The sequence below is a fragment of the Actinomadura sediminis genome (genome assembly GCF_042675525.1).
GTDB classification, from domain to species: Bacteria; Actinomycetota; Actinomycetes; order Streptosporangiales; family Streptosporangiaceae; genus Spirillospora; species Spirillospora sediminis.
Genome location: NZ_JBHTJA010000004.1, coordinates 113578 through 167087 on the forward strand (window position 1 = coordinate 113578; position 53510 = coordinate 167087).

At 72.9% G+C, this 53510-nt stretch carries 41 protein-coding genes and 1 pseudogene (1 of these 42 running past the window's edge); 18 read left to right on the plus strand and 24 right to left on the minus strand.

Annotated features, from left to right (window positions below; translation table 11 throughout):
* The 3 genes from ACFQ11_RS04370 to ACFQ11_RS04380 form a co-directional block, all read left to right on the plus strand.
* On the plus strand, positions 1-812 hold the 3' portion of the coding sequence (locus ACFQ11_RS04370; RefSeq protein ID WP_378296479.1) for a nuclease-related domain-containing protein. 523 nt of this gene lie to the left of the window's left edge; only the last 812 of its 1335 coding nucleotides appear in the window; the start codon falls outside the window, past its left edge; it ends in the stop codon at positions 810-812.
* Positions 695-1519: a UvrD-helicase domain-containing protein gene (locus ACFQ11_RS04375; protein ID WP_378296524.1), complete on the plus strand. Its 825-nt coding sequence runs from the start codon at positions 695-697 to the stop codon at positions 1517-1519. Before ACFQ11_RS04370 ends, ACFQ11_RS04375 begins: the two co-directional genes overlap by 118 nt.
* A 154-nt stretch (positions 1520-1673) precedes the next feature.
* Positions 1674-2927: a lipase family protein gene (locus ACFQ11_RS04380; protein WP_378296480.1), complete on the plus strand. Its 1254-nt coding sequence runs from the start codon at positions 1674-1676 to the stop codon at positions 2925-2927.
* 30 nt (positions 2928-2957) lie between these two features.
* On the opposite strand, the gene lipB is transcribed toward ACFQ11_RS04380, so the two are convergent.
* On the minus strand, positions 2958-3647 hold the full coding sequence (lipB, locus tag ACFQ11_RS04385; protein WP_378296481.1) for a lipoyl(octanoyl) transferase LipB: 690 nt from the start codon (positions 3645-3647) through the stop codon (positions 2958-2960).
* Positions 3648-3852: 205 nt separating this feature from the next.
* Here lipB and metH point away from each other — a divergent pair, with 205 nt between their 5' ends.
* Complete coding sequence (gene metH, locus ACFQ11_RS04390) at positions 3853-7455, plus strand: methionine synthase (protein ID WP_378296482.1); 3603 nt, start codon at positions 3853-3855, stop codon at positions 7453-7455.
* A gap of 64 nt (positions 7456-7519) precedes the next feature.
* On the opposite strand, the gene ACFQ11_RS04395 is transcribed toward metH, so the two are convergent.
* Positions 7520-8104, minus strand: coding sequence for a hypothetical protein (locus ACFQ11_RS04395; RefSeq protein WP_378296483.1), 585 nt, complete (start codon positions 8102-8104; stop codon positions 7520-7522).
* Positions 8105-8538: 434 nt separating this feature from the next.
* Positions 8539-10680: a TerD family protein gene (locus ACFQ11_RS04400; protein ID WP_378296484.1), complete on the minus strand. Its 2142-nt coding sequence runs from the start codon at positions 10678-10680 to the stop codon at positions 8539-8541.
* Between the two features lie 153 nt (positions 10681-10833).
* Here ACFQ11_RS04400 and ACFQ11_RS04405 point away from each other — a divergent pair, with 153 nt between their 5' ends.
* Entirely contained in the window at positions 10834-11898 is a 1065-nt protein-coding gene (locus ACFQ11_RS04405) for an RNA ligase (ATP) (protein WP_378296485.1), read from the plus strand.
* Here the strand turns inward: ACFQ11_RS04405 and ACFQ11_RS04410 are convergent, their stop codons facing one another.
* From ACFQ11_RS04410 to ACFQ11_RS04470, 13 genes and pseudogenes are all read right to left on the minus strand, one after another.
* A complete protein-coding gene (locus ACFQ11_RS04410; protein WP_378296486.1) occupies positions 11899-13122 on the minus strand; it encodes an MFS transporter in 1224 nt (407 codons plus the stop codon).
* Positions 13119-13985: an alpha/beta hydrolase gene (locus tag ACFQ11_RS04415; protein ID WP_378296487.1), complete on the minus strand. Its 867-nt coding sequence runs from the start codon at positions 13983-13985 to the stop codon at positions 13119-13121. The genes ACFQ11_RS04410 and ACFQ11_RS04415 overlap by 4 nt, the downstream gene beginning before the upstream one ends.
* A 168-nt stretch (positions 13986-14153) precedes the next feature.
* Positions 14154-14708: a PepSY domain-containing protein gene (locus tag ACFQ11_RS04420; protein WP_378296488.1), complete on the minus strand. Its 555-nt coding sequence runs from the start codon at positions 14706-14708 to the stop codon at positions 14154-14156.
* Positions 14709-14806: 98 nt separating this feature from the next.
* The gene (locus tag ACFQ11_RS04425; protein ID WP_378296489.1) at positions 14807-16225 is read right to left on the minus strand and encodes an MFS transporter; all 1419 of its coding nucleotides are present in this window, start codon (positions 16223-16225) and stop codon (positions 14807-14809) included.
* Between the two features lie 447 nt (positions 16226-16672).
* Positions 16673-18070: pseudogene (locus ACFQ11_RS04430) on the minus strand (IS1380 family transposase).
* Between the two features lie 115 nt (positions 18071-18185).
* Positions 18186-18758: a GNAT family N-acetyltransferase gene (locus tag ACFQ11_RS04435; protein WP_378296490.1), complete on the minus strand. Its 573-nt coding sequence runs from the start codon at positions 18756-18758 to the stop codon at positions 18186-18188.
* A 259-nt stretch (positions 18759-19017) separates the two neighbouring features.
* Positions 19018-19779, minus strand: a complete 762-nt coding sequence (locus ACFQ11_RS04440) for an aminoglycoside adenylyltransferase family protein (protein ID WP_378296491.1) — start codon at positions 19777-19779, stop codon at positions 19018-19020.
* A 23-nt stretch (positions 19780-19802) separates the two neighbouring features.
* Entirely contained in the window at positions 19803-20750 is a 948-nt protein-coding gene (locus ACFQ11_RS04445; RefSeq protein ID WP_378296492.1) for a LysR family transcriptional regulator, read from the minus strand.
* 183 nt (positions 20751-20933) lie between these two features.
* Positions 20934-23492, minus strand: coding sequence for a glycosyl hydrolase family 18 protein (locus ACFQ11_RS04450; RefSeq protein WP_378296493.1), 2559 nt, complete (start codon positions 23490-23492; stop codon positions 20934-20936).
* Between the two features lie 10 nt (positions 23493-23502).
* On the minus strand, positions 23503-24111 hold the full coding sequence (locus ACFQ11_RS04455; protein ID WP_378296494.1) for a DUF305 domain-containing protein: 609 nt from the start codon (positions 24109-24111) through the stop codon (positions 23503-23505).
* Positions 24112-24129: 18 nt separating this feature from the next.
* A complete protein-coding gene (locus ACFQ11_RS04460; RefSeq protein ID WP_378296495.1) occupies positions 24130-25014 on the minus strand; it encodes a lytic polysaccharide monooxygenase auxiliary activity family 9 protein in 885 nt (294 codons plus the stop codon).
* A gap of 38 nt (positions 25015-25052) precedes the next feature.
* Complete coding sequence (locus ACFQ11_RS04465; protein ID WP_378296496.1) at positions 25053-26804, minus strand: chitinase; 1752 nt, start codon at positions 26802-26804, stop codon at positions 25053-25055.
* Positions 26805-26813: 9 nt separating this feature from the next.
* Complete coding sequence (locus ACFQ11_RS04470; RefSeq protein WP_378296497.1) at positions 26814-28373, minus strand: chitinase; 1560 nt, start codon at positions 28371-28373, stop codon at positions 26814-26816.
* 571 nt (positions 28374-28944) lie between these two features.
* Between ACFQ11_RS04470 and ACFQ11_RS04475 the strand changes: the two genes are divergently transcribed.
* The gene (locus ACFQ11_RS04475; RefSeq protein WP_378296498.1) at positions 28945-30141 is read left to right on the plus strand and encodes an agmatinase family protein; all 1197 of its coding nucleotides are present in this window, start codon (positions 28945-28947) and stop codon (positions 30139-30141) included.
* A gap of 58 nt (positions 30142-30199) precedes the next feature.
* Here the strand turns inward: ACFQ11_RS04475 and ACFQ11_RS04480 are convergent, their stop codons facing one another.
* Positions 30200-30934, minus strand: a complete 735-nt coding sequence (locus tag ACFQ11_RS04480; RefSeq protein ID WP_378296499.1) for a sulfotransferase family protein — start codon at positions 30932-30934, stop codon at positions 30200-30202.
* A 359-nt stretch (positions 30935-31293) separates the two neighbouring features.
* Between ACFQ11_RS04480 and ACFQ11_RS04485 the strand changes: the two genes are divergently transcribed.
* Complete coding sequence (locus tag ACFQ11_RS04485; RefSeq protein ID WP_378296500.1) at positions 31294-31728, plus strand: PGPGW domain-containing protein; 435 nt, start codon at positions 31294-31296, stop codon at positions 31726-31728.
* Between the two features lie 61 nt (positions 31729-31789).
* On the opposite strand, the gene ACFQ11_RS04490 is transcribed toward ACFQ11_RS04485, so the two are convergent.
* A complete protein-coding gene (locus tag ACFQ11_RS04490) occupies positions 31790-33409 on the minus strand; it encodes a hypothetical protein (protein ID WP_378296501.1) in 1620 nt (539 codons plus the stop codon).
* A 151-nt stretch (positions 33410-33560) separates the two neighbouring features.
* On the opposite strand from ACFQ11_RS04490, the gene ACFQ11_RS04495 reads away from it, so the two are divergent.
* A complete protein-coding gene (locus ACFQ11_RS04495) occupies positions 33561-34331 on the plus strand; it encodes an SDR family NAD(P)-dependent oxidoreductase (RefSeq protein WP_378296502.1) in 771 nt (256 codons plus the stop codon).
* A gap of 15 nt (positions 34332-34346) precedes the next feature.
* Here the strand turns inward: ACFQ11_RS04495 and ACFQ11_RS04500 are convergent, their stop codons facing one another.
* The gene (locus ACFQ11_RS04500) at positions 34347-35627 is read right to left on the minus strand and encodes an McrC family protein (protein WP_378296503.1); all 1281 of its coding nucleotides are present in this window, start codon (positions 35625-35627) and stop codon (positions 34347-34349) included.
* Positions 35624-38092: an AAA family ATPase gene (locus tag ACFQ11_RS04505; RefSeq protein ID WP_378296504.1), complete on the minus strand. Its 2469-nt coding sequence runs from the start codon at positions 38090-38092 to the stop codon at positions 35624-35626. The genes ACFQ11_RS04500 and ACFQ11_RS04505 overlap by 4 nt, the downstream gene beginning before the upstream one ends.
* Positions 38093-38233: 141 nt before the next feature.
* Between ACFQ11_RS04505 and ACFQ11_RS04510 the strand changes: the two genes are divergently transcribed.
* Complete coding sequence (locus ACFQ11_RS04510; RefSeq protein ID WP_378296505.1) at positions 38234-39310, plus strand: AI-2E family transporter; 1077 nt, start codon at positions 38234-38236, stop codon at positions 39308-39310.
* Here the strand turns inward: ACFQ11_RS04510 and ACFQ11_RS04515 are convergent.
* Together ACFQ11_RS04515 and ACFQ11_RS04520 are read right to left on the minus strand one after the other, a co-directional pair.
* Positions 39279-40763: a long-chain-fatty-acid--CoA ligase gene (locus ACFQ11_RS04515; RefSeq protein WP_378296506.1), complete on the minus strand. Its 1485-nt coding sequence runs from the start codon at positions 40761-40763 to the stop codon at positions 39279-39281. The two genes, ACFQ11_RS04510 and ACFQ11_RS04515, sit on opposite strands and share 32 nt — an antisense overlap.
* Positions 40750-42108, minus strand: a complete 1359-nt coding sequence (locus tag ACFQ11_RS04520) for a PucR family transcriptional regulator (RefSeq protein WP_378296507.1) — start codon at positions 42106-42108, stop codon at positions 40750-40752. Before ACFQ11_RS04520 ends, ACFQ11_RS04515 begins: the two co-directional genes overlap by 14 nt.
* Before the next feature lie 176 nt (positions 42109-42284).
* Between ACFQ11_RS04520 and ACFQ11_RS04525 the strand changes: the two genes are divergently transcribed.
* From ACFQ11_RS04525 to ACFQ11_RS04545, 5 genes are read left to right on the plus strand one after another with little or no spacing between them, the layout of a single operon-like run.
* Entirely contained in the window at positions 42285-43043 is a 759-nt protein-coding gene (locus ACFQ11_RS04525; protein WP_378296508.1) for an ABC transporter ATP-binding protein, read from the plus strand.
* Positions 43040-43804, plus strand: a complete 765-nt coding sequence (locus tag ACFQ11_RS04530; protein ID WP_378296509.1) for an ABC transporter ATP-binding protein — start codon at positions 43040-43042, stop codon at positions 43802-43804. The genes ACFQ11_RS04525 and ACFQ11_RS04530 overlap by 4 nt, the downstream gene beginning before the upstream one ends.
* 2 nt (positions 43805-43806) lie before the next feature.
* Complete coding sequence (locus ACFQ11_RS04535; RefSeq protein ID WP_378296510.1) at positions 43807-44688, plus strand: branched-chain amino acid ABC transporter permease; 882 nt, start codon at positions 43807-43809, stop codon at positions 44686-44688.
* 8 nt (positions 44689-44696) lie between these two features.
* On the plus strand, positions 44697-45734 hold the full coding sequence (locus tag ACFQ11_RS04540; protein WP_378296511.1) for a branched-chain amino acid ABC transporter permease: 1038 nt from the start codon (positions 44697-44699) through the stop codon (positions 45732-45734).
* A gap of 5 nt (positions 45735-45739) precedes the next feature.
* Positions 45740-47023: an ABC transporter substrate-binding protein gene (locus ACFQ11_RS04545; RefSeq protein WP_378296513.1), complete on the plus strand. Its 1284-nt coding sequence runs from the start codon at positions 45740-45742 to the stop codon at positions 47021-47023.
* 284 nt (positions 47024-47307) lie between these two features.
* On the opposite strand, the gene ACFQ11_RS04550 is transcribed toward ACFQ11_RS04545, so the two are convergent.
* Positions 47308-47862, minus strand: a complete 555-nt coding sequence (locus ACFQ11_RS04550; protein WP_378296514.1) for a TetR/AcrR family transcriptional regulator — start codon at positions 47860-47862, stop codon at positions 47308-47310.
* Positions 47863-47887: 25 nt separating this feature from the next.
* Positions 47888-49042, minus strand: a complete 1155-nt coding sequence (locus ACFQ11_RS04555; protein ID WP_378296515.1) for an acyl-CoA dehydrogenase family protein — start codon at positions 49040-49042, stop codon at positions 47888-47890.
* 83 nt (positions 49043-49125) lie between these two features.
* Between ACFQ11_RS04555 and araB the strand changes: the two genes are divergently transcribed.
* The 4 genes from araB (at position 49126) to ACFQ11_RS04575 (ending at position 53469) form a co-directional block, all read left to right on the plus strand.
* Positions 49126-50814 (plus strand): ribulokinase, encoded by a 1689-nt coding sequence (araB, locus tag ACFQ11_RS04560; protein WP_378296516.1) that lies wholly within the window; start codon positions 49126-49128, stop codon positions 50812-50814.
* Complete coding sequence (locus tag ACFQ11_RS04565; protein ID WP_378296517.1) at positions 50811-51473, plus strand: L-ribulose-5-phosphate 4-epimerase; 663 nt, start codon at positions 50811-50813, stop codon at positions 51471-51473. The genes araB and ACFQ11_RS04565 overlap by 4 nt, the downstream gene beginning before the upstream one ends.
* Positions 51470-52930: an L-arabinose isomerase gene (gene araA, locus ACFQ11_RS04570; protein WP_378296518.1), complete on the plus strand. Its 1461-nt coding sequence runs from the start codon at positions 51470-51472 to the stop codon at positions 52928-52930. Before ACFQ11_RS04565 ends, araA begins: the two co-directional genes overlap by 4 nt.
* A 140-nt stretch (positions 52931-53070) precedes the next feature.
* Positions 53071-53469 (plus strand): hypothetical protein, encoded by a 399-nt coding sequence (locus ACFQ11_RS04575; RefSeq protein WP_378296520.1) that lies wholly within the window; start codon positions 53071-53073, stop codon positions 53467-53469.
* Positions 53470-53510 lie beyond the last annotated feature (41 nt).

A 53510-nucleotide genomic window follows, 5' to 3' on the forward strand; every position in this document is an offset into this window, starting at 1 on the left:
CGCGTCCGATGGTCCGGGCGGTGGCGGACCACCTGGAGGACGCGTTCCCCGCGTACGAGGCCCCCGCGCTGGAGGAGCGGGCCGCGTCCGAGCCGGCCGGGACGCTCGCGCTGTTCGACGCCGCGGAGGCCGAGAAGGCCGCGCTGGAGTCGGCGCTGCGGGCGCCGATCGAGCAGTGGATGACGTTCCTGCACCCCGACCAGGTCGCGGTGGCGCGCCGCGACTGGACCGGCCCGGCGCGGATCAGCGGCCCGGCGGGCACGGGCAAGACGGTCGTGGGCCTGCACCGCGCGGCGCACCTGGCCGCCCGGGGGCACGGACGCGTCCTGTACGTGACGTTCGCGAAGAACCTGCCGCGGGTGCAGCGGCAACTGTTCGGGCGGATGGCCGAGCACTTCGCCGACCGCGTGGAGTTCAGCGGCCTGCACGCGTGGGCACAGGGCTTCCTCCAGGAGCGAGGAGTCCCCATGCACCTGGACCGGGGGAAAGGGAGACCGCCTTCGCGCTCGCCTGGAAGTACCGGGGCCGCGGCGGCGTCCTCACCGAGATCGACACGTCGCCCGCCTACTGGAAGGACGAGATCGACTACGTCATCAAGGGGCGCGGGCTGCGGACGCTCGACGAGTACCTCGCCGTCGCCCGGCACGGGCGCCGCACGGCACTGCGGGCCGTCCACCGCGAGGCGGTCTGGAAGCTGTACGCCGAGTACGAGGAGCGGCGGATCGAGCGCGGCGTCCACGACTTCAACGACGTCCTCGCGGCCGCACTCCGCGAGCTTCGGGAACGTCCGGACGGCCGGTACGGCGCGGTGATCGTGGACGAGGTGCAGGACCTCACGCTCGTGGGCGTGCGGCTGCTGCACGCGCTGGCGGGGGACCGCCCGAACGGACTCCTCCTGATCGGGGACGGGCAGCAGGCGGTGTACCCGGGCGGGTTCCGGCTCGCGGAGGCCGGGATCGGGATCCGGGGGCGCGGCGCGGTGCTGCGCACGAACTACCGCAACGCCGCCGCGATCCTGGAGGCGGCGATGGACGTCGTGTCCGGCGACCCGTTCGACGACCTGGACGGCCCGAGCCCGAACGGCCGCCGCACCGTCGACCCGACCTACCACGGCGGCCGGGTGACGCGCGAGCGCGCGGCCGACGCCGACGAGCACGACCGGCGGCTCGTGGCGGCCCTCAGGGAACTGCCGGACGCGGCGGACGCGGCCGTCCTGTGCGCCTCGGCCAAGGCGATCGAGCACTACGCCGGGTTGCTGGGCCGGGCGGGGATCGCGGTGCAGCGGCTGGAGCACTACGACGGGCGGCCGGTGGACGCGGTCAAGGTCGGGTCGTACCGGCGGGCGAAGGGCCTGGAGTTCAAGAAGGTGTTCCTGCCCCTGCACGACGCGGGGATCGCGGCGGAGGGGGACGGAGACGCGGCGCGGGAGCGGGCGGAGCTGGCGCGGCGGCAGTTGTTCGTCGCGATGACGCGTGCTCGTGATCTGCTCTGGCTGGGATCGGCCGGGCCGGGTTTGTAGCGGAGGACACAAAAGCGTGGGCCGGTTCCACGGTCGCGCCTATTGGAGTAAGCATCTACTTGCTTTAGGGTCGGGGGGCCGTCACCCGGACGGCCGGGCTCGTCGGGGGTCTGGGGGCGATCCAGAGGGCCTGGGCACGACGAAGGGTTGGTCCATGTCCACCACAGTCCGCCGGCTCCTGCGCGCGGCGGTCGCCTGCGGGATGGGGGTCGCGCTCACCGCGACCGCCCTGCAGGCGCCCGCCGCGGCCGCTCCGCAGGGGTTCGCGCCTCCCGCCGAGGATCCGTTCTACACGCCGCCGCGGCCGCTTCCCGCCGGGCTCCCCGGCGACATCATCCGCTCCCGCGAGTCCGTCTTCACCCTCGACCCGATCGGCCGGACGCCCGTCGCGGGCGTCACGTCCACGCAGGTCCTGTACCGGTCGCAGGACGTGCACGGCGACCCGATCGCCGTGTCCGGCACCGTGCTCGTCCCCGAGAAGAAGTGGGACGGCCGGGGCGAGCGCCCGCTCGTCACGTACGGGGTCGGGACGCGCGGGCTCGGCGACGCGTGCGCCCCCTCGTACACCCTCACGCAGGGCCTCGACTACGAGATGTTCTTCATCTCGGACGCGCTCAGCAAGGGCTGGGCCGTCGCGGTCACCGACATGCCGGGCCTCGGCACGCCCGGCCTGCACACCTACGAGGTCGGGAAGGCGCAGGGCATGGCGGCCCTCAACATGGCGCGGGCCGCGCAGCGCCTCCCCGGGACGGGCCTCGCCGGGAGCCCCGTCGCCGCGATGGGCTACTCGCAGGGCGGGACGACCGCGGGCTGGGCCGCCGAGCTGGCCGCGTCCTACGCGCCCGAACTCGACCTGAAGGGCGTCGTCGCGGGCGGCGTCCCCGCCGACCTGCGGGCGGTCGCCGCGAACCTGGACGGCAACCTGTTCGCCGCGTTCATGTTCATGTCCGCCGCCGGGTACGACGCCGCGTACCCCGAGCTGGACCTGGAGTCGTTCCTCAACGACGCGGGCCGGAAGCTGATGGAGACGTCGGCCGACACCTGCATCGCCAGCGTGGACGGCATCGCCACGTTCGCCGAGACGGCCTTCAAGAAGGTCGGCGACTTCACCACGAGCGACCCGCTGGCCACGCCGCAGTGGCGGGCCCGGCTCGACGAGAACAAGCTCGGCTCGACCGCGCCGAGCGTCCCCGTCCTGCAGACGCAGGCCGTGTTCGACCAGATCATCCCGTTCGGGCAGGCGGACACGCTGCACAAGGCGTGGTGCGCGAAGGGCGCGAACGTGACCTGGAAGACCTACACGATCGCCGAGCACGCCACCGGCATGCTGTGGTCGTGGCCCGACGCGGTCGGGTTCCTCACCGACCGGTTCGCCGGCAAGCCCGCGCAGGGCGACTGCGCGGCCTGACCCCGCGGCGGCCTGGGCCCCTCCGGGGGCTCAGGTCTCGCGCTTCCACGCCTCGGTGATCAGCCGCCGCACCTCGGGCTGCGTGACGGGGGAGAGGCCGCGCCGCTCCCGCTCGCGGCACACCGACGTCATCTCCACGTCCGGCATGCCGCACGGGACCGCCCACGTCCACGGCTCCGGGTCGGCGTCGACGTCCATCGCGAAGCCGTGCGCGCTGACCCCCCGCGAGATGTACATCCCCAGCGAGACGATCTTGCGGCCCTCGGCCGTCCAGACGCCGGTCAGCAGCGGGCTGCCCTTCGGGGTGTCGCGCCGCTCGGCGGGGATCCCCAGCTCGCCGAGCACCGCCACCAGGATGTGCTCGATGTCGCGGATCAGCCCGACCACGTCGGCGGGCTCCGCCAGCTTCAGCACCGGGTACCCGACGACCTGCTCCGGCGAGTGGTAGGTCAGCTTCCCGCCGCGCCGCGTCTCCACGACGGGGATGCCGTGCGCCGGGTCGGGGCGCTCGTGCGGCGGCGTCCGCCGGCCCACCGTGTACGTGCGGGGGTGCGACAGGAGCCAGAGGGTGTCGTCGATCCGGTCCTCCTGCCGGTCGCGCACCATCCGGTCCATGGTCGCGACGGCCTCGGTGTACTCGACGACGTCGCTCTCGATCACGCGCAGCGGATGGTCGTCGCGCCGCCGCGCCGCCAGCCCGCTCAACAGTTGTCCGTGCACGCCGGGAAGCCTATCCGCGGGACGGCGCGATGGAATGCCCCCGGGACGCCCCGGAACTCCGGGGCCGGACTGACAGATCGGCGTGTCGCGCGGTACTGTCGATGTCAGGCCGAGAGGCGCTGCAACGGGTGGACGCCCGCCACGCTCGGCCCCACCGACTCCGGTTGAAACAAGGGCGCCTCCCACGAACGACTGGGAGGTGGCAGTGAAGACCGAAGCCCTGCGGAAGCTGCTCGACGAGCGCATCGCCGTCCTCGACGGAGCCTGGGGGACGATGCTGCAGGGGGCCGGCCTCACCCCCGAGGACTACCGCGGCGACCGCTTCGGCGGCCACGCCCGCGACGTCACCGGCGACCCCGACCTGCTGAACCTGACCCGCCCGGACCTCATCCTGGACGTCCACCGGCAGTACCTCGCGGCGGGCGCCGACATCACGACCACCAACACCTTCACCGCGACGAGCATCGGCCAGGCCGACTACGGGCTCGAGGCGCACGTCCACGAGATGAACGTGGCGGCCGCGCGGCTCGCCCGGCAGGCCGCCGACGAGGCGGGCGGGCGGTTCGTCGCGGGCTCGGTCGGGCCGCTGAACGTGACGCTGTCGCTGTCGCCCCGCGTCGAGGACCCGTCCTACCGGGCCGTCACGTTCGACCAGGTCCGCGACTCCTACGCCGAGCAGATCGCGGGCCTCGCCGAGGGCGGCGTCGACCTGCTGCTGATCGAGACGATCTTCGACACGCTGAACGCGAAGGCCGCCATCGCCGCCGCCCGCGAGGTCGCCCCGCACCTGCCGCTGTGGATCTCGGTGACGATCGTCGACCTGGCCGGCCGGACGCTGTCCGGGCAGACGGTCGAGGCGTTCTGGCGGTCGGTCGAGCACGCCGAACCCCTCGTCGTCGGGCTGAACTGCGGCATGGGCGCCCAGGAGGTGCGCCCGCACGCGGAGGAGCTCGCCCGGATCGCCCCCACTTACACCGCGACGTATCCGAACGCGGGCCTGCCGAACGCGTTCGGCGGCTACGACCAGACGCCCGAGGAGATGAGCGGGCTGCTCGGCGAGTTCGCAGGGGAGAGCCTCGTCAACGCGGTCGGCGGCTGCTGCGGGACGAGCCCCGAGCACATCGCCCGGATCGCCGAGGCCGTCCGCGGCACCGCGCCCCGGGCCGTCCCCGAGGTGCCGGCCGCGCCCCGGTTCAGCGGACTCGAGCCGTTCCAGATCGGCGCCGACACCGGCTTCGTCATGATCGGCGAGCGGACGAACGTGACCGGCTCGGCCCGCTTCCGCAAGCTGATCGAGGCGGGCGACCACCAGGCCGCCGTGGACGTCGCCCTCGACCAGGTCCGCGGCGGCGCGAACCTCCTCGACGTCAACATGGACGCCGACCTGCTCGACAGCGAGCGGGAGATGACGACGTTCCTCAACCTGATCGCGACGGAGCCGGAGGCGGCCCGCATCCCGATCATGGTGGACAGCTCCCGGTGGAGCGTCATCGAGGCCGGGCTGAAGACCGTCCAGGGCAAGGGCGTCGTCAACTCGATCAGCCTCAAGGAGGGCGAGGAGCCCTTCCTGGAGCAGGCCCGCCGCATCCGCGACTTCGGCGCCGGCGTCGTCGTGATGGCGTTCGACGAGGTCGGGCAGGCCGACACCGCCGACCGCAAGGTCGAGATCTGCGGCCGCGCCTACGACCTGCTCACGCAGAAGGCCGGGTTCCCGCCCGAGGACATCATCTTCGACCCGAACGTCCTCGCCGTCGCGACCGGCATCGAGGAGCACAACGGGTACGCGAAGGAGTTCATCGAGGCGCTCCCGCGGATCAAGGAGCGCTGCCCCGGCGCCCGCACCAGCGGCGGCATCTCCAACCTGTCGTTCTCCTTCCGCGGCAACGAGACCGTCCGCGAGGCGATGCACTCGGCGTTCCTGTTCCACGCGATCCGCGCCGGGCTCGACATGGGCATCGTCAACGCCGGGCAGCTCGCCGTCTACGAGGACATCCCCGCCGACCTCCTCGAACACGTCGAGGACGTGCTGTTCGACCGGCGCCCGGACGCCACCGACCGGCTCGTGTCGTTCGCCGAGACCGTCAAGGGCAGCAAGACCAAGCGCGTCGTCGACCTGGCGTGGCGCGAGGCCCCCGTCGAGAAGCGGCTCGAGCATTCGCTCGTCCACGGCATCGTCGACTTCGTCGAGGAGGACACCGAGGAGGCCCGGCAGAAGGCCGCCAAGCCCCTCGACGTCATCGAGGGCCCCCTGATGGACGGCATGAAGGTCGTCGGGGACCTGTTCGGCGCCGGGAAGATGTTCCTGCCGCAGGTCGTCAAGAGCGCTCGCGTGATGAAGCGGTCCGTCGCCTACCTCGAGCCCTACATGGAGCAGGAGAAGGAGGAGGCGCGCAAGGCGGGCCTGCTCGACACCTCCCGCGGCAACGGCAAGGTCGTCATGGCGACCGTCAAGGGCGACGTGCACGACATCGGCAAGAACATCGTCGGCGTCGTCCTCGGCTGCAACAACTACGACGTCGTCGACCTCGGCGTCATGGTGCCCGCCGCGAAGATCCTGGAGACGGCCGTCGCGGAGGACGCCGACGCCATCGGGCTGTCCGGGCTGATCACGCCGTCGCTCGACGAGATGGTGTCCGTCGCGTCGGAGATGCAGCGCCGCGGGATGAACCTGCCGCTGCTGATCGGCGGCGCGACCACGTCCCGGCAGCACACCGCCGTGAAGATCGCACCGGCCTACGACGCGACGACCGTGCACGTCCTGGACGCGTCCCGCGTCGTCGGCGTCGTGTCCGACCTGCTCGACCCCGAGCGCGCCGCCGCGCTCGCCGAGTCCAACCGGACCGAGCAGGCGCGGCTGCGCGCCGAGCACGAGACGAAGCAGCGGCGGCCGATGCTGAGCATCGAGCAGGCCCGCGCGAACCCCGAGCGGGTCTCCTTCGACGACCTGCCGACCCCCGCCTTCACCGGTGTGCGGACCGTCGAGCCCGACCTGACGACGCTCCGCGAGATGATCGACTGGCAGTTCTTCTTCCTCGCGTGGGAGCTGAAGGGCAAGTACCCGGCGATCCTCGACCAGCCCGTCGCCCGCGAACTGTTCGACGAGGGCAACGAGCTGCTCGACGAGATCGTCAAGAACGGCTCGCTGAAGCCGCGCGGCGCCTACGGGTTCTGGCCCGCGCACTCCGAGGGCGACGACATCGTCCTGGACGGCGGGCCGCGGTTCCCGATGCTGCGGCAGCAGACGCAGAAGCCGACCGGGCGGCCGAACCGCTGCCTCGCCGACTACGTCGCCCCGTCCGGCGACCACCTCGGCGGGTTCGCGGTGACGATCCTCGGCGCCGAGGACCTCGCCGCGCAGTACGAGGCCGACAACGACGACTACAAGTCGATCATGGTGAAGGCGCTCGCCGACCGGCTGGCCGAGGCGTTCGCCGAGTACGTCCACCTGAAGGCCCGCCGCGACTGGTTCGAGCCCGACGCCGACCCCGTCATCGAGGACCTGCACGCCGAGCGCTTCCGCGGCATCCGGCCCGCCCTCGGCTACCCGGCGAGCCCCGACCACAGCGAGAAGCGCGACCTGTTCGATCTGCTGGACGCCGGGCGCCTCGGCATCGGCCTCACCGAGTCGTACGCGATGACGCCCGCGTCCAGCGTCAGCGGCCTGATCTTCGCGCATCCCGACTCGCGGTACTTCACCGTGGGCCGCATCGGCCGCGACCAGACCGAGGACTACGCCGCCCGCCGCGGCCTGCCCCTCGCCGAGGTCGAACGCTGGCTCGCGCCGAACCTCGCCTACGACCCGTCCTGACCCGCCGCCGGCGCCCGTCCCCCCGCGGGACGGGCGCCTCGGCGCGGCGCCGTCCGTGCCGTCCTCAGAGGAGGCCGCTCGCCTCCAGGAGACGCGTCCAGGAATCGCGGTGGCGGCCCTTGCGGTCCCGCTCCGTGACGGCGTGGGGGCCGAGGACCCGTTCCACCAGTTCCGGGTAGCGGGGGCCGAGCACGAACCGGTCGAAGAACTCCACGATGTCCGGGGCGAGGTCGACCGTGTCGATCTCCTCGACCTCGGCGTGCTTGTAGAAGAAGATGTACTCGTCGGGGTCGCAGTAGTAGACGTCGCCCTGCCGCAGGTCCAGGCGGATGGGGGCCCCGCCTTCGAGGTCCTCGAGCGTTTCGGGCGACATGCCGTACCGCTCGTAGCCGATGACCAGCGGGTCGCCCAGCGGGCAGTCCGGATCGGAGCGGCGCTGCTCCCAGGCGTCGGGGCCGGCGATCTCGGGGGGCTGCACGAAGCTGAAGAAGTTCCCCGCCAGCTTGGAGAAGAGGCCGAACACCTCGGTCACCCCGTCGGGCAGCTCGGGGATCGGGCGGAGGGGGCGGGGCCCGGCGATGACGACCCCGAACCGGTGCTCGTCCTCGACCCGGCGGATCAGGTCCAGTTTGGCCCGCAATGCTTCCATGGCCGCACTCTAGGGCCCGCGTCGGACACGGCGGCGCGGGAGGCGCGTTCGGCCCGCGCGGGAGGCGCGTTTCGGCCCGCGCGAAAGGGCGCGGCCGTGGCCGCGCCCTTCGGGGTGCTCGGGTGGCGAGGAAAGCGGGAAGGCTGGGTGTCAGAGAGGTGTGAGAAGGAAGCCTCCCCATGGCCTCGCCGAGTGACACGTTAACACATGTGGGCGGGAAAATGCGGGGAAAAGGAACGGGCGCCGCGATGTGCGGCGCCCGTCCGCCGAGGAGAGCGAAGGAACTGGGGCGAACCGTGGCCCTTCGGGGCCAGGCGTCAGAAGGAAGCTCCGTCATGGCCTCGGCCGCGGGAGGAAAGCGAGAGGGCTGGTTAACTTTTGCAGAGTTGTGAGAAGGAAGCCCTCTCATGGCCTCACCGCGACGATCGTAACGGTCACGCCGGGATCAGGTCACGCAGATTTCGCGGCGTGTAGGCCGCGGAGCCCTCGGGCAGCCCGTCGGGACGGTCGAGGCCGATGAGGGTGACGGGCTCGTCCGGGAGCGGGCCGCCGTCCAGCATCGTCAGCCGCTCCGGCCGCATGAGATCGACCAGGTGGCGGACGGTGAGGTAGCGGCGGTCGATGACCGCGCGGGTCAGCGCGGCCGTCGTGGCCCGGTTTCCCTCGACCCTGTTGAACGCGAACGCGCCGCGCAGGTGAAGGTGCATCCACTTCGCCCGCCAGTCGCCGTCCTTGCCCCGGACGAACGCGAGCGGAAGGGCGATCCGTGCGGGCCCGCGCAGTTCGGACTTCATCCGGACGGTCCTCGGCTCGAAGGGCCGCCCGGCCTGGTCCTCGTCGCGCAGCATGAACCCGAAGAACGATTCCTCGACCTCGTCGAACCCTTCGCCCGAATAGATGTTCACCTGCGGGATGACGAACTGCGCTTTGATCTTCCGTAGCGACAGGTTGATGAACTCCGAAGCGCCGTCCGGTGCCTCGGTGATGTCGCCGGAATGCTCGCCGCCGGCCTTGCGGAGGGACGTGTACGAGAGCCACTGCGGATTGCCGTAGTCGCGGTCGAGCAGGAGCGCGGAAAGGTCGAAGTCGGTCCGGAGTTCGCGCTGCTTCCAGTAGACGAAGAACCGCAGGAGTTCCCCCTCGACCGGCGAGACGGAGCCGCGGGGCAGGACGCCCAGGCCGCTCGTGGTCGCCTTCCCGCTGAGGGGCAGCGCGACGTCGAGGACGGCCGGGTCCACGACGAGGTGCGCGGGCGCGGGCAGCCGCGCGCGGATCTCGTCGTCGAGCAGGTTCTTGAGCCGCCGGAACGCGTCCGGGGCGAGCGGCGGCCGGGTATCGGGGACGGCGACGCCGCGGCCGGTGCGGCCCGCGAAGACCCGGGTGCCCTTCGCCTTCCGCGTCCGGTTGAGCAGGTGCTCGCGGACCGACAGCAGGACCCGCCCGGACACCTGCCCGGCGACGGACTCGGCGGCGTCGAGCACGGCGCCGGAAGCGTCCGGGTCGGTGCGCAGCAGCCGGTCCAGCGAGCGGAACAGCACGCCGGGCGCGTGCGCGGCGAGCCTCGCCGCGCCGGGGACGTCACCGGCGCCGAGGAGGACCTCGATCCGCCCGGCGAACGACGGCGCCTTCTTCTCGCCGCGCGCCACCGCGAAGACGTCCCGCGCGTGCGGCCACCGCGGGTACTCGTGCGGGTGCAGGCGCTCGCCGAGGCGCTTCCACCGTTCGCGGTGCGCGGCCACGTCGCCGAGCTTCGCCGGGTCGCGGCGGACGACCTCGTCCAGGCCCGCGAGGAGCGCGCGGCGCTCGCGGCGGGTCAGCAGGAACTCCGTGGGCTCCGCGAGCGTGACGTCGCCGAGCGACAGCGCGCACGCGAGCCGCAGGACGTCGGTGACGGTGTCGAGCAGGAGGCCGCCGCCCTCGGCGACCCGGACCTGGTTGATCAGCGCGCGGTTCTCCCGGACGGGGATCGCGTCCGGCGCGACGTCGGTGCAGTGCGCGGCGAGCACGCGCAGGGCGTCCCGCTCCTCGTCGGTGAGCGGGGTGACGCTCCCGGCCAGCGCCAGGAACAGCCGCCCGGCCTCGGCGTCCGCCGGGCGGCCCGCGTGCAGGACGGTCAGCCGGTCGCCGGTGCCCGCGACGAGCTCGTCGTGCGCCGCCAGCATCTCGTCGTAGGTGTGCAGGTACTTCCCGTACTTCGGCAGCGAGAGCAGGTTCAGCGATCCGTTCACGATCTCGACGTCCGCGTCCGGGTCGGCGAGCGCGTCCAGCAGGCAGGAGACCCAGAAGGCGAGCGTGTCCGGCACGCCGTGCGGGAATTCCCGGAAGTAGACGTTGTGCCGGACGTGGTCGCCGGCCATCTCGCGCACGACGGGCAGGACCCGGGCGGCGAGGCCGGAGACGGCGTCCTCGGTGAGGCCCGACAGTGCCGTGAGCAGGCCGCCCGACAGCTTGAACCCGGCCGACATGAGCGCGACGTCGAACCGCCGCGCGGCGCCGCCGCCCGCGCCCGCCGGGCCGTCCGGGACGGGCACCCGGTGCGCGTGCCGGACGACGAGCCGTTCAAGAGTGATGGTCACCCGTGAATGGTCGCAATGTTCGCGATTATCGCCTAACGCTTTTTCCGCATCGGCGGAGGCGTGCCCGCCCGGCCGCGGCCCGCGCTAATTGAGTTGTTCGGGCGCCGCGCGGTCGTCACTCTTGGGTCCGGAAACGGGAAAGGGGGAACGCCGATGTCGACGCTGCGGGTGACGGCCGAACGGCTGACGATCCTTCCGCACGGCAACGCCGACGCGCTGGAGCTCGCGCAGGTCGGGCTGTACCGGGCGGTCGTGCAGAAGGGCCGGTACGCGACCGGCGACTGGGCCGTCTACATCCCCGAGGGCTCGCTGCTGCCGGACGACCTGATCGGCGAACTCGGGCTCACCGGGAAGCTCGCCGGCGCGGAGAAGAACCGCGTGAAGGCGGTGCGGCTGCGCGGCGAGCTGTCGCAGGGCATCGTCTGCCTGCCGCGCGCGCTCGCCGGGACGGACCTCGCCGCGGCCCACGCGGAGGGCCGGAACTTCGCCGACGAGCTCGGCGTCGTCAAGTGGACGCCGCCGATCCCGGTGCACATGGCGGGCGAGGTGGTACCGGCCCCCGACCTCGTCCGGTGGATCGAGATCGAGGACGTCAAGCGGTACCCGACGATCTTCGAGCCGGGCGAGGCCGTCGTCGCGACGGAGAAGATCCACGGGACGGCGTGCCTGCTCACGCTCGTGGACGGCGAGCCGTTCGTGTCGTCGAAGGGGTTCGGCGGCAAGTCGCTCGCGCTCGTGCGGGACGGCGGGAACCTGTACTGGCGGACGCTCGAGGCGCACGGGGCCATCGAGGCCGCGGCGAAGATCGCCGAGCGGTTCGGCGCCTCCCGGGTCGGGCTGTTCGGGGAGGTCTACGGCCGCCGCGTGCAGGACCTGCACTACGGCGCGGCCGAGCCCGGGTACGCGGCGTTCGACGTCGCGGTGGCGGGCGCGGACGGCGCGGTGCGCTGGCTCGACCCGGCCGAGCTCGCCGACGTGCTGGCCGGCGCGGGCCTGCCCGCCGCGCCCGTCCTGTACGAGGGCGGGTACGACGAGGCGCTGCTGATGGAACTGGCGAGCGGGCGCGAGACGGTGTCGGGGAAGGCCGAGCACCTGCGCGAGGGACTGGTCGTGCGGCCCGCCGCCGGTCGCCGGAGCCCGGTCACCGGCGGCAGGGCCATCGCGAAGTTCGTCTCGCCCGGCTACCTCACCCGCAGGGGCGGCACCGAGTTCGAGTGATCACGCCCGGGCGGCGGCGGGCGCACCCGCCCGCCGCCGCCACAGCACGACCGCGCACAGCAGCGCGGCCAGCACCGGGACGGTCGTGAGCAGCACGATGTCGCGGCCCGGCAGGGACAGCCCGAGCAGGACGCCCCCGACGGCGGGCCCGACGATGGAGCCGGCCCGGCCGAGCGCGGCGGCCCAGCCGACGCCGGTGGTGCGGGTCGCGGCCGGGTACACGCTGACGGCCATGGTGAGCTGGCCGATCTGGCTGCCGATGAGCCCCGCGCCCGTCCCGCCGAGGACCAGGAACAGCAGGGCGTCGGGCAGTTCCACGCGGGCGACGGCGAACGCGCACGCGGCGCCCAGGATCGTCGTGGCGCACAGGGACGGCGCGATGCCGATGCGGGACGCGAGCCAGATCAGCAGGATCCCGCCGATGATGCCGCCGAAGCTGAAGAACGCCAGGCCCATCGGCGCCTCCGACTCGGCGAACCCGAAGTCGGTCATCAGGGTCGGCACCCACGACTGGAGCGTGTAGGCCGACAGGAACGCCATGAACGAGAACGTCCAGATCAGCAGGGTGTCGCCCCGCATGCCGGGCTGGAACAGCAACCCGACGCGCTCGCTCGCGCGGGCGCCCGCCCCGGCGGGGACGCGGTCGGCGGGCAGCCGCCACAGCATGACGGCCGCGAGGACCAGCGGCGCGATGCCGGCGACCCAGAACACGCCCGCGGGGCCGATCGCGTCGAGCATCCGGCCGCCGAAGACGCCGCCGAGGGTCGCGCCCGACGCCAGTCCCAGCGTGACGGTGACCGACACCCGTTCGCGCCGCCGGGCGGGGCTGTGGTCGGTCGCCAGCGCGACCGCGGCGGGCAGCACCGCGCCGAGCCCGAGGCCCGTCAGCACGCGGGTGACGCTGAGCACGGTGATCGACTCGGTGGGCAGCAGCAGCGCCGTCGCGAGGGTGCCGCCCGCGAAGAACACGACCCCGCCGATCAGCGTCCGGCGGCGCCCCAGCCGGGCGCTGAGCGGCCCGGAGTACAGGTAGCCGACCACGACGCCGAGGTTGGTGAGGACGAGCGGCACGGTGAAGGACGCCTTGGAGACGCCCCAGTCGGAGGCGAGCGAGGGGACCGAGAAGGCGAGCGCGGCGGTGTCGAAGCCGTCGATCAGCACCGCGAGGAACGCGAGCGCGACGGCGGACCGCAGGACGCGCGGGGGGTCGGCGGGGGTCGTCACGAGGTGCTCCCTTCGGCGAAGACGACGGTGCGGGCGGCGGCGAACAGCGGCGAGGCCGGGTCGCCGAACGCGGCGCCCGTCCCGACGTGGTCGGTGGCGGGGAGCGGCACGGTGACGGGCCGGTGCCCGGCGTCCGCGAGCGCCCGCGCCAGCAGGGTTCCGTGGTCGCGGAAGAACCCGCCGTCCTGCCCCTTGGCGTTCGGTTCCGGGTCGCCGTAGGAGATGACGACTCCGCGCGGCGCCCGGGTGATCCGGCCGGACGGGGTGAGCCGGGCGGCCTCCGCCGGGTCCAGGCCGGGCTCGTCGCGCAGGTCGACGGGCGCGCTCATGCAGACGGCCCCGGTCACGCCGCCGGGCGGGTCCGCCGCGTCGGTCATGGTGATCATGGCGGTGAGGTGGCCGCCCGCCGAGTGCCCGGCGACGGTGAGGCGCGCCGGGTCGCCGCCGTAGGCGGGGGCGGCCCCGGCGGCCCAGCGCACGGCGCGCGCCGCGTCGTCCACGGCGTCGGCGATGCGGTGCGCGGGGTTCAGGCGGTAGCCGCAGGAGACGAACACCGCCCCGGCCTCCACCCACGGCGCCGCCAGGTGGTCGTAGAAGGCGGGATGGCCCTCGCGCCAGCGGCCGCCGTGAAAGTAGACGATCACGGGCCGGCCGGTGCCGCCGTCCGGGTGGTAGACGTTCGCGAGGTGCGCCGGGTCGGGCCCGTACTTCAGGTCGAGCGCGTGCGGGAACCGGCGCCGGACTTCCGCGCGCCGCCGCGCGGCGGCGTCGTAGAAGCCTTTCCAGTCGGCGTGGTACCGGTCCGGGTTCCGGTAGGTGAAGTACTCGGTGGCGTCGGCCGGACGGACGGTGTCAGGGGACATGGCGCCGCTCCTTCGGAGGAGGTTGTAGTGACGATCAAACGAACCCGTGGCCGCTGGCCGTGACTCACCTCTGCTGTGCCTGGCCTCACATCCTGTCCGGCATCCCTATGCCTCACAAATCCCAATCGTGTTGGGAGGTATAGCGGGGCACACATAACGCGGCCGGAATCACCGCCGCTGCACGCGGCCGGTCGACGCGTCGACCATCAGGGCGTGCCGGGCGCCGTCGGGGCCGATGACGTCGCCCTCCCAGACGGCCGTGCCGCGGTGGTCGTCGAGGTTCAGCTCGGTGACGCGCGCCCCGGCGACGGTCGCGCGCATCGCGTCGGCGGCGTCCCGGTAGTCCAGTTCCGCCCGGCGGATCCGCCGCAGCCGCTTCGCCCGGTCGGCCGGTCCCTCCGGTCCGGCCTCGTTCCGGACGACCTCGGTGCCCGCGCCGTTCACGATCAGCTCGCGCTCGGTGCCGTCCGCGGCGACGAGCCGCACCTCCCACCCGCCGCCCTCGGTCTCGACGGACGTCAGCGTGGCGCCCGGGACGGCCCGCAGCGCGGTCGCCGCCGCCCGGTCGAGGGCGCCGCCGGCGGGAGTGGTGACGGGCAGGGGCGTGGTGTTCGGCGCGGTGAGGGTCTCCGCGGTCGCGGACGCGTCCGGCGATTCCGGATCGTCGCCGCCGCAGGCGCTCAGCGCGAGCACCGTGGCCAGTGCCGCCGCGAGAGCTTTCACCACCGCCCTCTACCCCCGGGCACGCCCGGTACGCGCACGACGCGGGGCCGGGGGGCGCCGCCGCGCCCCCGGCCCCGGTCGGTCCGCATCGGGTTCCGTCAGGCATCGACCCTTTCCGTCCGGGGCTCGGCGGCGGGCACGGGGGCGCGCAGGGTGAGGGCGGCGAGCACCGCGCCGGCGAGGGCGACGACGGCGGCGCCGACGAACGCGCCCTGGTAGCCGTCGGTGAGGCCGCCGAGGTCCCCGGGTTCGCCCGCGCCCTGGGAGGCGGCGACGGCGGTCATCGCGGCGAGGCCGACCGCCGACCCGACCTGGTAGGTGGTGTTGACGATCCCGGACGCCAGCCCGCCCCGCTCCGGGGCGACCCCGCCGATCGCCGCCATCGTGGCGGGGATGAACACCAGCGACATGCCCGCGGCGGCGATCAGCGAGCCGGGCAGCACGTCGGTGAGGAAGCCGCCGTCCGCGTCGATTCCGGACAGGACGAGCAGTCCCGCCGCGAGCACGGCGAGGCCGGTGACGATCAGCGGCCGGGTGCCGAACCGCGCGATGAGCCGTCCGGTGACGCCGACCATGAGCACCATCATCAGCGCCGTCATCGGCAGCAGCGCCGCGCCGCTCGGGAAGGCGCCGTAGCCGAGGACCTGCTGCAGGTACAGGTTGAGGAAGTACCACATCGGGATCCACGCGGCGCCGAGCAGCGCCATCGCCAGGTTCGCGGCGGCCAGGCCGGGGGCGCGCCACACCGCCGGCGGCATCAGCGGGTCGCGGACGATCCGCTGCAGCGCGACGAACGAGACGAGCAGCAGGACGGCGCCGCCGAGGCCCAGCACGGTTCCGGCGTCGTCCCAGCCCCGCTCGGGCGCCCGGACGATCGCGTAGACGGCGAGGGCGAGGCCCGCGGTGACCGCCGCGGCGCCCGCGACGTCGAGCCGGGCGCGGCGTCCGGGCACGTCCGGCAGGACGGCCGGGACGAGCGCGAGCGTCGCCAGGCCGATCGGCACGTAGATGATGAAGATCCACGGCCAGCTCAGCCACTCGGTGATGACGCCGCCGAGGAAGACCCCGGCGGTGCCGCCGGCCGGGGCCGCCGCGCCGTAGAAGGCCATCGCCTTGGCCAGCTCCTTCGGGCGGGCGGAGAACAGCACCATGAGCAGGGTCAGCGCGGACGGCGCGATGAGCGCGGAGCCGGCGCCCTGCACGGCGCGTCCGGCGATCTCCAGGCCCGCGGTCCCGGCGGCGGCGGCCAGCACCGATCCGGCGATCAGCACGAGCCAGCCCGCGGTGAAGACGCGCCGGGCGCCGAGGAGGTCCGACAGCTTGCCGCCGAGGAGCAGCAGGCCGCCGAACGCGACGACGTAGGCGTTGAACACCCACTGCAGGCCGCCCGGGCCGAAGCCGAGGTCGCGCTGCATGTCGGGGAGCGCCACGCCGATGATCGAGGTGTCCATGATGACCATGAACTGGGCGGTGGCGAGCACGGCGAGCGCCCACCAGCGCCGGGGGTCGGGATTCATGACGGGTCCGCCAATCACTCGAGTTATACCCCTAGGGGGTACCTGCGAAGCGAGAAGCTAGCACGAAGTACCCCTCGGGGGTATATGTCCGACCTGTGATCCGCCTCACCGGCCGGTGGGGCGGGTCGGGCGAGAATGCGCGCGGAGGAGTCCCGGCGAGGGTCAGGACGGGGCGGGAACGGCGGTCAGCCTGCCCGGGGTCCGGTCCGGACGACGCCGAGCGCGGCGATGCGGCCCGCTTCGAACGCGACCGCCTCCGCGAGCCCTTCGGCGGCTCTCAGCCCCTAAGCCCCGATCCACCGACGCGGTTTCGAAATGATCTCCGAGGGTTTTCGGGGCGGGTTCTTAGGCTGTCAGCTGAGTGCGGGCAGGGTGCATCCGCTGGTCTGCCCAGCTTTTCCACGATTCGGCTCCTGTCGGCCCTGGCGGGCTGGGTGGTCAGTGACGTCAGGGTGCCTCGGGCGGCGCGTGGACGGTGGCGAACAGCTGTGTCCAGGCGTGCTGCCAGGGCCATCGCTGCGGTAGGTGCAGGGTGAGGCGCCGGGCTGAGCGGGCGATTCGGGCGGGAACGTGGACCAGGTGAGCACGCAGGGTGGCGGTGGTGGCCCTGGCGTGAAAGGCAGAGGCCAGCGCTCCGGCGGCCCGCAGCAGGTTGTAGGCCATCGCCCACAGGATCAGCCAGGCCGCGTTGGCGTGGAACTTCCCCGAGGGCAGGTGGGCCAGGGCGGAGGCTTTGCTGTCGGCGATGACCTGCTCGATGACGGCGTGATGGCGGTGTTCCCGCTCGGCCTGGAGGGTCTGGGCCGGGTTGTCGGTGAAGAAGGGGTGGTAGCGCCAGACGGGGAACAACTCGCCCTGCTCGCCGACGGTGGCGGGTCTGGCCAGGTCACGGACCCGGCGCACTATCAGCCGCGCGGTGACCCGCTCCGCTTTCTTCCGGCTGGCGAACGCGGTGTATTCGGGTATCTCGGCGACTTCGGCGTCCGAGATGAGTTCACCGGTCTCGGGGTCGGGGACCGCGGTCGGGTAACTGATCTGCTGTCAGGCGTCGTCGGGAATGCTGTGGACGGCTCGTTTGATGGAGGGGTCCATGCCGGTGGTGATCGAGAAGTGGGCTCCGGCCCGATGGCAGGCGGCGATTCCCCCGGCGTTGTAGAACTGCGAGTCGGCCCGCAGGATGCGCATGCCGGTGCAGCCGGCCTCGGCGGCGGTGGCCAGGGCCTCGCTCACGAATTTTGGGGCGCCTCGGGAGTCTGCTGCTTTGCCGCGTCGCATCCGCACCGTGGCGATCACCGGCCGTGCGTGCGGGGTGCAGACCGTGGCGAGGAGGGGGTGCAGGGTGCGGATGCCCTTGAACCGGCCGTACTCGGCGCCCTGCTTGGTCCGGCCGTAGACGCGTTTGTGGGTGGAGTCGACATCGATGAAAGCCTTCTCTCCAGCGCCGGGCAGCAGTGGAGTGCGCGCGGCCAGCGCGGCCAGGAATCTGCGGTGCACAGCGTGGAGTTGGAGGGCGTGACCGTGGGTGAACGCGCGAAGGAAGGTGCCCAGCGTGGACGGTGCACGGACCTCTCGGAACACGGTCGGCATCGCACCGTGGCGCAGCATGTCCAGGTCGTCGATGCTGTCGGCTCCTGCAGCCATGCCGCCCACAATGCTGGGGACTTTGGCCTCGGCTGCCGCCCCCGCGCCGTTGCCTGCCCCGATTAGCTTCACCTTCTCCGACACCAGACGGCCAAGCCCGCACCGTCCGGCAAGCCGCATCACCGGGACCAATCCGGCATGCGCGATCAGGTTTGGGTCATCGAACGCAGCGGCCACCGCCGAGGCGGCATGGGAAGATCGCATCTCGCGGGTGCTCTCTTGCTCTGCGGACGTGGAACCGTAGGAAGTCCCATCGTCCCAGCGCAGAGGGTTTCCGCGTCTCCATGTCCAAGCACTGGGCCGACTACCGGCCAGCGGATCAGTCGAGGAAGAGGCTCATGTACAGCGCCGTCTCCCCCTCGGACTCGGTGTCGCTGTAGAGGGAAGTGTCCAGGCCGCAGAAGGTGAACCCCATCCGCTGGTAGGCGCGGATGGCCGGAGCGTTGATGTTCGTCACTTCCAGCCACATGTGCCCGGCACCGCATTCCCGGGCCCAGTCGATGGCGTGGTTCATCAGCGTGCGCCCGATCCCCCGGCCCTGGTACGGCCCGGCCACCTCGATATCGGCAATGATCAGTCGCTGGTTCCAGGGCTCATACCCCGTGTCGACATAGCCGCACACGAGTTCGCCATCCAGCGCGACAAACCGGCGCTCGCCCTCCGACGTCTCACCGGCCTCAGGCTCGTCGTCGGGGAAGACCTTGTGCACCGGCCGGTCCAGCCGGGCGGGCCGAATGGTAAACCCGCACTCGGAGCCGACCACTTCGAAGACGGTGTCCGAGCTGAACTCGCCCTTGATGACGGCGGATTTATCCCTCTCACTCTCCGCCACGCGATAGGTGATTGTCTCCGCCTCCTCATGCTCGGCTGCTCTACGGTCAGGTGAGATCATTTCCTCACCGTATCGGCCCGGTGCACCACGGCGGCCGGGTCCAGCCCGCCCCGGACCACCGGCAGCAGACCTGCCTCCGCGGTCAAATTCGCTCCGCCGAGCCAGACAGAGACCGCCGAACCGGCATGGGAAGTTTTCACCCACGAGATGCCTAGCCGATCGTGGTGAAGAAGCTTCGGGCAAGCCCATCATCACAGGTCACGAGGCATCTCTTGCGTCCCGCGACACATCTCCCAGGCATCACATCGGTGGATCGAGGCTAAGGACGACGCGCCCCCGGCGCGTGCAACATCCGGTCGATCTCGGACGCGACGAACTCGGCGTGCGGGCGCAGCCGGGAACGCAGGTCGTCCCAGCGCTCGTCCTCCTCGCCGAGGTAGACCGCGCGCGCCCGGGCCAGGACGGGACGGTGCTCGGCGGGCAGCCGGGGCAGCGCCCACGCGGCCGCCGCGTCCTTCGGCATGATCTCCCCGGTCGCGGCCGTCGCCCACACGCGCGCCAGCGTCAGGACGACGTTGCGGGCGTCGCCGTCGAGGTCGCCGAGCAGCTCGGGCACGCTCCCGACGACCGCCCGGACGACGTCCGCGTGCGGCACCGGCGCGAACACCCGCGACGGCGGCGGGCCGAACAGCGGCGCGTCCCCGGCCAGCGCCATCGTGATCAGCGGGGCGAGGTCCGGGCTCGGCGCCGGTTCCGGGACCATGCCGCGCTCGTACTCGTCCCGCAGCCACTCGCCGTACTGGAACTCGCACACCGGCGGATACCGCCAGGGCCGCACGGCCGTCTCCGCGACCACCGTCAGCTCCACGGGCCGCGCGCCGCCCCCGGAGACCGGCAGCAGCCCCGCCACCAGCGCCCGCCGCTCCGCCGGCGCCGCCGGCCGCCGGACGACCGCCAGGACGTCCACGTCGCTGTGCGGCCGCAGCCCGCCGAGGACGGCCGACCCGTGCAGGTACGCGCCGACGAGGTCCGCACCGAAGGTGCCGTGCAGGAGATCGAGAACGAGGTCGGTCTGTCCCATCGCCACCATGCTGGCACGGCGGATCACGCGGCCGGGACGGAGAAGGCGGGACGGTCGGGTGCCGGCAGCCACTCGCGGTCCGGACGGAACGGGCGGAAGCCCCCGCGGGCGTGGTCGACGAGCATCGGCAGCACCGGATGCCGGTTGCGCGGATGCCACAGCAGCGACCACGGGTACACCGGGGCCGGGTCGACGACGGGGATCCGCGCGACGCCGGGATGCCACGGGACGCGGATCTTCTCGCCGACGCCGAACGTGATCAGCTCCCGGGACGCGGCGGTCCGCTCCACCACGTCGTCCAGGCCGAAGTCGGGACCGGACGTGTCGATCCGCACGCCGAACTCGGCGGTGAGGGCGCGGTAGAAGTCGGCCCACTCGGTGTCGTCCCGCGCGGCGCCCGGAATCCACAGCGGCGGGCCGACCAGCTCCGCGATCGGCACCCGGTCGCGCCCGGCGAGCGGGTGCCCGCGCCCCACCAGGATGTGGATCGGCTCCAGCAGGACGGGCCGCGCCTCGACGTCGCCGAGGTCCCCGAGCGCGCGGCCGAAGAACGCGTCGATCGTCCCGCGGCCGAGCGCGGGCAGGGCGTCCGCCAGCCCGCCGGACCGCAGGATCTCGATGCCCGCGTCCGGCACGGACTCGTGGAAGGCCCGGACGATCTCGACGGACGCGAGCCGCGTGCCGAGCACGTCCACCCGCAGCTCCCGGTGCCGGCTGCGCACCAGCTCCACCGCCCGGTCGGCGAGCGCGAGCACCGCGCGGGCGTGCACGAGGAAGGACGCGCCGTCGTCCGTCGGCTCGGCGCCGTTCGGGGTGCGGCGCAGCAGGACCGTGCCGAGGTCGGACTCCAGCTTCGCGATCCGCTTGGACACCGCCTGCTGGCTGACGCCGAGCCGGGCCGCCGCGTCGCCGAAGTACCGGTCGTCCGCGACGGCCACGAAGGCGCGCACCGCGCCGAGATCCAGGTCCACGACTTCCTCCGGGAACCGCCGGTCGTGATCGCCGCGCGTGTGATCGCCGGCCGGGCGACTCTACCGGCCGGTCGAACGCCGGCCGCGGCGGTCCGGGGACGGCGCGGAGGAGCGGTGGAGCCGGGGCCGGTGCCGCCGATGCCGGGAGCGAGGGGACGGCACCGGCCCCGGGGCCGGGCGGGATCAGTCGAGGTTCGCGTCCAGGGTCCGGGTCAGGACGCCCGGATCACCCGACATCTCCCAGATCATGGCGCCGAGCAGGTTCCGGCGCTTCAGCCATGCGGCCTTCCTCTCGATGGACCACGGGTCGTCGAACGACCACCACTGGCCGCCGTCGCCGGTGTAGCAGGACGTCGCGACGGCCTGCTCGTCGTGCGCGACCGTGCAGTTCGGGACGCCGGACATCAGGTTGCCGTAGCCGCGCGTCCCGGCCTCCTCGGCGAACTGGCCCGGCGCCGCGCCCCGCGCCGCCTGCCACTCGCCGCCCGCGCCGCCGTCCGCGACCCCCTTCCAGCCGCGCCCGTAGTAGGCGAGCCCGACCGTGATCTTGCGGGGCGGGACCCCGGCGTCCAGGTACGCGTCGACCGCGGACTCGACGCTGAAGTGGAACGGGTACGGGTCGTCCTCGTCGACGTACAGGTTGCCCTGGTGGCCGGTCCGGTTCGGCTCCCACGAGTCGTCGCTGCCCGAGCCGTGGAAGTCGTAGCCCTGCACATTGAAGACGTCCAGGGACTTCGCGACCTCCGGGAGCTCCCAGCCGGCCTCGATCTTGTCCGGGTCCGCCGGGGTGAACGCCGTCAGCAGGTACCGCTCGCCCGTCTCCCCGGTCAGCGCATCGAGCTGCTCGCGGAACTCCTCGATCAGCAGCGTGTTGTTGCGCTTGTCGGCCGGGTCGACATGGTTGCCGGGGTGCCCCTCGGCGCCCGGCCACTCCCAGTCGAGGTCGATGCCGTCGAAGACGCCCGCGGCCGCGCCCGGCCCGCCCGCGCCGTTGTACCGCGGCAGGTCGCCCTTGATGTAGATGTCGATGCAGGACCGGACGAACTTCTCCCGCGACTCCGGGGTCGCCGCGGCGTCGGAGAAGTACTTGGAGTACGTCCAGCCGCCGATCGAGATCAGCACCTTCAGGTGCGGATACATCGCCTTCAGCTTCCTGAGCTGGTTGAAGTTGCCGCGCAGGGCCTCGCGTCCGGTGTCGGCCTCGCCGTCCACCGACTGCGCGGCGCCGAACGGACGTCCGTAGTCGGCGTCGGCGTCCCCGGCGCCGTCGCCCTGGTTCGGGTCCTGCGGGTCGGTGGACGTGCCCTTCGTGACGCCCTGCAGGCAGGTCAGGTTCTTCGGGTCGATGTTCGCGAAGGCGTAGTTGATGTGGGTGAGCCGGGCCGCGTTGCCCGTCGTGTGCAGGTTCTTCACGAAGTACTGGCGGCCGTAGATGCCCCACTGGACGAAGTACCCGACGCGGGCGTGCCCGTCCACGACGTCGGCGGTCGTCACCTCGACCGGCGCGCTCGCCGCCGACAGGTTGTCGTACAGGTCGCGCGCCCGGACGGCGACCGAGTACGTGGTCGTCGGTGAGAGCCCGCCGACCTTCGCCGTCGTCCCGGTCACCGTCGCGGCGACCCGCCCGTCCACGAGCACGTCGTAGTTCGCGACGCCGGTGTCGTCGGTCGCGGCGTTCCACGCCAGGTCGATGCTCGCCGCGTCCGCGCCGGTGCCGCGCAGCCCGGACGGGACGGACGGCGCCGTCGTGTCGTCCGCGGGATCGTTCGTCCGCACGGTCACGGGGGCGGACGCGGGCGACGTCGTGCCCTTGCGGTCGCGGGCCTTCACCGTGAACGTGTAGCCGGTGTCCGGGGTCAGGCCCGTGACGGTCGCGGACGTGCCGGGCACCGTCGTCGCCAGGTCCGAGCCGTTGTACACCTCGTACGCGGTGACCGGGAGGCTGCCGGGCTCGGCGGCGTCCCAGGCGAGCGAGACCGTCTTGGTCGTCTTCACCGCGACGCGCAGCCCGCCGGGCGCGGACGGCGGCACGTCGGGCGAGCCGTCGCAGTTCGCGTCGTCGATCCGGCAGCTCGTCGGCTCGGCACCGGAACGGCTCACCGTGAACGACGGGCTGTACGGCTCGGTCGTCGCGCCCGGCGCCAGGGTGTCGTTGTAGTGCGCGGGCGTGAGCGTGACGGTCGTCCCGTCCTGCCGGACGGACCCGTGCTCGGCGCCGCTCACGGTGACGCCCGCGGGCAGCTCGAACACGATCGACCAGTTCTCGACCGGCGCGCCCGTCTTGTTCGCGACGACGAACGTCGCGCGCGTCCCGTTCACGGAGTACTTCGCGACGAGTGCCGTGACGGCCGGCGGCGGTTCGCCCGTCCCGTCGCAGTTCGCGCCGTCCAGCTCGCAGTTCGCCGGTTCGGCGGGGGAGGAGAGCGTGAACGTCGGGCTGTACGGCTCGGTGGAGCCGCCCGCGGCCACGGTGTCGATGTAGAAGGCGGGGGACAACGTCACCTTCGTCCCGTTCTGGACGATCGTGGCGTGCTGGGCGCCGCGCGCGGTGACGCCCTCGGGCAGCTCGAAGGTCAGGGTCCAGCCGCTGATGTCGGATGTTCCGGGGTTGCTCACCACGTACTTTCCGGTCGTGCCGGACAGGCTGAACGTCGCCGTCAGCCGGTCGGCGGCCCGCGCGGGCGCGGCGGCCGGCACGGAGACGACGACGAAGGCGAGCACCGCACTGATCAGGCGGCGCATGGTCGCACACCTACTTTCCGGGAGCGGGGGTTTCGGGGGTCGGTGGACGCGGGCCGAGCATGGCCAGCATCCGGTCGATCTGCGCCGTCCGGGACGCCTTGATCTTCTCCGCCAGGCGCAGGCTCCAGGGGTCCTCGCCGTCCCCGAGTTCCATCCGGGCCAGCTCGACGGCGTCGTCCTGGTGGGCGATCAGCAGGTTGAGGAACGCGCGCTCGAACCGCTCGTCCGGGACCCGGGCGAGCGCCGCGACGCGGGCGTCGGTCGTGGTCGGGACGGCCCCGGCGTGCCCGTGGTGGGAGCCCGCGGGCGCCCGCAGCGGACGTTCCCAGCCGCGCAGCCGCGCGACCATCCCCGCCGCCTCGGCGCGCTGCGTGGTCTCGATCGCCGCGGCGAGCGTCCGGACCTCGGGCCGGACGGGACGCTCGCGGGCGAGCCCCGCGAGCCGCACCGCCTGCGCGTGGTGCGGGAGCGTCATCTGCAGGAACATCACGTCGGTGCCGTTGAACCCGGCCCCGCCGCGGGTCGCCGCCGCGGAGCCGGCGGGCGTGCCGCCGGCTCCGCAGCGCGCGAACAGCAGCAGGGCGCAGGCGGCGAGGAGGGCCAGTGCGCCGTACTTCATCGCGTCGGTTTCAGCGGCTCAGACCGCCCGCCAGAGGGCGGGGGTGGTCGCGGGTTCCCATCCGGCGAGCGCGGTGTGGGGTTGCAGGCACTCGTAGGTGACGCCGTTGTAGGTGACGGTGTCGCCCGTGGCGTAGGACGCCCCGGTGGTCCACGTGCCGGTCGGCGGGTCCGTCGGCGGGTCCGTCGGCGGGTCGGTGGGCGGGTCGGTCGGGGGGTCGGTGGGCGGGTCGGTGGGCGGGTCGGTGGGCGGAGTCGGGGTGTTGGAGCCGCCGAAGTCGACGTCGGAGCAGCTGTAGAACGCCTCCTCGCTGTACTCCGTCCGCTGCCAGATCGTGTAGAGCACGTGCTTGCCGGTCCGCTGCGGAAGGGTCACGTCGAAGTCGGTGTACGTGGTCGGGTCCACGTCGTCGTACGTCCTCAGGTGCTCCAGGTCCGACCAGCGCAGCGGCTGCGTCGGGTCCCAGCCCGCCCGCGTGACGTAGAACTCGAACCGGCTGCCCCGATGCGGGGCGGTCGCGTGCAGCGTCACCGTGAAGGGGCCCGGGGACACGCTCCGGGCGGGCCAGTCGGCGCGCCGCAGGTCCAGGCCGCGGAACTTCGCGCGCCCGGCGCCGCACAACTGCCCGTCCGGGATGAGCGCGCGGTGCCGCCCGCCCGCATTGATCAGCGACACGCCGTTCCAGTCGTAGAACGCCTGGGTTCCGGCGGCCGCGACCGCGGCCTTGCACGCCTCCGAATCGGGGGTTTCCGGCCCCTCCTGCCAGCAGGTGTAGACCCGGCTCGGGGGATCGGAGATGGATCCGTGCGCGGCGGCCGACCCGGCCGACGCGACGAGCACGGCGGCCGACGCCGCCGGCACGGTGAGGGCCGCGAGCGCGGCCTTCGTGCGGGGAGAACGCATGGAGGTCCTTTCTCGGGGGGTGGGTGTTCTCCGAGCGGTCACGGCAGCGAGTTCAGGAAGGGCTCATGCGCGTTCATGAACTCCCAGCCGTAGTAGCGGTCCCAGTTGATGGACCACGTCATGAGGCCGCGCAGGGCGGGCGACGGCCCGCCGCGCGGCTCGTACGAGCCGCACCGCCGTCCCTCGACCAGGCAGGTCAGCGCCTGCTGCACCTGCGCGGGCGGGGTGTGGCCGTTCCCGGCGCTGACGGCCGCGGGCACCCCGAACGCGATCTGCTCCGGCCGCAGCCCCGGGAACGTGCGACCCGTGTCCGCGACCGTGAAACCGGCCTTGAGCATGTCGGTCATCGCGATGTGGAAGTCCGCGCCGCCCATGTGGTGGTACCGGCCGTCGAGCCCCATGACGGGCCCCGAGTTGTAGTCCTGGACGTGCAGGACGGTCAGCTCGTCGCGCATCGCGTGGATCACCGGCAGGTACGCGCCCGTCCGGTTGTCGCCGGAGCTCGTCCCGCCGTAGAACTGGTGCCCGACCTGCACGAAGAACGTCTCGGGCGCCATCGTCAGCACGAAGCCGTCGCCGTACTTCGCCGTCAGCTCCTCCAGCGCGGAGACGAGGTTGACGATCACGGGCGTCGTCGGGTTCCGGAAGTCGGAGTCGCCCTTGTCGAGGTAGAGCGAATGCCCCTCGAAGTCGATGTCGAGGCCGTCCAGCCCGTACCGGTCGATGATCGCCGACACCGACCGGACGAACGCGTCCCGCGCCGCCGCCGTCGTCAGCCGCACCTGCCCGTTCTGGCCGCCGATCGACAGCAGCACCTTCTTCCCCCGCGCCTGCTTCGCCCGGATCGCCGCCGCGAACTCGGCGTCGCTCTCGACGTCCGGGCACTCGCTCACCGGGCACCGCTCGAACCGGATGTCGCCGGACGTCGGCGTCGTCGGCTCCCCGAACGCCAGGTTCACGACGTCCCAGGCGTCCGGCACGTCCGCCATCCGCACGTAACCGGACCCGTTCGCGAAGCTCGCGTGCAGGTACCCGATGAGCGCGTGCTTCGGCAGGCCCACGTCCGCGCATCCCTCCGTCGTCCCGGTCACGGTCGCGGACCGCCCCGACTCGCCCGCGTCGTTGTACGCGGCGACCGCGTACGTGTGCGTGCTGCACGCGTCCAGGCCGGTGAGGGTCGCGGACGTCCCCGTCACGGTCGCGCGGACGTCCGACCCCTCGTACACGCGGTAGCCCGCGGCGCCGTCGACGGCGTCCCAGGCAAGCTCGATCGAGCCGCCGGTGACGGCGCCGAGCCGCACGGCCCCCGGGGCGGCCGGGACGCCCGGCGACGGGCCGCCCGGACCGTCCAGTTCGACATCGTCCGCGAGGTACGTCCCGGCCCCGTACCAGCCGTGCAGGTAAACCTCCGCCTCCGTCTGCGCGGGGCCGGTGGTGAACGACACCGACAGCTTCGTGTACCCGGCCGCGGAGGGCGTCCACGTGCGTCCGCCGCCGGTCACGCCCAGGTGCACGTAGTCGCCGCGCACCCACGCCGACAGCGTGTACGCCGTGTCCGGACGCACCCGCACCGTCTGCGCGCACCGCCCGTTGTCGCCCGCCGTGACGCCGCCCGCCAGCGCGGACGCGCCCGTCCGCGCCGTGCCGGCGACCGACGCGCCGCCCGAGCACGTCCAGCCGGCCAGCCCCTGCTCGAACCCGCCGTTGGCCAGGACGTTCGCCGCGTGCGCGGGCGGGGCGGCGACCAGCAGGCCCGCCACCAGGGCGCCCGCGAAGAGAACACTCCTCATGACGTCCCCCTACGGCAGCGTGTCGAGGTGGGCGCCGACCGTCCGGGCGAACCCGCCGCCGTTCGTGACGTCCCAGTTGATCGACCACGTCATCGCGCCCCGGATGTCCGGGTACGTCCGCGCGGGCCGGAACGAGCCGCAGCCCGTCCCGCGCGCGAGGCAGTCGAGCGCGTCCGTCACCGTCGACGGCGCGACCACCCCGCCGCCCGCCGCGCCCGGCCCCGCGGGCAGCCCGAGCGCCACCTGGTCCGCGCGCAGCCCGTTCTCCAGCTGGATGCAGGCCAGCGCGGTCATGAAGTCGACCGACCCCTGCGCGTAGACGCCCTGGTCGCAGCCCAGCATCGAGCCCGAGTTGTAGTACTGCATGTGGACGACCGTCAGGATGTCCTTGATGGCGAGCGCGAGCCGGAAGTACGACCCGCCCGTCGACTGCATGTCGATCGTCTGCGGCGCCATCGTGATGATCAGGTCGCTCCCCGCCTTCGCCCGCAGCGCCCGCAGCGCCTGCGCCATGTACGTCGGGTTCAGCCCGTTCTCCAGGTCGATGTCGACGCCGTCGAACCCGTACTCGCGCATCACCCCGAACACCGAGTCCGCGAAGAGCGCCGCGGCGGCCGCACTGTCCACCCGCACCGTGCCCTTCTCGCCGCCGACCGACAGGATCACCTTCTTCCCGCGCGCCTGCAGCGCGGCGACGTCCGCCTTGAACTGCGCGTCCGTGTACCCCCCGACGGCCCGCGACAGCCCCGGGTCGACGCCGAACACGACCTCGCCCGCCCGCGCCGTGGCCTCACCGAACGCGACCGCGACGAGGTCGTACTCGTCCGGCGTCTGCGACAGCTTCAATTCCTGCGCGGGGTTCTCGAAGTTGTGCCAGTAGCCCGTCAGGAAGTGCCTCGGCAGCGGCCCGGTCGCGCACCCCGTGGTCGTCCCCGTGACCTCGCTCCCGGCCGACTCGCCCTCGGCGTCGAACGCCTTGACGGTGAACGTGTGCGTCGTGCAGGGCTCCAGCCCCCCGATCGTCGCGGACGTCCCGGTCACGGTCGTCCGCACGTCCGTCCCCGCGTACACCCGGTACCCGTCGGGTTCCCCGGTGCTCGCCGTCCACGACAGCGTCAGCGAGGTGTCGGTGCGCCCGGTGACCCGCGGCGTCCCCGGAGCCCCGGGCCCGCCGCCGCCCGGCGCCCCCGTGCACGGGCTCCCGTTGAACGTGCAGTTCAGCGGAGCCCCGGGGCCGGAGCCGAGGAACCCGAACGACACGGTCCCGCCCGGCGGGATCGTCGCGTTCCACCCCCGGTCGGTGAACGTGTGGTGGTTCCCGTCGCGGGCCAGCGACGCGTCCCAGAACGAGCCGACGCTCGTCCCGGCGGGCAGGTCGAACTCGACCCGCCACCCGTCGATCGCGGCGGCGGACCCGTTCGTCAAGGTGAACCGGGCCTGCCAGCCCGAGCCCCAGTCGGCGGTCTTCTCGAACGTCGCCGCCGGCGCGGCGGCGGCCAGCGCGGGCGGCGGAACCAGCAGGACGAGCAGCAGCGCGGCGAGAACGCCGGCGAACGAACGCGTGCGCAAGAGAAACTCCAAGGCGCGGATAGGGAGCTGACGGACGTTCCCCCGAACCCCGAAGCGATCGCGATCTAATAGGAAGGTTTCCTAATTGGTGGCACGTTAACCACGAGTTCGCCGACCGACAACCCCCGAACTCCGCATCCTCCGGGCCCTCCGCCAACCACCGCAGCTAGCCGCCCGAACCACCGCCGCCCGCCGGGCAACATCGGCGAGGATTGCCGAACGGCCGCCCCTGCCGTCGGCAAGCGACGCCAACCCGGAGGTTGAGCGCCCGCCGCCACCGGCCCATTCGCCGTGCACTCCGTCCGGACGTCCCCCGGGGGCGGGCTCCTGCTCGGGGGCGGTGGCGACGCGTGATCCGGCTGGTCAGGTCGGTTTGCGGGCGGTGATGCCGAGGCCCGCGCCCGGTTCGGTGGTCCGATCCCCGGGGCGCGGGTCGAGGACGCGGACGGCCCACCGGATGCTGACGGGCGCCCGTCCGTCAGCGCCGCTTGGCGACACCTTGGGGCGGGGCGCACGCTGCCGTTGCGTCCTGCGGGAACAGTCCGGCAAACGTCGCATATCGGGAGGAACCGTGAGTGAGCCGACCGGACGGGACGAACTCATCGCGGGGCTGCAGGGGGAGCGGGCCAAGCGGTTCGAGCGGGAGATCACCGACGAGCGCCACCGGGAGGAGCTGCGGTGGGCGCACCGGCTGGGGCTGCCCCCGGCCGACTCGATCGAGGACGAGGAGCGGGCGTCCACGTTCCAGCGGGGCGAGCTGCCGCACTTCTCCGGGATCACCACGTTCCTCAAGGCCCCGTACCTCGAGGACGTCCGCGCGGTGGGCGAGCACGAGGTCGCGGTCGTGGGCGCGCCGCTCGACACCGGGACCACGTACCGTCCCGGGCCGCGTTTCGGGCCGCAGGGCATGCGGCACATCTCCGCCCTCTACACCCCGTACTACTACGAGATGGGCGTCGATCTGCGCGAGCAGCTCTCGATGGTGGACGTCGGCGACGTCTTCGTCACCCCGGCCAACATCGAGAAGGCGTTCGACCAGATCACCAAGGGCGTCGAGCACCTGGTGGGGGAGGGCGTCTTCCCGGTCGTCCTGGGCGGTGACCACTCGATCGGGTTCCCGACGGCGCGGGGGGTGATGAACGCGTTCGGGCGCAAGATCGGCGTCATCCACTTCGACCGCCACCTCGACACCCAGCGTCGCGACCTGGACGAGCGCATGCACACGACGCCGTACTACTGGGCGGCGCACGAGCTGCACTTCGACATGGGCAACCTCGTCCAGATCGGGATCGGCGGGTGGCAGGTGCCGCGCGCGGGCGTCGCGGAGGCGCGCGACGGCGGCTCGGTGGTGATCACCGTCGAGGACGTGGAGCGGCTCGGCGTCGACCGGGTCGCCGAGCTGGCCCTCGAGGTCGCGTGGGGCGGCGGCGCGGAGGGGGTGTACCTGTCGTTCGACATCGACGCCGTCGACCCGGGCTTCGCGCCCGGCACCGGCTGGCCGGAGCCGGGCGGGCTGTACCCGCGCGAGGTGCTGAAGCTGGTCCGCCGGTTCGCCGCCGAGGGCCTGCTCGGCATGGAGGTCGTCGAGGTGTCGCCGCCCTACGACGTGTCGGACGTGACGAGCCTGCTGGGCGTCCGGCTGGTCTGCGAGGTGCTCGCGGCGAGCGTCGGCGCGGGCCGCCTCGGCCGGGGCCGGGACGGCCGCCCGCGCACCGGCGGCCGGGGGCGGGACGGCCGCCCGGACCCCGGGCCCGCCGACGCGTCGTAGCCCGGCCGCCGGTGGGCGATCGTCGCCGCGGTGCCCGGTTTCGTCGCGGACGGGCGCCCTACGCGGGCGCGGCCTCGCCGTCGCCGGCCGCGACGGGGGTGGGGAACGGCACGGAGACGTTCCCTTCCGTCATCAGCCTGCCGAACATCTGCTGGAGCGCGTCGCCGTCGTTGAGGTGCGGGAACGGCTCGTCCGGGGCCTCGACGCCGAGGAACGCGCACAGCGGGTCCCAGCCTTCGCGGACGTCGAACACCAGGAGCCGGTCCGCGGGCAGGCCCGCCCGGACGGTCTCGACGTACCGTTCGAAGGCCGCGGCGGCGGTGTCCTCGTCGGGCACGCCGGACTCCGGGTCCCAGTCGGGGCCGAAGAGGTCGCGCCCGTGCCGGTCCAGGATGGGCCGCATCTGCTGCATGGCTTCCGCGACGGGCCGCGCGGCCTCGGGGAGGTCCTCCGCGGCCGTCAGGGCGGGCCCGTTCGTCATCAGGTTGCTGAAGCTGGCGTGCCAGCGGCGCGGGTCGCGGACGGTCAGCACGACCTTCGCCTCCGGGTAGGCGTCGGCGAGCTCGCGCCAGAAGCCGCTGGACGGCCAGTCCTGGGCGGACGCGTACCCGTCCAGCACCCGGTCCCAGTCGACGGGCCCGCCGTCGGCGGCCGGGAGCCAGCGTTCGGCCTGCGCCGGATTCGTGAGGATCTCGAACATGTGGTGGCAGGGCCCGAGCCCGAGCCGTTCCAGGGCCGCCTTCATCGACGTCGTTCCCGTTCGCGGCAGTCCCGCACCGATGACCTTGAGCATGCTGACGCCTCTCACCCTCGGTAGGCACGCGCCGCCCCGCGCCGGGTCCCGCGGCCCCGAGGAGCACGCATCGGGCGGCACTCGATCGACGCTAGATCACCTTTCCGGAAAGCTCAATGTTCCGAATCGTGTTCGCGCCGGAATGATCAGGTATTGCCTATTTTGACTGGTGGACAAGGGGAGGGTGTTCGACATCACGAAAAAGTGTTCGAGTAATCCATGTGACTTTAGTAGGTATCTGCCCGGGGTCGGGCGGCCGTGCCGATACGGGCGGTGCGGCTACCGGTCGGGCCCGCGGGTCACATACCGTGGCCGATGCGGGGACGACCCCCTCATCGCGGCCGGATGGAGGACCGGGCATGGCCAGACACGTCAGGCGCGGCGTGGCGCTCGTCGTCGGCGCACTGTTGGCGCTGACCGGCGTCGCGCTGCTCGTCCTGCCCGGCCCCGGGCTGCTGCTGGTGCTGGCGGGCCTGCTCGTGCTCGCCCGCGAGTTCCCGGTGGTCCAGCGCTACGTCGACCCGGTCCGCGAGGCCGCACTGCGGGCGGCGGCGGAGAGCGTGTCGTCCCCGTGGCGCATCGCGGGGTCGGCCCTCACGGCGGCGGCGCTGTTCGGCGCCGGCGTGGCGTGGGGCCTCGTCGACAGGCTCCCGTTCAGCGGCTGGGGCACGGGTTCGGGCCTGATCCTGTCCGGGTTCATCCTCGTGGGGCTGCTGGTCTGGAGTCACCGCCGGGTCAAGGTCGCGGCCCTCGCCGAGCCGGCCCGGCCGGCCGTCCCCGACGACGCCCGCTGACCGCTATCGGCGCGGATCGCCGGGGGCGCCCCCGGCGATCCGCGCCGCCCGGCCCCGCCCGTCAGCGGACGGCGTAGGCGCCGATCAGCGTCTGGTCGAGCACCCCCGGGACCGTCGCCCGGAGCGACACCGCGCCGGACGACGGGTTCCTGATCACCGCGCGCCAGGCGCCGCCCGCCTCCGCGACGCGGACCGCGCGCCACGTGCGCCCGTCGTCGTGGGACACGTGCAGCGCCGGGGCCCGCGTCGTGCCCTCGACGTCCAGCGTGATCGGCTGCGGGGCGCCGGCCCGGGCACGGTTCCGGATGTCGAGCGGGGTCTTGACGCGGAGGTACGGCAGCGCCACCGGTTCACGGTCGCGGACCGTGAACCGCACCTCGCTGCGGATCGCCGACGCGCGGTCGGCCCACGGTGCCTTCCGGTCGGCGTCCACGACGAGCGTGTACTCGCCGGGCGGCGGCGCGGACCAGTCGTGCGCGACGCCCGGCCGGTCGCTGCGGTACACCTCGCGGCCCTCCGCGTCCAGGAGCCGCGAGGTTCCGGTCGTCCCGGCGTAGGGCGCGAGATGGCTCGTGCTGTCCCACGTGGACAGGAGCCGGACGGCGATGCTCGGCTCGCCGCCCGCGGTGCTCCAGATCGCCGTGCTCGGGCCGGGCGCGAACGGTCCGATGTGCCAGTCGTGCTCGTACCGGCCCGGGTGCCGCGGCGTCACCATGCGGGAGCGTTCGACGAACTCCCCGAACGCGCAGTCGGGCGTGGTGATCGCGGAGTCGAGCGCCCAGGTGAAGCCGGGGGAGAAGTACTCGGTGCGGACGGTCGGCAGCGCGCCCGCGCCGACGTAGTAGCCGATCCGGAAGCCCGTTCCCCATTCGACCCCGTAGTGGCCGCCGCCGCAGGCCGCCCCGCCCGCCGTGCCGTACCGGGTGCGGTAGGCCGCGAGCGTCCCGGTCCGGACGGTCGCGGGGAACGGGTCCGCGACGCGGCCCTCGACGACGTTTGCGAGACCGTAGACGTAGGGGCTGCCGTCCGCGGCGCCGCCCTCGGTCAGGTACGCCTGGGCGCGCAGTGTCAGGCCGTCCGCCGGCGCCGTCGGCACGACGTACAGCTCCCGGTCGCCCCAGGTGCTCGCGAGCGGCAGCGTCTCGCCGCCGATGCGCTGCGCCACCTCGACGGACGCGGTCAGCAGCGCGGCGCCCGCCCGGTCGACGCGGGGAAGGACGCGCACCCCCGCGCGGGCGTCGAGGGCGAGGTCGCCGGGACGGACGTCCGGCAGGTGCACCAGCGTCGTCGACTCGCCGGTCCGGACCTGCGCGGTCACCGCGTACCGGCCGTCCGGGACCACGCCCTCCAGGTACCCGTCGGTGACCTCGGCCCCGAACCCCGGTGAGCCGTCCAGCGGGATCAGGGTGACGTAGGTGGCCGCGGGCGCCCGCCCCTCGCGGTCGATCACCCGGATGCGGACCGGCACCCCGGCGGCGGCCCGGAGGGCCGTGAGCGGGCGGACGTCCGGCCGCCGCGGCGTCCCCGCGGTCTTCGGCGCGCGGTAGCCGTCCTTCGGCACGGCGGGCGTCGCGGCGGGCGCGGGCGCGGGCCGCGCCGGCGCGGCCTGGGCGGGGGCGGCCGCCCCGGTCATGACCAGGGCGGCCGCCGCGAGGGCCGGAACGATCTTCTTCGTCGGCAAGTGTGCCTCCTGTGGGGGAGAATTCCACCGACTGTTGCCCGATGCCCGCGGCGGCGTTGCATCGGCCGGACGCGACCGGGAAGGTCATCGGCGGCGATCCCGACCTCTGATACAAAGGTCGCAAATCGTCGCAGAGTGCCGGGAGGCCATCGTGGACGCCGAGAAGCTGCGGACCCTGTTCGACCTGACCGGACGCGTCGCGATCGTCACCGGCGGCACCCGCGGCATCGGACGGGCGATCGCCGAGGGCTTCGTCGCCGCCGGCGCGAGCGTCGTCGTCGCGAGCCGCAAACCCGGACCCTGCGCGGAGACCGAGGCGCACCTGAAGGCGATGGGCGGCGCGGCCCTCGGTGTCCCGACCCACCTCGGCGACCTCGCCGCCCTGGACGCCCTGGTCGCCCGCACCGCCGACACGTTCGGCCGCCTCGACATCGTCGTCAACAACGCCGCGAACCCGCTCGCCCAGCCGATCGGCGGCCTCACCCCCGAGGCGTTCGCGAAGTCGCAGGACGTCAACGTCCGCGGCCCCGTGTTCCTCGTCCAGCGCGCCCTCGAGCACCTCACCGAGAGCCCGTGCGCGGCCGTCCTCAACGTCATCTCCGCGGGCGCGTTCATGTGGTCGCCGGGCGTCGCCATGTACGCCGCCGCGAAGGCCGCGATGGCCTCCTACACCCGCTCGATGGCCGCCGAGTTCGCCCCGCGCGGCATCCGCGTCAACGCGCTCGCGCCCGGCACCGTCGACACCCTCATGGTCCGCAACAACCCGCCCGAGGTGCAGGAGGCGATGGCCGGCGCCGCCCTGCAGAACCGCATGGCCGACCCCGACGAGATGGTCGGCCCCGCCCTGTTCCTCGCCTCCGACGCCGCGAGCTTCGTCACCGGCCAGGTCCTCCTCGCCGACGGCGGCCTCGTCCCCCGCTGACCCCGCCACCCGGGTTCAGGCGTGCAGAAGTGTTCGCCTCAGCTCCTCGACGATCGGCGCTGGCTCGTCGGCCGCGAGGCGTCCGAGCACGTCCGGCACGTTGACGGCCACGCACGTCACTTGGGCGGCAGCGGTGCCGTCATGCCGGTGCAGCCGGAGGCTCTCGGGCGGCACGTCACGGTCGCTCGCGTACAGGACGTAGGCGGTGGGCGGCCCGGCGCCGTCCGAGCCGCTCAGCGCGTGGGCGTACGCGAAGCTCTGAAACAGGTCCGAGGTCTGGATCTTCCGGTCCGCGTAGAGCTTGTACTTCGCGTCGACGGACCGCCGCCAGGCCGATGACCCATGCCCGCGGACGAGCTGGACATCCGGCTTGATGGGGGCGTAGGCCTTGCCGTCCGCGGTCACGACGGCCCGCGTCAGCGTCTTTTGAGGGAGGACGTCGACGCCGGTGCCCGTCGCCGCGTCCCGCAGCAGCCGGGTGACGAACCTCTCGAAGAGCGCGTTCATGTCGACCATGAACGCACGCGTCACCGGGCCGTGGCTCGCGTAGAGATCGGAGAACGCGGCCCGCCCGAAGAGCATGAGCGCCCAGCGGTGGGCTTCACGGTAATGCTCGTTCGCCCGGTGATAGACGAGCCGTTCCGCGGCCGCGCGCACGTCGAAGTCGCGCGTGCTGCACACCTCGGCGAAGTCGGCGGCGAGGCGGCGGGCGTCCCGCCGCACGCCCGGGTCGGTGACCGTCCGGGCGGCGAGCTGCAGCGCGGCGGCGCACAGCCGGTTGTCAAGTATGTCGCCGCTGCGCTCGTCGTAGCGGCACTCCAGCCGGTCGAGCCGACCGAAGCGCCGCATGACCTGACGGTCCGCCAGCAGCCGGCCGCGGACGGTGGGCAGGTCCTCCTCACGGCGCAGGTAGTCGCGGCGCAACCCGTGCCGAAGCAGTCCACCGGTCTCGCGCGTCAGCAAGAGGCAGACCAGGTCGCGGAGGTCGAGGCCCTGCCCGAGGACCTGCGGCGTCTTCAGGTCTCGGAGGGCGTCGAGCCCGGCCGAGTAGTCGATCATCCGTAGAACGGCGAGCTCTTCGCCTTTGAGCTTCGGCCGGACGCGGACGGTCGCGCAATCGAGTTCGACGACGCCGACGTGCGGGCCCGCTGTCACCTCGAGGACGTCGCCCCGCAACCAGCGCAAGCCGACGCGCCTGGACAGCTCCTCGGAGTCGGCGGCCGCGAGGTCGGCCGCGCTCGGCCTCAGCCCGCCCCGCTGGACGGTGCCGTACTCGTCGACGGTGATGAGCGTCATTGGTCGCCCACGGCCGCGCCGAACTCCGCCGACAGCGCGTCCACGAGCTCGTCGTCGCTCAAGTCGGCGACGGTGTGTCCCCGCACGTCGACGATTCGCTCGCCGAGGAAACGGGCGAGCAGCGAATAGTCGTCGTAGGCGTACTCCTGCAGGAGCGGCATGACCTCGGTGCGGATCACGTCCGCGAGCTCGCCCGGATCGTCGACCGCCTGACCACCGGACAGGAAGAACGAGTGACCGATCTGGCGTTCGCGTCCGAGCTCCGCGACGACGCGCCGGTTGAGTTCCCGCAGCAGCAGCCCGAGGTCCAGATCACCGACCTTCTGCCCGTACAGGACGTCGTCCGCATCGGGCAGCAGCTCGTGGAAGGCGAACCTGCGGCGCAGTGCCGAGTCCAGGAGCCGGATGCTGCGGTCGGCGGTGTTCATGGTGCCGAGAACGCGAACATTGGACGGCACGGCGAAGCGTCGGCCCGTCGGTAGCGTGACGTGCAGGCCGCGCTTGTCCGGTTCGAGCAGGGTGATCAGCTCGCCGAGGATCTTGGGGACGTCGCCGCGGTTGATCTCGTCGATCAGCACCAGGAACGGGCGCTCGGGGGTGCGGGCGGCCTGCTCGCAGACCTTCATGAAGATCCCGTCGCGCAGCGCCAGCCGGAGGCCCTCGCCGCCCGCCCCGTCCGGGCGGTAACCCTCGATGAAGTCCTCGTAGCCGTAGGCGGGATGGAAGGTGACCTGCGTGAGGTGCCCGCGGTCCGTGAGGGCGTCGAGGGCCTGCCGGAACTCCGCCGTCCCGTAGCCCGCGACCGGATCCAGGCCGAGATCGGGCATCTGCGTGGCCAGCCACCACAGCGCGAAACGCAGGCTCGCGTAGGTCTTGCCCGTCCCCGGCGGCCCGTACAGGACAGCCTGGCCCTTCCGAGCCAGGAGTGCGGAGAGTTTCTCGAACAGCGGCTCCGACCGGACGGCCGTGGCGGGGCGCGTCGGTTTCGCCATGCCCGCCGCGATCGTCTTCCACAGGTCCGTCTTCACCTTGGCGACCGTGACGGTGCCCCATGCGTTGTAGGGCTCGGCGAGGGTCTGCTCGTAACTGGTGTCCCAGTCGACGGCCACGGTGTGCCGGTACTCCGCGCGTTCCGGCCGCCACCGGTAGCCGTCCTGGGTGACCGTGCCGACCGCGAGCACCTTGCTCTTGCCCTGATTGGCCACTACCAGATCACCGGGCTGGAGTTGGTAGAGCCGCCACAATTCGTTCGCCTTGGCCGAGATCTTGCTCTTGTGCCCCTTGTAGTGGTCGCCGTACACCTCTTCGAACTTCTGGCGGAACTCGTCCTCGGAGACGAACGTGGTCAGGTCGCCGACGTCGTCCCAGCCGACGCAGATGTAGCGGCCGGTCAAGCAGTCGTCCCAGTACTTGGCCTTGTCACCCGGGGCCACTTTGAGGACGGTCGTGCTCGCTGGGCGGGGATCGGCCCAGTCGTACAGGAAGATACCGATTTCGTACGGATGCCACCCGTCGAACCGGACATCGGCCTCCACCAGCTCCTTGAGCCGCCGGTGGGCGGCGAACGCGTCCAGGGAGGAGACGTCGTCCCCCGAAAGGTGATGGACGAACGCACGAACGTGGTCACGGCTGGTGACAGGGAGGATGACGTCGGGGAAGTAGCACGAGACCGCCTTCGCCGTCAGTGCGGGCCCCGAGCGGAGCGCCTCGATGCCGTCGATCTCGGCGATGTCACCGGTCGCGGCGTACCCGAACGCCTCGACGAAACCGGCCCGAACCTTCTCCCACGCTTCCTGTTCGTCGTCGTAGGCGGCGCCGAAGTGCCAAGATTCGTCGCTTTTGCGACGGTAGATCAGGTGCTTGTTGGCGCTTCCGCCCTTCATGCTGCACAGCGCGGTGGTGCCGAACTCCATGGAATAGCAGAACGACTCCTTGGAAACGGGCGTGCCGAGCGCATATCGATCAAGCGGCATGGAGGGCCAGTCGTCCAGCGGAAATCTCGACACCACCTCGTCGATCTCCCGCCTCGTCTGCTCGACGCGCTCGGCGAGGGCATGCCGGTCGAACTCCGCCAGGGCGGTGGAGAGCGGTTTCTTCGGCGGCTGGACACCGCTGATCCCGACCTGCACGAGCGCGCAGGTGCCGCAGACCCTGTCCACCGGGAAGTTCTTACCGTTGAACAGATTCGCGCGCGCGGCGAACTCTCGCCGCTTGTCGGGCTCCTCCGCCGATCCCGATTCCAGGAGGCGCAGCCACAGATCGCCGTCGGTGTCGAAGTAGATCCGCCACCCGTTCTCGGTTCCGGCGATGTGCGTGCAGTCCCGACGATGGTGAAGCGCCGTCCCGCCGCCGGCGGCGCAGATGACCTCGCCGGGTGAGGGGGTCAGTTCGTACAACTGCCCGTCATAGTGCACGATCTTGTGACCGTTGGCCGCTTCCTTCTTAATCGAGACGATCGGCCGCATAGGGATCCTTTTACTTGAGGGGGACGGGATCGACGAGTGTAGTGACCGGCCGCCCTTCAAACCCGTTCATTCCGCTCCCGCCGCCCGGTGGTGGTTGCGGGGCGGTGGTTGCGGGGTGGAGGGCGGGGTAGTAGCGGCGGGGTGACCAACGGCAAGGGATTCGGGGCCGTCCCGTCCGTGCTGCGGAAGGCGGCGGCGGTCGCGGCGTGCTTCCTGGTGATCGCGGTGGCCGTCGGGCTGCTCGTCTACTTCCTCGTCATGCTGGCGCCGCTGACCATGGCGGTCCTCGCCGCGCTGCTGCTGACCGCGCTGATGTCGCCGGTCGCGCGGTGGACGCGGCGGCTGCGGGCGCCCGCGTGGGCGGGGGCGCTCGCCGGGCTGCTCACCCTGCTCGTCGCGGTCGCCGGGCCGGTCGCGCTGGTCACCGGGCAGGCCGCCGACCAGTGGCAGCAGGTGCGGCGGGGGCTCACCGAGGGCCTCGACCGGGCCCGCGACCAGCTCCTCAACGGGCCCCTGCCGATCAACGAGCGGCAGCTCAACAACATCGTCGACGGGATCACCCGGGCCGCGCAGCGGTCGTCGCCCAGCCCCGTGGCGGGCGCCAGCATGGCGGCCGAGGTGCTGGCCGCCGCGCTGATCGCCCTGTTCCTGCTGTTCTTCATGCTGAAGGACGGCAGGAAGATGTGGGACTGGATCGTGGGTCTCGTGCCCGAAGAGCGCCGCGCGAAGATCGACGCGGCCGGACGGGCCGGGTGGCGGGCCCTCGTGTCGTACGTGCACGGCATCGTCGTGATCGCGCTGGTGGACGCGATCGGCATCGGGCTCGCGCTCGTCCTGATCGGCGTGCCGTTCGCGCTGCCGCTGACGCTGCTGACCTTCGTCGCCGCGTTCGTCCCGATCGCGGGCGCGATCATCGCGGGCGCGGCGGCGGTGCTCATCGCGTTCGTCGGCGGCGGGGTCACCGACGCGCTGCTCGTGCTCGCGGCGGTGCTCGTCGTCCAGCAGGCCGAGAGCCACCTGCTGCAACCGCTCATCATGGGGCGGACGCTGCACCTGCATCCGGTCGTGATCATCATGGCGGTCACGGCCGGGACCCTGCTGGCGGGCATCGCGGGCGCCGTGATCGCCGTCCCGGTCGTCGCGGTCGTCTACCGCGTGACGTCCGTCCTGACGGGCCGCGACGGGCCTACCGAACGGGAGTCGCCGCGGGAGGCGTGAGCGCGCGCTTGAGGATCTTGCCGGTGGGGCCCGTGGGCAGCTCGTCCAGGAACTTGATCACCCGCGGGTACTTGTACGCGGCGACGCGCTCGCGCACCCACGCGCGCAGCTCGTCGGCGCCCGCCGGGGCGCGCAGCGACACCACCGCGGCGATCTCCTCGCCGACCTCCGGGTGCGGGACGCCGACGACTGCCGCCTGCCGCACCGCCGGATGCTCGTACAGCACCTCCTCGACCTCCCGCGGGTACACGGTGTACCCGGCGCGGATGATCACGTCGCGGCGGCGGTCGACGAGGTAGAAGACGCCGTCGCCGTCGGTGCGGCCGAGGTCGCCGGTGTGGAACCAGCCGTCGCGGATCGCCTCCGCGGTGGCCGCGGGATTGTTCCAGTAGCCCTTCATCACGTTCGGGCCGCGCACGACGATCTCGCCGATCTCGCCGTGCGGGAGCTCGCGGCCGTCGTCGCCGACCACCCGCATCCGCACCCCGTGGATCGGGCGGCCGATGGAGCCGGGCCGGCGGTCCGCCCCGCCCCGGTTGGACGCCGCCAGCGGCGACGTCTCGCTCATCCCGTAGCCCTCGATGATCCGGCAGCCGAGCGCGTCGAACGCGCGCAGGACGTCCAGGGGGAGCGCGGCGCCCCCGGACACGCAGCTCCGCAGCAGCGACATGTCGGACACGGCGGGGTGGTCGAGCAGCGCGATGAACATCGCCGGGACCCCGTGGAACACCGTCACGCCGTCCCGCCTGATCACCTCCAGGGCGCGGGACGCGTCGAACCGGTCCAGCAGCGTGAGCCGGCCGCCCGCGTGGATCGTGGCGTTCAGCGCGCACGTCTGCCCGAACGCGTGGTACAGCGGGAGCGCGCCGAGGACGACGTCGTCGACGCCGAGCCCGTGCATCCGCGCGACCGTCGCGGCGTTGCCGCCGAGGTTGGCGTGCGTCAGCTCGATGCCCTTCGTCGGCCCGGTCGTCCCCGCGCTGTAGAGCAGCACCGCGGTGTCGCCGGCGGCGGTGGCGGCGACGTCCTCGGCGGGCGGCACGCCGCGCAGCAGCCGGCCCCACTCGCCCGGCACCACGAACATGTAGTCGGTGCGGGTGCCGGCCGTGCCCGCCTCGACGGTCTCCGCGTACGCGTGCCAGGCGATCACCAGCCGGGCCGCGCAGTCGCCCAGGTACGCGGCGACCTCCCGCCGCTTCAGCAGCGGATCGAGCGGGACGACCACCGCCCCGATCCGCAGGATGCCGTAGTAGACGACGGCGAACTCGGGCACGTTGGGGAGCATCACCGCGACCCGGTCGCCCGGCCTGATCCCGCGCCGCCGCAGCAGCGCGCCCGTCCGCGCGCTCCGCAGCTCCAGCTCGCGGTAGCCGAGCCTCTCCCGGTCGAGCGTGAGGGCCGTGCGCCCGCCGAGCCGTTCGGCGGCGGCCCGGAGCCGCTCAGCGAGATTCATGGGCCGACGGTACGTCGCCGGTCCCGTCCCCCTCATTGGTCGCGGAGACCAGTCTTTCCCGCCCGGGATTGGTGGCCGGGGGCAACACGTCCTGGAGGGCGATCGCGACGAGCAGGTCGACGAGATCCGTGAAGTGCCGGAGGTTGCGCCCGGTCCGTTCCTGGATGCGGCGAAGACGGTACTGCGCGGTGTTGTGGTGGATCTGCAGGCGTTCGGCGGCGGCGCGCAGGTTGAGGTCGGCGGCGGCGAACGCCCGGATCGTCGCGGTCAGCACCCCGCCGCGCATCCGGTCCTCCGCGAGCAGGTCCAGGACGCGCGGGTCGACGAGATGCCGCGCCGTGTCGTCCGCCCGCAGCGCCATGTACTCGAACGGGGAGATCCGCGGCAGCGCCGCGACACCGCCGTCCTCCGGGAGGAACTCCAGCACCGCCCGCGCCTCCTGGAAGGCGCGCGGGATCTCCGCCGTCCCCTCGACGACCGTGCTGATGCCCATCGCGAGCACGATGTCCTCGTCCAGGAGGTCCCGCTGGACGGTCTGGAGCCGGTCGCACAGCTCGCCGGGGTCGCCGCCCGGGCCGAGCGCGGGCACCGCCACGATCTCCGACTGCCGCACGACCGCCAGCGTCCGGTGCCGGCCGACCCCGGTCCGGGCGATCGCCGCGCACGCCGCGTGCCGGGCGTCCGCCTGCGGCTCGCCGCCGACCAGGACGGCCGCGACCACGACCAGCGGCGCCCGCGACTCGGGGTTCAGCCCGTGCGCGTGCGCGGTCGCGAGCTGCGGCCCGCGCGTCGGCGCCTCCCCGGCCAGCAGGAGCTCGACCAGGTCACGGCTCGCCTGGACGCTCTCCGCGGCGGCGTACCGCTGGTACTCCATGTACGCGTTCGCGGCGTGCGTGCTCGCGAAGTCGCAGTACCGCATCAGCGGCGACGCCAGCGTCAGCGCCGCCTCCTGACCGGCGAACGAGCGGCCCGCGTGGGCCACGACCGCCTCCCAGAAGACCTGCTGCCCCACCCGGAAGGCGTTGATGTAGTCGGCCAGCGTGCACCCGGCCTGCGCCCGCCGCATCGACGCGCGGCGGCTGAACGCGATGTCCTCGAACGTGACCGTGCGCTCCTCCAGCAGCACGGCGAGCTTGGTGCGGTAGTGCCGGCCGACCTGCTCGCGGACGTCCGCGAGGAAGCCGTCCGCCCGGTCCGCGTAGGCGGGGATCTCCGCCCGCATGGCGGCGACGGCCCGGTCCGCCAGTTCGTCGACGATGGTGAGGAGTTCGGCGAGGATTCGTGAGCGTTCGGTGCGGACGGTGTCCGCACCGGTGAGCGTTCCCGTGCTGAGGCCACCGGACATGCCCGGATGATTCCTGTCACACCGGGCAGCGTCAACGGCCCGTGACAACTCCGAGACGCACGCTGTTCTTCGCGGACAACTCCCCGGTCCGAGGTTGGGTTCCTCCGCCCAATGTGCGAGGTGAGCGCGGATTTTACGCTGACGGCCCCTGTACGGAACGCGGTTCAGGAGGCCGGATGCTGGAGGTTCGCGAGCTCACCGTCCGCTTCGGCGGCATCACCGCGCTGGGAGGTGTCGGGTTCGCCATCGACCGCGGTGAGATGGTCGGGCTGATCGGGCCGAACGGCGCCGGCAAGACCACCCTGTTCAACTGCCTGACCCGCCGCTACGACGCCGACGGCGGCGCGATCTCCTACGAGGGGCGCGACCTGCTCGCCGTCGCCCCGCACGCCATCGTCGGCCTCGGCATCGCCCGCACCTTCCAGAACCTCGGCCTGTTCCCGCGCATGTCCGTCCGGGACAACGTCCTGGTCGGCGCGCACCACCACGGCCGGGCCGGGTTCGTCGGCGCGAGCCTGCGGCTGCCGTCCGTCCGGCGGGAGGAGGCCCGGCTGCGGGGCGAGGCGGCGGAACTGCTCGAGCGGCTGGAGCTGGCGGACGTCGCCGGGCATCCGGCCGCCGGCCTGCCGTTCGGCACCCTCAAGCGGGTCGAGCTGGCCCGCGCCCTCGCCGCCCGTCCCCGCCTGCTGCTGCTGGACGAGCCCGTCAACGGCCTCAGCCACGGGGAGGTGGGGGAGTTCGCCGACCTCCTGCAGACGATCCGGGACGACTTCGACGTCACCGTCATCGTCGTCGAGCACCACATGGGCTTCGTCATGGGCACCTGCGACCGGGTGGTGTGCCTCGACTTCGGCAAGAAGATCGCCGAGGGCCCGCCCGAGGACGTCCAGCGCGACCCGGCGGTCATCGAGGCGTACCTGGGGGCCGCGGCATGACCGGGCGAACTGACGAGACGAGCGCGACCCGGCCCGAGGAGGCGGCCGCCTTCCTGGCTGTGGACGACCTGCACGCGGGGTACGGCGACGTGCGGGTGTTGCACGGGGTGAGCCTCCGGGTGGGGGAAGGCGAGATCTGCGCCATCCTCGGCCCGAACGGCGCGGGCAAGACGACGCTGCTGCGCGCGCTCTGCGGGATGGTCAAGGGCCGTGGGGGCGTGCGCTTGGACGGGACGTCGCTGGCCGGGTGCTCGCCGGACGCCGTCGCCCGGCGCGGTGTCGCGCACGTGCCGGAGGGGCGCGGCACGTTCGTCCCCCTGACGGTCGAGGAGAACCTGCGGCTCGGGGCGTTCGCGCGCCGCGACCGCGCCGCCGTCCAGTCCGACCTGGAGCGCGTGTACGGCCACTTCCCGGTGCTGCGGGAACGGGTCGGGCAGGCCGCCGGGAGCCTCAGCGGCGGCGAGCAGCAGATGCTCGCGATCGGCCGCGCGCTCATGTCCCGGCCGCGGCTGCTGCTGCTGGACGAGCCGTCGCTCGGCCTCGCGCCGCTGGTCACCCGGGAGTTGTTCGGCATCGTGCGAGCGATCAACGAGGAGGAACGGACCACCGTGGTCGTCGTGGAGCAGAACGCGCATCTCGCGCTGGGCATCGCCGATCAGGCGCACGTGCTGGAGAGCGGGCGCATCGCGCTGTCGGGGTCGGCGGCGGACATCAGGGCGGACGAGCAGGTCGCGCAGTCCTACCTCGGATACCGGATCTAGCCGTGGCCGACTTCCTGCAGCAGTGCGTCGCCGGGCTGAGCGCCGGCGCCATCTACGCGAGCCTCGCCCTCGCGCTCGTCCTGATCTACCAGTTCACCGGCATCGTCAACTTCGCGCAGGGCGAGCTCGCCATGTTCGCCACGTACATCGCCTGGACGTTCATCGACGCGGGGCTGCCGTTCTGGCTCGCGCTCGTCCTCACGCTCGCGATCTCGTTCGCGGGCGGGATGCTGATCGAACGAGTGATCATCCGGCCGGTCGAGGGCGCCCCCGAGCTGACGATCGTGATCGTCACCGTGGGCCTGTTCATCTTCGTGAACGCCGCCGCCGGATGGATCTGGTCGTTCCTGATCAAGGACTTCCCGAACCCGTTCCCGGACGGCGCGCTGCGGGCGGGCGGCGTCAGCGTCGGCTACGCGACGCTCGGGATCCTCGCCGTCGTCGGCGGGGTGATGGGCCTGCTGTACCTGCTGTTCCGGCACACCAAGATCGGCCTCGGGATGCGCGCGGTCGCGACGAACCCGGAGTCGGCGCGGCTGGTCGGCATCCGGGTCGGGTGGACGCTCGCGCTCGGCTGGGGCCTCGCCGCGATGGTCGGCGCGGTGTCGGGCGTCCTGGTGGCGCCACTGCTGTTCCTGGAGCCGAACATGATGGGCGGCGTCCTCATCTACGCGTTCGCCGCCGCGACCCTCGGCGGTTTCGACAGCCCGCTCGGCGCCGTCGTCGGCGGCCTGATCGTCGGCGTGGCCGAGACCCTCGCGGGCGCCTACGTCGACGCGATCGGCTCCGACCTGAAGATCGGCGTCCCGCTGGCGATCATCCTGGCCGTCCTGCTGCTGCGCCCGCAGGGCCTGTTCGGACGACCGGCGGTGGAACGCGCGTGAGGAGCGAGATGAAGACGAGCACGGCCGGGACGCCCGGCACCGGGGCCCGCACCGAGCCGACCGCCCGGGACCGCGCGACGGCGTTCGCCGTGCAGCACTGGCGCCTGCTGCTGCTGGGCGTCCTGCTGCTGGTGGCGCTGCGGGCGCCGTTCGAGCTGGTCCCCTTCCGGGTGTTCCAGTTGACGATGGTGATGGTGTACGCGGTCGCGCTGATCGGGCTGAACCTGCTGGTCGGCCACGCGGGGCAGATCTCCCTCGGGCACGGCGCGTTCTTCGCCGTCGGCGCCTACGGGACGGCCGCGATGATGTACCACTGGGACGTCCCTTACCTGCTGACGTTCCCGCTCGCGGCCGCGCTGACGTTCGCGATCGGGCTGGCGCTGGGCGTGCCCGCCACCCGGCTGCGGGGGCTCTACCTGGCGCTCGTCACCCTCGCCATCGCGATCTTCCTGGTGCCGCTGCTCAAGCGGTTCGAGTCGGTGACCGGCGGGTCGATGGGGCTGACGCTGGAGAAGCCCGCACCGCCGTCGTGGACCGGCCTCGCCCCCGACCAGTGGCTGTACTTCCTCGCGCTCGCCGGGACGGTCCTGGCGTTCGCGATCGTGCGGTTCCTGCTCCGCTCCCGGGTGGGCCGCGCGCTGCACTCCGTCCGCGACAACGAGACGGCCGCCGAGGTCATGGGCGTGAAGCCCGCGTCGTACAAGCGGCTCGCGTTCGCGTGGAGCGCGATGTTCGCGGGCGCCGCGGGCTGCCTCTACACGTGGACGATCGGGTTCGTCTCGCCCGACTCGTTCACCGTCAACCTGTCGATCACGCTGCTCGCCGCGATCGTGGTGGGCGGCCTCGGGTCGGCCGCGGGACCGCTGCTCGGCGGGCTGTTCATGATGTTCGTGCCGAGCCTCTCCCAGGACATCAACGAGGCGGCGCCGGGGGTCATCTTCGGCCTGCTGATCATCGCGGTGATGTACCTCGCCCCGTCCGGCCTGGCGGGGCTGCCGGGGCGCGTCGCGCCGTGGACGACCGACAAGATCCTCCGGAAGAGGTGACGCGAATGCGTCGAACGATGGGACGGACGGCCGCGATGTCGGCGGCCGCACTGCTGCTGGCGTCCGCCGCGGCCTGCGGCGGCCGGGACGAGGGCGGCGGCGGGAGCACCGCCGAGGGCGCGTGCGAGGGCCAGCAGACCACCGGGATCACCGACGAGACGATCAAGCTGGGCGGCATCTACCCGCTGTCGGGCCCGGCCTCCGCGTACGGCGCCATCCCGAAGGGCATCAAGGCGTACTTCGACTACGTCAACGCCGAGAAGGACGGCATCGACGGGCGCACCGTCGAGTTCATCGTGCGCGACGACGGCTACCAGCCGCCGAAGGCCGTGGAGGAGGCGCGCCGCCTCGTCGAGCAGGAGCAGGTGTTCGCGCTGTTCCAGACCCTCGGCACCCCGTCGACCACCGCGACCTGGGACTACGCGAACCAGCGCAAGGTGCCGCAGGTGTTCGTGGCGACCGGCGCCTCCAAGTGGGGCACCGACGGCGAGCACCCGTGGACGATCGGCTGGCAGCCGAACTACATCTCCGAGGCGCGCGTGTACGCGCAGTACCTCAAGCAGGAGAAGCCGAACGCGAAGGTCGCCGTCCTGTTCCAGAACGACGACTTCGGCGAGGACCTCCTCGGCGGCTTCAAGAAGGCCATCGAGGGCAGCGGCATCACGATCGTCCAGGAGGAGAGCTACGAGGTCTCCGACCCGAGCGTCGAACCGCAGATGCGCGACCTCGCCGGGTCGGGCGCGGACGTCTTCCTCAACGTGACGACGCCGAAGTTCGGCTCGCAGGCCCTCGCCGCCGACGCGAAGATCCGCGACTGGAACCCGCTGCACATCGTCAACAACGTCGCCGCGTCCGTCACCGTGCTCGAGCCCGTCGGGTTCGACAACGTCCAGGGCGTCGTGTCCGCCACGTACTACAAGGACCCGAACGACCCACAGTGGGCGGACGACGCCGAGATGAAGCTGTACCGGGAGAAGCTGAAGCAGTACGTGCCGAACGCGGACCCGGCCGTCCCGTACCACGCGTTCGGCTGGGCCGTCGCGAGCAGCTTCCACAAGACGATGGAGGCGGCGGAGTGCAAGACCCGCGAGGGCCTGCGCGACTCGATGCGCAACCTCGCGGACGTCGAGGTCCCGATGCTGCTGCCCGGCGTGACGATGCAGACCGGCGAGGGCGACGGCTTCCCCATCGAGTCGATGCAGATGATGCGCTTCGAGGGCGAGCGCTGGCACCTGTTCGGCGACGTCATCGACACCCGCAAGGCCTTCGGCCCCGTCCAGCACCCGTGACGCCCGCGGGCCCGGCCGCCCCCGCCGGCGGCCGGGCCCCCGCCGAGTGCAGCGGGCGGAAATGTATGGCGACAGGCAAACCGGCGGGTTATGTTCTCCGCCGTTCCAGTCGATTTCTGTTCTAGGTCTGCACAGATCGGCCCAGGTCCGCAATGTCCGACGGGACGCGCATCTCCGAGGGCGTCTACGTCGACCTCCCGCCTCAGTAGCCGCGGCGGCTCGAGCCGGTGCCCCGCGTCCGTCCCGGCTCCGGACGGGCGCGGGGCGCCGGCGCGCACGGCTCGTCAGCGCTCGTGTCCCGGGAGGGGTGTGAGGAGGAGGTCGAGCATGCGTTCGTCCTGGTCGGGGGCACCCGGGGGTGCGGGGACGAGGTAGCCGCCGACCCATGCGCGGAGCATGAGCTGCGCGCGCAGGCGGGCGTCGTCCGGGGCGAAGCCGAGGTCGCGCAGGCAGGCGGCGATGTGGCCGAGGAGGGCGCGGTCGGCGTGCCGGACGGCCTCCTCGGCGGCGGGCTCGCGCCGCGCCCACAGCCGCATCGCGCGGTCGACGGGGGCGATCTCGCGGCCGAGCGCCTGCACGCGGCGCAGCCGCTCGCGCGGGTCGGCGGTGGTGCCGAGCGCGAGCCCGAGCATCTCGTCCGTCCGCTCGTGCGCCCACCGGTCGAACAGGGCGCGCACCAGCTCGGTGCGGTCCTTGAAGTGCCAGTAGAAGCTGCCCTTGGTGACGCCCAGCCGGGACGCGAGCGCGTTGATCGTCACGCCGCGCTCGCCGGTGCGCGCCAGCTCCCCGTACGCGGCCTCGATCCAGTCCCGCCGGGACGCCTTCGTGCGGGCCGTCATCGTGCTCCCCCGATCGTTCGCTCGGCTACACGAGGTTGACCGGGCCGGTGTCCAGGCCGAGCTCGAGCTTTCCGTAGAGCGCGTAGGACGCGTCCGGGTCGAACACCACGTGCCCGGAGATCGTATTCACATCCCGCTGCGCCCGCTGGAACGGCGAGTCGGTGAACTGGGTGCTCGCCCCGGACGCCCCGCACAGGTCGTTCACGACGCGGCGGGCGGTCGCGACGACGTGCGCCGCGGCGAGCCGGGCGCGGGCGCGCCGCCGCAGGTCCGCGGCGTCCGCGCCGGACGCGGCGCGCAGCGCGTCGTCGAGGAGGAGCCGGGCGGCCCGCAGGTCGGCGGTCGCGGCGGCGAGCCGGATCTGGCCGCTCATCAGGTCGCGCTGCCGCTCGCCCGTGTACGCCGTCACCCGGCCCGCCATGCGCTCGCGGAACCGGGCGAGCAGCCCCTCCGCCGCCCCGAGGACGGGCGCCGCGCCGGCCAGCGCGAACACCGGGACCAGCGGCGTCCGGTACACGGCTCCGGGGTGGACGCGCGCGCCGGGGGAGCGGCCCTCGGCGAGTTCGGCGAGGGGCACGGAGCGATGCGCGGGAACGAACGCGCCCGCCACCTCGATGTCGTTGCTGCCGGTGCCGCGCATGCCGCTGGTGTGCCAGACGTCGTGGACGGTGACGTCCGCGCGCGGCAGCAGGAACAGGCGCGGCTCGATCGCGTCGCCGGCGGTGACGAGCGCCGTCACCATCACGTGGTCGGCGTGCATCGCCCCGCTGCCCCACGACCAGCGGCCGGTGACGGTGTGGCCGCCGCCGGCGGGTTCCGCGGTGCCGCTCGGCGCGAGCGTGCAGGGGATCAGCGCGTACGGGCGTTCGGCCCACACTTCCGCCTGCGCCTCCTCGGGGAACAGCGCGACCATCCAGTTGTGCAGCGTGAAGACGGCCGCCAGCCAGCCGGTGGACGCGCAGGCCGCACCGGCCTCGCGGCACGCGGCGGCCATCGTGCCGAAGCCCAGCCCGGCGCCGCCGAACCTCGTCGGGACGAGCGTGCCGAACAGGCCGGTCGCGGCCAGGTCGGCGATCGTCTCGTCGGGCAGCCGACGCGCCTCCTCGGCGGCGCGGGCGCGGTCGGCCAGCGTGGGCGCCAGGTCGCGCACGCGGGCGATGACATCGTCTCCGTACCCCATGGTACGGAACCATACCGTCTGGTATGGACGTCGTCCATGCCCGTTCTCCGGCGTCGTGGCCCCGGATGCCTTGACGCCGCCGTATGTTACCGGTCACAGTGGCATCCGGCAGGGAGAAAGGGGACGGTGTGGGGGCAGACGCGTATGCGGTGGGGGTGGACTTCGGGACGCTGTCCGGACGGGCCGTCGTGGTGCGGGTCGCGGACGGGGCCGAGCTCGGGAGCGCGGTCCACGAGTACGCCCACGGCGTGATCGAGGAACGGCTGCCCGGCGGCGGGCCGCGCCTCCCGCCGGACTGGGCGCTGCAATCCCCGGAGGACTGGCGCGACGTCCTGCGGACCGCGGTCCCGGAGGCGCTGGACGCCGCGGGCGTGGACCCCGCGGACGTCGTCGGCATCGGCACCGACTTCACCGCCTGCACCGTGCTGCCGGCGGCCGCCGACGGGACGCCGCTGTGCGAGCGGCACCCCGACCGGCCGCACGCCTGGCCCAAGCTGTGGAAGCACCACGCCGCCCAGCCGCACGCCGACCGGATCAACGCGCTCGCCGCCGAGCGGGGCGAGCCCTGGCTCGCCCGGTACGGCGGCAAGATCTCCTCCGAGTGGGAGTGGGCCAAGGGCCTGCAGGTCCTCGAAGAGGACCCCGAGACGTACGCGGCGGCCGAACGGTGGATCGAGGCCGCGGACTGGATCGTCTGGCAGCTCACCGGCACCGAGTCCCGCAACGTCTGCACCGCCGGGTACAAGGGCATCCACCAGGACGGCTCGTACCCCTCCGCCGAGTTCGCCGCCGCCCTCAACCCGGGCTTCGCGGGCTTCACCGGCAAGCTCGGGCACGACCTCGCCCCCCTCGGCGGGAGGGCGGGCCGGCTGAGCGCCGAGGCCGCCGGATGGACGGGCCTCCCCGAGGGCGTCGCGGTGGCCGTCGGGAACGTCGACGCGCACGTCACGGCCGCCGCGGCGGACGCCGTCCGGCCCGGCCGGATGGTCGCGATCATGGGCACCTCGACCTGCCACGTCATGGCGTCCGACCGGCTCGCCGAGGTACCGGGCATGTGCGGGGTGGTGCGCGACGGGATCGTCCCCGGGCTGTGGGGGTACGAGGCGGGCCAGTCGGGCGTCGGCGACATCTTCGGCTGGTTCGCCGAGACGTCCGTGCCCGCGTCGTACGCCCGCGAGGCGGACGCCCGGGGGATGAGCGCGCACGAGTACCTCACCTCGCTCGCCGAACGGCAGAACGTCGGGGAGCACGGGCTCGTCGCGCTCGACTGGCACAACGGCAACCGGTCGGTGCTCGTCGACCACGACCTGTCCGGGGTGCTCGTCGGGCAGACGCTCGCGACCCGGCCGGAGGACGTCTACCGGGCGCTCATCGAGGCGACCGCGTTCGGCGCCCGGACGATCGTCGAGACGTTCGAGGCGTCCGGGGTGCCGGTCGAGGAGTTCGTCGTCGCGGGCGGGCTGCTCGGCAACCGGTTCCTCATGCAGGTGTACGCCGACGTGCTCCGCCGCCCCCTGTCGGCGATCGGCTCCGGCCAGGGGCCGGCGCTCGGCGCGGCGATCCACGCCGCCGTCGCCGCGGGCGCCCACCCCGACATCACCGCCGCGGCGGCGGCGATGGGCAAGCGGATCCCGGACGCGTTCGTCCCCGACCCCGCCCGCGCCGACGCCTACGACCGGCTGTACGCCGAGTACCGCCGGCTGCACGACCACTTCGCGGACGGCGCCGTCCTGCACCGTCTGCGCGCGATCAGGAACGAGGCCGCCCGATGACGGACGAAGAACTCCGGGAGATCGTCTGCCGCCTGCACACCGAGCTCGTCCGCAACGACCTGGTGGCGTGGACGGCGGGGAACGTGTCGGGACGGCTGCCCGGCGGCGACCGGTTCGCCATCAAGCCCAGCGGGGTGTCGTACGACGACCTGACGCCCGAGTCGATCGTCGTGTGCGACCTCGACGGGAACCGGGTCGAGGGGGAGCTGTCGCCGTCCAGCGACACCGCGGCGCACGCCTACGTGTACCGGCACATGCCGGACGTGAACGGGGTCGTGCACACGCATTCGACCTACGCGTCGGCGTGGGCGGCGCGCGGGGAGCCGATCCCGTGCGTGCTGACGGCGATGGCCGACGAGTTCGGCGGCGAGATCCCGGTCGGGCCGTTCGCGCTGATCGGCGGCGAGGACATCGGCCGCGGCGTCGTCGACACCCTGAAGGGGCACCGGTCGACGGCGGTGCTGATGCGCAACCACGGGGTCTTCACGGTCGGGGACTCCCCGAAGGCCGCCGTGAAGGCGGCGGTGATGTGCGAGGACGTCGCCCGCACCGTGCACGTGTCCCGGCAGCTCGGCGAGCCGCTGCCGATCGCGCAGGCCGACGTCGACAGCCTGTACGACCGCTACCAGAACGTCTACGGGCAGAGGAGCGCGCGATGACGGCATGGTTCCTGACCGGCAGCCAGGGCCTGTACGGCGAGGAGACGCTGCGGCAGGTCGCCGGGCAGTCCAGGCGGATCGCGGACGGGCTCCCGATCGACGTCGAGTGGAAGCCGGTGCTCACGGACGCGGCGTCCATCCGCCGCGTCATGCTGGAGGCGAACGCGGACGACGCGTGCACCGGCGTGATCGCGTGGATGCACACGTTCTCCCCGGCGAAGATGTGGATCGCGGGGCTGGACGCGCTGCGCAAGCCGCTGCTGCACCTGCACACGCAGGCGAACGTGGAGCTGCCGTGGAGCTCCATCGACATGGACTTCATGAACCTCAACCAGGCCGCGCACGGCGACCGCGAGTTCGCGCACGTCCAGACCCGGCTCGGCGTCGCCCGCAAGACCGTCGCGGGGCACGTCGCCGATCCGGCGGTGGCGTCCCGGATCGAGGCGTGGGCGCGGGCCGCCGCCGGGGCCGCCGCGCTGCGCACGATGCGGCTCGCCCGGTTCGGCGACAACATGCGCGACGTCGCGGTGACCGAGGGCGACAAGGTCGAGGCGCAGCTCCGGTTCGGCGTCTCGGTCAACACCTACGCCGTGAACGACCTGGTGGCGGCGGTCGACGCGGCCGCCGACGCCGACGTGGCGGCCCTGGCCGCCGAGTACGAGGACGCCTACGACGTCGTCCCGGAGCTCCGCGCGGGCGGAGATCGGCACGCGTCGCTGCGGTACGCCGCCCGCATCGAGCTGGGCCTGCGCGGGTTCCTCGCCGACGGCGGGTTCACGGCCTTCACCACCAACTTCGAGGACCTCGGCGGGCTCCGCCAGCTCCCCGGCCTGGCCGTCCAGCGGCTCATGGCGGACGGGTACGGGTTCGGCGGCGAGGGCGACTGGAAGACGTCCGCGCTGCTGCGGGCCCTCAAGACGATGGCGCCCGGCGGCGGGACCTCGTTCATGGAGGACTACACCTACAACCTGGTGCCGGGGGAGGAGCTGATCCTCGGCGCGCACATGCTCGAGGTCTGCCCCTCGATCGCCGCGGGAACGCCGTCCTGCGAGATCCACCCGCTCGGCATCGGCGGCCGCGAGGACCCCGTGCGGCTCGTGTTCGACGCCGAGCCGGGGCCCGGGATCGTCGTGGGCCTCGCCGACCTCGGCGACCGGTTCCGGCTGGTCGCGAACGAGATCGACGTGGTCGTCCCGCCGCCGCTGCCGAACCTGCCGGTGGCACGGGCGGTGTGGCGCCCGCGCCCCGACCTGACGACGTCCACCGAGTCGTGGCTCACCGCGGGCGGCCCGCACCACACCGTCCTGTCCACGGCGGTGGGCGCCGAGGAACTCGCCGACCTGGCCGACATGCTCGGCGTCGAACTCGTCACCATCGACGCCGACACGACCACGGCCCGGTTCGCCAAGGAGCTCCGCTGGAACCAGGCGTACCACCGCCTTGCCCAGGGGTTCTGACGCCGGACGCGCCGGGGCCGCCGCGGCCCCGGCGCGCTCTCCCCCGCGGACGCCGATGCCGCCAACCCGAGTACGCCCGGTCCGCGGAGATGAGTATCCGTACTCAGCCGCCCGGGAACCGCCGGGACGACCATGGACGGATGACGAAGCGAATCGCGGCCGAGACGGCGGCCTTCCTCCTCCTGGCCGTGGCGGCCGCCGCCAACTGGGCCGCCTGGCTCGGCTGGGACCAGCACCGCGACGTGCACCCCGACGGTCACGAGACCGGCCCCTACCAGCCGTGGCAGGTGGCGGGCCTGATCCTGGTCCTCGTCGCGCTGACCGCCGCCGCGGCGGCCTACCGCCACCCCGTCACCGCCGTCGCCGCGCCCGTCCTCGGCACCATGACCGCGCTGTGCGCCGACTGGTCCGACGACTCCACGGGACTCTGGGCGGTCGGCGCCCTGATGGCGTTCGCCGGCCTCTTCACCGGTGCGGTCGTCGCCACCGCCGTGGTCCGCGTGGTGCGCGACCGGCGGTCCGGCGCCGCCGCGGCGTGACCGCCCGGCGCGCCGCGCGTCCGGGTCACGGCCGCCGGGCC

Excerpts from the sequence above, each read along its gene's own strand:
- ACFQ11_RS04450 (WP_378296493.1), bottom strand. The coding sequence starts at position 23,492 with ATGCGCCGCCTGATCAGTGCGGTGCTCGCCTTCGTCGTCGTCTCCGTG.
- ACFQ11_RS04480 (WP_378296499.1), bottom strand. The coding sequence starts at position 30,934 with ATGCTCAAGGTCATCGGTGCGGGACTGCCGCGAACGGGAACGACGTCG.
- ACFQ11_RS04555 (WP_378296515.1), bottom strand. The coding sequence starts at position 49,042 with ATGGGGTACGGAGACGATGTCATCGCCCGCGTGCGCGACCTGGCGCCC.
- araB (WP_378296516.1), top strand. The coding sequence starts at position 49,126 with ATGTTACCGGTCACAGTGGCATCCGGCAGGGAGAAAGGGGACGGTGTG.
- ACFQ11_RS04440 (WP_378296491.1), bottom strand. The coding sequence starts at position 19,779 with ATGGGACAGACCGACCTCGTTCTCGATCTCCTGCACGGCACCTTCGGT.
- ACFQ11_RS04565 (WP_378296517.1), top strand. The coding sequence starts at position 50,811 with ATGACGGACGAAGAACTCCGGGAGATCGTCTGCCGCCTGCACACCGAG.
- ACFQ11_RS04530 (WP_378296509.1), top strand. The coding sequence starts at position 43,040 with ATGACCGGGCGAACTGACGAGACGAGCGCGACCCGGCCCGAGGAGGCG.
- ACFQ11_RS04550 (WP_378296514.1), bottom strand. The coding sequence starts at position 47,862 with ATGACGGCCCGCACGAAGGCGTCCCGGCGGGACTGGATCGAGGCCGCG.
- ACFQ11_RS04405 (WP_378296485.1), top strand. The coding sequence starts at position 10,834 with ATGTCGACGCTGCGGGTGACGGCCGAACGGCTGACGATCCTTCCGCAC.
- araA (WP_378296518.1), top strand. The coding sequence starts at position 51,470 with ATGACGGCATGGTTCCTGACCGGCAGCCAGGGCCTGTACGGCGAGGAG.
- ACFQ11_RS04505 (WP_378296504.1), bottom strand. The coding sequence starts at position 38,092 with ATGCGGCCGATCGTCTCGATTAAGAAGGAAGCGGCCAACGGTCACAAG.
- ACFQ11_RS04460 (WP_378296495.1), bottom strand. The coding sequence starts at position 25,014 with ATGCGTTCTCCCCGCACGAAGGCCGCGCTCGCGGCCCTCACCGTGCCG.
- ACFQ11_RS04415 (WP_378296487.1), bottom strand. The coding sequence starts at position 13,985 with ATGTCCCCTGACACCGTCCGTCCGGCCGACGCCACCGAGTACTTCACC.
- ACFQ11_RS04455 (WP_378296494.1), bottom strand. The coding sequence starts at position 24,111 with ATGAAGTACGGCGCACTGGCCCTCCTCGCCGCCTGCGCCCTGCTGCTG.
- ACFQ11_RS04500 (WP_378296503.1), bottom strand. The coding sequence starts at position 35,627 with ATGACGCTCATCACCGTCGACGAGTACGGCACCGTCCAGCGGGGCGGG.
- ACFQ11_RS04425 (WP_378296489.1), bottom strand. The coding sequence starts at position 16,225 with ATGAATCCCGACCCCCGGCGCTGGTGGGCGCTCGCCGTGCTCGCCACC.
- ACFQ11_RS04540 (WP_378296511.1), top strand. The coding sequence starts at position 44,697 with ATGAAGACGAGCACGGCCGGGACGCCCGGCACCGGGGCCCGCACCGAG.
- ACFQ11_RS04520 (WP_378296507.1), bottom strand. The coding sequence starts at position 42,108 with ATGTCCGGTGGCCTCAGCACGGGAACGCTCACCGGTGCGGACACCGTC.
- ACFQ11_RS04465 (WP_378296496.1), bottom strand. The coding sequence starts at position 26,804 with ATGAGGAGTGTTCTCTTCGCGGGCGCCCTGGTGGCGGGCCTGCTGGTC.
- ACFQ11_RS04575 (WP_378296520.1), top strand. The coding sequence starts at position 53,071 with ATGACGAAGCGAATCGCGGCCGAGACGGCGGCCTTCCTCCTCCTGGCC.
- ACFQ11_RS04435 (WP_378296490.1), bottom strand. The coding sequence starts at position 18,758 with ATGATCTCACCTGACCGTAGAGCAGCCGAGCATGAGGAGGCGGAGACA.
- ACFQ11_RS04515 (WP_378296506.1), bottom strand. The coding sequence starts at position 40,763 with ATGAATCTCGCTGAGCGGCTCCGGGCCGCCGCCGAACGGCTCGGCGGG.
- ACFQ11_RS04395 (WP_378296483.1), bottom strand. The coding sequence starts at position 8,104 with ATGGAAGCATTGCGGGCCAAACTGGACCTGATCCGCCGGGTCGAGGAC.
- ACFQ11_RS04545 (WP_378296513.1), top strand. The coding sequence starts at position 45,740 with ATGCGTCGAACGATGGGACGGACGGCCGCGATGTCGGCGGCCGCACTG.
- ACFQ11_RS04380 (WP_378296480.1), top strand. The coding sequence starts at position 1,674 with ATGTCCACCACAGTCCGCCGGCTCCTGCGCGCGGCGGTCGCCTGCGGG.
- ACFQ11_RS04525 (WP_378296508.1), top strand. The coding sequence starts at position 42,285 with ATGCTGGAGGTTCGCGAGCTCACCGTCCGCTTCGGCGGCATCACCGCG.
- ACFQ11_RS04485 (WP_378296500.1), top strand. The coding sequence starts at position 31,294 with ATGGCCAGACACGTCAGGCGCGGCGTGGCGCTCGTCGTCGGCGCACTG.